This window comes from Dokdonella sp. (assembly GCF_051958935.1).
In the GTDB taxonomy this organism is placed as follows: domain Bacteria; phylum Pseudomonadota; class Gammaproteobacteria; order Xanthomonadales; family Rhodanobacteraceae; genus Dokdonella_A.
On sequence record NZ_JBQCFP010000099.1, the window covers coordinates 1 to 57,671 of the forward strand.

A 57,671-nucleotide genomic window follows, 5' to 3' on the forward strand; every position below is an offset into this window, starting at 1 on the left:
CCGGAGGCGATCACCGACACCGCGCTGCTGACGATCGAGGGCGAGCTCGACGACATCGCCGGCCTCGGCCAGACGCGCGCCGCACACGACCTGTGCCGCGGCATCCCGGCGGCGAGTCATGCGCACATCGAGGTCGCCGGCGCCGGCCACTACGGCATCTTCAGCGGACGCCGCTGGCGCAATGCGGTCTACCACGACGTGCGCGCGTTCATCCGGCGCTTCCACGGCTGAGTCCGAGCCGCCGTAAGCAAGGCAAAAGACCGGACGCGGATCGACGCGGATCACCAGGCATCTCCATTCACGCCCATCCGCATTGATCCGTGTCTGATGCTTTGTCGGGCCGACGCGCGGGACGGTATGCTCGCGCGAATCCCCATCGGTCCATCGCCAGGAAGATGCTTGCCGCGCTGATCCTCGCCTCGGTCGCCGGGCTCGCCTCGAACGCCCACTCAGTCGAGCCACCGGCCAAGCCGGTCACGATGCAGCAGGTGCTCGAAGCCTCGAAACCGTCCGACTGGCGCCGCCCCGATCCGAACGACACGCTGTACCTGGACCTGCCGGGCGGCCGCGTCGTAATCGAACTCGCGCCCGCGTTCGCGCCGCTGCACTCGGCGAACATCCGCACGCTGGTGCGCGCGCGCTATTTCGACGGCCTCGCGATCCTGCGCGTGCAGGACAACTTCGTCACGCAGTGGGGCGATCCCGACGCCGAGGACCCCGCGAAGGCGCGTCCGTTCGGCCAGGCGCGCCGCACCGTTGCGCCGGAATTCGAGCGCGCGATCGCGCCGAACCTGCCGTTCACGCGCCTGCCGGACGGCGACGTCTACGCGGCCGAGGTCGGCTTCTCGCATTGGATGCCGGCCGCGCGCGATCCGCAGGCCGGCAAGACCTGGCTCGCGCACTGCTATGGCATGGTCGGCGCCGGCCGCGACAACGGCGTGGACAGCGGCAGCGGCGCCGAACTCTACGTCGTCATCGGTCAGGAGCCGCGCCAGCTCGACCGCAACATCGCGCTCGTCGGGCGCGTCGTGCAAGGCATGGAACTGCTCGCAAGCCTGCCGCGCGGCACCGGCCCGCTCGGCTTCTACGAAAAGCCCGACCAGCGCCTGCCGATAAAGTCGGTGCGCCTGGCCGCCGACGTGCCGCAAGCCGAGCGCACGCCGCTCGAACTGCTGCGCACCGACACGTCCACGTTCACCGCGCTGATCGAGTCACGGCGCAACCGTCGCGACGACTGGTACAAGGTGCCGGCGGGAAAAATCAGCCTGTGCAACGTGCCGCTACCGGTGCGCAAGCCGCCTGCGCAGGCGCGCTGACGCAATCCGTGCTCACAGGAGTCGCCCCTGCCCGCCGCGGCGAGAGCATCGCGGCTGCCGCCGCCCACGGCCACGCGCGGCACTTCTGGTTTTTGGAGAGCCCGTAGGGCGGACCAAGGCGCGCAGCGGCGGATCCGCCTTCATCGCTCCGCGGCGCCGCACGGCGGCTCGCGCCGCCCTACCCAACCGTCGCTCCCACGAACGTCGCGTGTTCGCCGCGCTACAGCTGCGTGGCGGCAAACGTATCGCAGCTCTTGAGGTTGCCCGACGAGAACCCCGTGCGGAACCAGCGCACGCGTTCGGCCGAACTGCCATGCGTGAACGAGTCCGGCACGACGTAGCCGCGCGCCTGCCGTTGCAGGGTGTCGTCGCCGATCTGGTTGGCCGCGTTGAGCGCCGCCTCGACGTCGCCCTGCTCGAGCCAGTTGAGTTTCGCCTGTGCATGGTTGGCCCATACGCCGGCGAAACAGTCGGCCTGCAATTCCTGTCGCACCGACAATCCGTCGGCTCCCTGCATCGGTTGGCCGCCCTGCGCCGCGCGCTCGACCTGGTTCATGACGCCGATGAGGTTCTGGATGTGATGCCCGACTTCGTGCGCGATCACGTACGCGCGCGCGAAGTCGCCCGCGGCATGGAAGCGCTGCTGCATTTCCTGGAAGAAGGCGAGGTCGAGATAGACCTGGCGATCGCCCGGGCAGTAGAACGGCCCCATCGCGGCGGACGCCGCACCGCAGGCCGACTGCACCGCGCCGTGAAACAGCACGAGGCGCGGAGCGGGATACTGCTGGCCGCTCGCGCGGAACATGTCGCCCCAGACGTCCTCGGTGCTGCCGAGCACCGCACGCACGAAATCGGTCTGCTGGTCGTTGCCAGCGGGTGCGACCTGCTGCTGCGCACTGCCGCCGTCGTCGCCGACGCCGCCACCGATCAGTTGCAGGATCTCCAATGGGTTCTTGTGGAAGATGAGGCTCACGATCACGACGAGGATGATGCCGCCGAGGCCAAGCCCGCGCCCGCCGCCGAACCCGCCGCCGCCACCGCCGCCTTCGTCCTCGACCACGTTGTCGCTGCGCCGCGACTTCTGCCAGAGCATGAGCGTCTCCCTCCTCGCGCCGGAACGGCCACCGCGTCCGACACTACTCTGCCGCCCGCTGACGCCGCAAGCGGCGCGGATTGCGCGCGTCGCACGGCGTTCAGCGATGTCCACGACCGGCGCCGGTCGGCGGCGGGCAAGCGCGCCCGGCAGGCCTACCGCCCGCACGCGCAGGCAATTGGCGCGCGATCGCCCGCCCGAAAGCGAATGCGCGGGGACCCGGTCATTCGCGCGTCGTCCACGCACACCGACGCGAATTGCTGCCCGGAGGCCCTCGATGAACCCCGTCCTTGCACGCTCCACACACAGCTGGAACCTGTTGGTCGCGCGCCTGGAAGGCGCCGGCGAAACCCTGCCTCCGTTCGTGCTGCGCCTGATCATGGGCTGGGAATTCTGGGAATCGGGATTGGAAAAGCTCCGTGGCGAAAACTGGTTCGCCGACATCCAGCAGCGATTTCCGTTTCCGTTCGACCAGTTGCCGACCGGTTTCAGCTGGACGCTGTCGACCTGGACGGAGATCCTCGGCGCGCTGCTGCTCTGGCTCGGTCTCGGAACGCGCGTCGCCGCATTCGCGTTGCTCTTCGTCACGTTCGTCGCGACCGCTGCCGTGCACTGGCCTGACATGTGGTCGATGTGGAGCGACCTCGCCAAGGGCTACGCGATCAAGGACATGGGCCATGGCAACTTCAAGTTGCCGCTGCTGTTCGTGGTGATGCTGCTGCCGCTCGTGTTCAACGGCGCGGGCAAGTTCAGCCTCGATCATCTCCTTTCGCGCCTGCTCGGCACGGGCGAGGCGCGACGCGCGATCGACGATCCGCTCGCGTGGTCGCTCGCCTCGGCCGTGCTCGGCGTGCCGTTCCTCATGCTGCTGCCGAAATTCGGCGTGGCCCTGCTCGTGCTCGCGCTGCTGCTGGCGCTCGCCGGTCGCCGGCGATCCGGCTCGCCTGAAGGCGCGTGGCGCACGCCCTGAACGGCGTGCGCGGACGCTCGCGGCGGCAGCCACCGTTGCGCCTTGCTATGCTGCGAGGATGACCAGCAGTTCCCCGTCCGCCACTCGCATGGCGCAGCGCTTTCGCGGCTTCCTCCCGGTGATCGTCGACGTCGAGACCGGCGGCTTCGACAGCGAGCGCCATGCCCTGCTCGAGATCGCGGTGTCGACCATCCGCATGGACGACCGCGGCATCGTGCACGCCGATCCGGTCGTATCGACCCACGTGGAGCCGTTCGCCGGCTCGCTGCTCGATCCGCGCTCGCTCGAGGTCACCGGCATCGACCCGACGCATCCGCTGCGCGGTGCGTTGCATGAGAAGGAAGCGCTCGACCTCGTGTTCCGGCCGATTCGCGTGGCGATGCGCGAGAGCGACTGCCAGCGCGCGATCCTCGTCGGCCACAATGCGGCGTTCGATCTCGCGTTCCTCAATGCGGCGATCCGGCGCACCGACCACAAGCGCAGCCCGTTCCATCCCTTCAGCTGCTTCGATACCGTGTCGCTCGCCGGCCTCGCGTACGGCCAGACCGTGCTGAGCCGTGCCGTCGAGGCCTCCGGCCGCGCCTGGGACCCGCGCGAGGCGCATTCGGCGGTCTACGACACCGAGCGCACGGCGGAACTGTTCTGCGACATCGTCAATCGCTGGCGGCGACTCGAAGAATCCGCGCGCGCGATGCCTGCCTTCGCCTGATCATTGCCATCCTCATCCGGAGCCTGCCATGCCCGTTTCGCCCATCCGCCGCCGAATCGTCGTCCTCGTCGCGAGCCTCGCGCTCGCCGTGCCGTTCGCGGCAACCGCCAAGGACGCCGCGAAGGAAGCCGCGCCGCAGCTCCTAAAGTTCGGGAAGGATGGCGCGCACGCCACCTCCAAGGGGAAATTCAAGGCACCCAAGGACGTCGTGCGCAACTACGCCGTCGACCTCAAGGCTGGCGACAGCTACGCGGTCGCGGTCGACGACGGCAAGAGCCAGGTGACCTTCTTCAGCGTCTTCGCCCCCGGCGCCCCGCAGCGCGAAGGCGAGGGCCGCACCCGCATGACGGTCAAGCCGACCGCGGACGGCACCTACATCATCCACGTGTTCATGACGCAAGGCGCAGTGGCCAAGGGCGCCGCGTCATCGTACGAACTGACGGTCACGAAATCCTGAAGCCTGCCCCGGCGACCCTCGGCCGCGTGCGCGGGTCGCTTGATACCGGGGCATCGAGGGCGCATCTCCATCGAGCCATGCCGATCCACGAATACGTCCCGCTCGAATCGCCCGGCTGCGCGCTCTGCTGCTACGGCTTCGAGCGCCTCGAACGGCTGTCCGACACGCCGCTCACGCATTGCACCGCATGCGGCAAGCCGGTACGACGCGTCATCGGCGCGCCGGCCGTGGCCGTCGGCGGCGCGCACCTGCTGCGCGAGGACCATGTCGCGAAACACGGTTTCACCCAGTATCGCAAGGTCGGCAAGGGCCGCTACGAAAAGACCACCGGCGACGGCCCGGACACGATCGGCAGCGACTGATTGCAACATCGGTCTCGACCCGGCCATCGATGCCGGGTGACGCAAATTCCTGAATAGGCACGATATCGGCGTCCGGCTCGGCCGTGTACGCCGTGCGTGAAACCTTTCCGTCATAAAACCCTCATCGTTCTGCAATCGCGCGGGCCTACAAAGCGCGGCGTCGGCTCAATGCCGCTCCGCCTTTCCATGTGAGGAGTCCCGCGTGTTCAACTCGATCAAGTCCCGCTTCGTCGCCGCCGGTCTCGCCAGCGTGATCGGCGCCGCGTCCGCGCAGGCCGCCGACATCACCGGCGCCGGCGCGACGTTCATCTATCCGATCCTCGCGAAGTGGTCGGACAGCTACAACAACGCGACCGGCAACAGGATCAACTACCAGTCGATCGGATCGGGCGGCGGCATCGCGCAGATCAAGGCGGGCACGGTCGTCTTCGGTTCGTCGGACAAGCCGCTCGACCCGAAGGAACTCGAAGATGCAGGCCTCGCGCAATTCCCGTCCGTGATCGGCGGCGTCGTGCCGGTCGTCACCATCGAAGGCGTCGACGCGGGCAAGCTCCGTTTCACCGGACCGCTGCTCGCCGACATCTTCCAGGGCAAGGTGACGCGGTGGAACGACCCGGCGATCGCGCAGATCAATCCGGACGTCAGGCTTGCGGACGCTGCGATCACCGTCGTGCATCGTTCGGATGGTTCGGGCACCACGTTCAACTTCGTCAACTACCTCTCGAAGGTGTCGCCGGAGTGGAAGGCGAAGGTCGGTGAAGGCACTGCCGTGTCGTGGCCGACCGGCGTCGGCGGCAAGGGCAACGAAGGCGTCGCCGCGTACGTGAAGCAGATCAAGGGTTCGATCGGCTACGTCGAACTCGCCTACGCGCTGCAGAACAAGATGACTCATGCCGCCATGCAGAACGCCGCAGGCCAGTTCGTGCAGCCGAGCCTGGCCAGCTTCCAGGCCGCCGCCGCGGGCGCCGACTGGAAGAACGCGAAGGACTTCTTCCTCGTCATCACGAATGCACCGGGCGAGAACTCCTGGCCGATCACCGCGACGAACTTCATCCTCGTCTACAAGCAGCCGAAGAACAGCGCCGGCACCAAGGCCGCGCTCGACTTCTTCAAGTGGGCCTACGAAAACGGTGGCCAGCAGGCCGAAGAACTCGACTACGTGCCCCTGCCGAAGGGCCTTACCGAACAGATCGAAGCCTACTGGGCGGCGCAGATCAAGCTCTGACGACCGTCGTACGGATCCTTTCGCCGGAAAGGTGCGGAAGGGATGGCGCGGCGGTCCACGTCGCCGTTCGCGCCATCCCCACTCCGCCGCCTCCGCGCCGTCCTCGCTATCGTGAATCCGGAAGACACATGGCCGCCACGAGCCGCGCCATCACCCCGACGCTGACCGCCGCGATCGTCGACGCGGACCGCCGCAACGCGCGCGACGCGCGCGCCGACGGTGCGTTCCGCTGGCTCGTCACCGGCGCCGGCATCTTCGTCCTGCTCGCGCTCGCGGGAGCCGCGTTATCGATGCTCTGGGGCGGACGCGAGGCGTTCTCGACCTTCGGCGCAGGGTTCCTGCTCTCGACCGAGTGGGACGCGGTCAACCATCGCTTCGGCGCGCTCGTGCCGGTGTACGGCACGCTCGTCACCGCCCTCATCGCGATGATCATCGCCGTGCCCGTCAGCTTCGGCATCGCGCTGTTCCTCACCGAGGTCGCACCCAGCTGGATGCGCGGACCGGTGGGTGCCGCGATCGAGCTGCTCGCCGGCATTCCTTCGATCATCTACGGCATGTGGGGCCTTTTCGTGTTCGTGCCGTTGATGGGCGAATACGTGAGCCCATGGCTGAACGACCATGTCGGTGCATTGCCACTCATCGGCCCGCTGTTCACCGGGCCGCCGCTCGGCATCGGCATGCTCACCGCGGGCATCGTGCTCGCGATCATGGTGATCCCGTTCATCTCGTCGGTCATGCGCGAGGTATTCCTCACCGTGCCGACGCGCCTCAAGGAGTCCGCCTACGCGCTCGGCTCGACCACCACGGAAGTCGTCTGGCACATCGTGCTGCCGTACACGCGCTCGGCCGTCATCGGCGGCGTCTTCCTCGGCCTCGGGCGCGCGCTCGGCGAAACGATGGCGGTCACTTTCGTGCTCGGCAATGCGCACCAGCTCACCGCGTCGCTGCTGATGCCCGGCAACTCGATCGCCGCGACGATCGCCAACGAATTCACCGAAGCCGATTCGGACATCTATCGATCGTCGCTGATCGCGCTCGGCTTCCTGCTGTTCATCGTGACGTTCTTCGTGCTCGCCGCGGCGAAACTCATGCTGCGCCGCCTGTCCCGCGCGGAGGGTGCGACGTGAATGCCTCTGGGTACGCGGTGTCCGACCGCCTCTACCGGAAACGGCGCATTCGCAACGCGATCGCGCTCGGCCTGTCCGGCCTCGCCACCCTGTTCGGGCTGTTCTGGCTCGTGTGGATCCTCTGGACCACCCTGCGCACCGGCCTCGCCGCCCTGAAGCCCGCCCTGTTCACGCAGATGACGCCGCCACCCGGCTCCGACGGCGGCCTCGCCAATGCCCTGTTCGGCAGCACCGTGATGAGCCTCGGCGCGATCCTGATCGGCACGCCGGTCGGCATCGCCGCGGGCACCTTCCTTGCCGAGTACGCGCGCAAGCACCCGATCGGCGAGACGATCCGCTTCGTCAACGACATCCTGCTGTCCGCACCGTCGATCGTGCTCGGCCTCTTCGTCTACACGCTCGTCGTGCGCAGCAGCGGCCACTTCTCCGGATACGCCGGCGCGCTCGCGCTCGCGCTGATCGTGCTGCCGGTGGTCGTGCGCACGACCGACGAAATGCTCCAGCTCGTGCCGGGCACGATGCGCGAAGCGGCGCTGTCGCTCGGCGTGCCGCAGTGGAAGGTGACGGTGCAAGTACTTTACCGCGCCGCCCTGCCGGGCATCGTCACGGGTGTGTTGCTCGCCCTAGCGCGCATCAGCGGCGAGACCGCACCGCTGCTGTTCACCGCGCTCAACAACCAGTACTGGACGCACGACGTGTCGCAGCCGATGGCGAGCGTGCCGGTGGTCATCTTCCAGTACGCGATGAGCCCGTACGACTCGTGGCACGCACTCGCCTGGGCCGGCGCGTTCGTCGTCACGCTGTTCGTGCTGCTGCTCAGCTTCCTCTCACGCGCGATCCTGCTGCGCAACAAGGCCAGCCATGACTGACGCCCGCTTCGCCGTCGCTCCGACCGCGGCTCCCGCCGCTGCGGCCGCTCCAACCACCCGGGCGCGCCCGAAGATGGCCGCGCGCAACCTCGACTTCTACTACGACGGCTTCCACGCATTGAAGGGCGTGAACTTCGAGATCGCCGAAAAGCGCGTTACGGCGCTGATCGGCCCGTCCGGCTGCGGCAAATCGACCCTGCTGCGCGTGTTCAACCGCATCTACTCGATCTACCCGAAGCTGCAGGCGAAAGGCGAAGTGCTGCTCGATGGCGACAATATTCTCGACCCGCGCTTCCCGCTCAACCGCCTGCGTTCCAAGGTCGGCATGGTGTTTCAGAAGCCGGTGCCGTTCCCGATGTCGATCTACGACAACATCGCCTACGGCATCCGCCACCACGAGAAGCTCTCGGAACGCGAGATGGATGCGCGCGTCGAGCAGGCGCTCGTGCAGGGCGCGCTGTGGAGCGAAGTCAAGGACAAGCTCGGGCAAAGCGCGCTCGGCCTCTCCGGCGGCCAGCAGCAGCGCCTGTGCATTGCGCGCGCGATCGCGCTGCGACCGGAAGTACTGCTGCTGGACGAGCCGACATCGGCGCTCGATCCGATCGCCACCGGCAAGATCGAGCAGCTGATCGCTGAATTGAAGCACGAGTTCACGATCGCGATCGTCACGCACAACATGCAGCAGGCCGCGCGCTGCTCCGATTACACCGCATTCATGTACCTCGGCGAGCTGGTCGAGTTCGGTGAAACGGAACACCTGTTCACCAAGCCGGCGAAGAAGCACACCGAGGACTACATCACCGGCCGATTCGGCTGACCCCACGCGTCCGACGACGATCGACCACAGGCCACCGCATGAACACGACGCCGCAGACCCACGACCATATCGTCAAGAGCTACGACGAGGAGCTCGGGCGCCTCACCGGCGAATTGCAACGCATGGGCCGGCTCGCCCTCGCGCAGCTTGCAGCGGCCGTCGACGCCGTGATCGCACGCGACGGCCACGCGGCGGCGAAGATCGTGCACGACGACGCGATGATCGACGCGCTCGAACACGAAGTGAGCCACGACGTCGTGCGCCTGCTGGCGCTGCGCCAACCGATGGCGCGCGACCTGCGCGAGATCCTGGCCGCGCTGCGCATCGCGACCGACATCGAGCGCATCGGCGACTACGCCGCGAACGTCGCCAAGCGGTCGATCGTCCTGAACCAGTCGGCGCCGGTGCAACTCGTCGCGGCGTTGCCGCGCCTGGCGCGCATCGCCCAGTCGCTGGTGGCGGACGTGCTCGACGCCTACCGCGACTACGACGCGGACAAGGCACTCGATGCCTGGACGCGCGACGAGGAACTCGACGAACGGTACACCGCGCTGTTCCGCGAGCTGCTCACCTACATGATGGAAGACCCGCGCAACATCACGCCGTGCACGCATCTTCTCTTCATGGCGAAGAACCTCGAGCGTATCGGCGACCACGCGACGAACATCGCCGAGAACGTCTACTTCCTCGTGCACGGCGCGCCGATCGCACGGGTGCGGCGCAAGGGCGACGCGACCTCGGTGCTCGCGATCGACGATCCCCGCTGAGGCCTCAATCGACGGCGACGCCGCTGCCGGCGGCGAACTCGCCGATCGCGGCGGCGCCGGCGAAGCTGGCCGCATGGAACGTGCGCAGCACGTCCGCTGCCGCCTCCGGCGCGCACGCGACGAGCAGCCCGCCCGAGGTCTGCGGATCGAACAACACCGCCCGTGCTACGGCGTCGACGCCCGCGCCGAACCCGACCTCGCCGTCGAACGAACGCGCGTTGCGCTGCGATGCGCCGGTGACATGGCCGCCTCGGGCGAGTGCCATCGTCGCGCTCATCAACGGCACGTCGCGCATGCGCACCGTCGCGCGCACGCCCGAGCCACGGCAGACTTCGACCAGGTGCCCGAGCAGACCGAAGCCGGTCACGTCGGTGAGCGCGTGCACGCCGTCGAGTGCGGCGAGCGCGGGACCGACGTCGTTGAGCCGCGTCGTCACCTCGACCATCTCGCGATAGGCCGCGGCGTCGAGCGCATCTTTCTTGAACGCGGCGGAATGGATGCCTACGCCGAGCGGCTTGCCGAGCACGAGCACGTCGCCGGGCCGCGCGTCGCTGTTGCGCTTCATGCGGCGCGGATCGACGAGCCCGATCGCCGCGAGCCCGTAGATGGGCTCGACTGAATCGATGCTGTGCCCGCCCGCGATCGGAATGCCCGCGGCCGTGCAGACGGCTTCGCCGCCGCGCAGGATCTCGCGGATCGTCTCCGGCGGCAGGACCTTGATCGGCATGCCGACGATCGCGAGCGCGAACAACGGCACGCCGCCCATCGCATAGACGTCGGACAAGGCGTTGGTCGCGGCGATGCGGCCGAAGTCGTACGGGTCGTCGACGATCGGCATGAAGAAATCCGTGGTCGCGACGATCGCGCGCGTGTCGTCGAGGCGGAACACCGCCGCATCATCCGAAGTCTCGCGCCCGACCAGCAAGGCCGCATGCTGCGGCGGCATCGACTCGCGCAACAGGTCGGCGAGCACGCCCGGCGCGATCTTGCATCCGCAGCCGCCGCCGTGCGAGAGCGACGTCAGGCGCACGTCGGCCCCTACTTTGGTCGATGTCACGGTACGGCTCCTGTCGTGGCCTTGGAGGCGGTCGTATAGTGCATCAGAACGCCGTTTTCCGCGTCCCGCACGAGGAGCCGCCGATGAAGCGCCGCGATCTTCTGGCCTGTGCAGCATTTGCTCCAACCGCACTGGCGATCCGCCCGGCCTCCGCCGCCCATGGCTGGCGCAGCTTCGACGTCGTCACGCGCGTCGACATCGCCGCTCCGGCGGGGCCGACGCAGGTCTGGCTGCCGGTACCGCTGTACGAAGCCGGCGACTATCAGCGCGTGCTCGCGCTGCATTGGGACGCGCCCGGCGCGCACGCGCGGCTGGTCGATCTCCCGGGCTACGACGTCCGCGCGCTCGCGGTCGAGTGGCCGCGGGGCGACGTCGGGCCCGTCACGCTGGCCGCCCGCGTGCAGACACGTGATCGGTTCGCCGCGCCCGGCGATCGCCTCGCGACGCGCCGTCGCACCGAGACGCGCCGGGCTTTACAGGGTTACCTTCGCCCCACTCGCCTGCTGCCGACGGATGGCATCGTCGCCGACACGGCACGCCGCATCACCGCGGGCCACGACGAGGACGTGCAGAAGGCGCGCGCGATCTACGAATGGGTGGTCGAGAACACCAATCGCGATGCGAGCGTGCCCGGCTGCGGCGTCGGCGACGTCGCCAGCATGCTCGAAAGCGGCCATCTAGGGGGCAAGTGCGCCGACATCAACGCGCTGTTCGTCGCGCTCGCGCGCGCCTCGGCGATACCCGCGCGCGACGCCTATGGCGTGCGCATCGCCGCGTCGCGCCTCGGTTACCAGTGCCTCGGCCGCATCGGCGACGTGAGCAAGTCCCAGCATTGCCGCGCGGAGTTCTACGCGGAAGAACACGGCTGGATCCCGGTCGACCCGGCGGACGTGCGCAAGGTGGTGCTCGAGGAAGACGGTGGCAGCGCGTTGGACAGCCCGAAGGGCCGCGCCGCACGCGCGTCGATGTTCGGGGCGTGGGAAATGAACTGGATCGTCTACAACCACGGCCACGACGTGATCCTGCCCGACGCACAGGGACGCCCGCTGCCGTTCCTCATGTACCCGCAGGGCCGAAGCGGCGGCCGCCGCCTCGACAGCCTCGACCCGGCATCGTTCACCTATCGCATCACCGCGACCGAGGCGACATGAGAAGACGCGCACGGTCAACACGCAATCCCGACCCATGCCGATCGTTGTCGGCGGCGCGCGGTACGCAATAAATCGGAGTAGTGACGTTCGGAGCGCGCTGTACCCGAAACCATCGGAGAGTGCTTCATCTGAGAAGTGCGGCCAGGGATGGCGACGTTTGGACCCCTGAATCCATCGGCCGACACCCTGCTTCCGACGCATCAACCAAGCCGCGATCACGGACGATCGCAAAAGCCATGGCGGAAGGCAGCAGGAGTCGAACCTACCGGGAAGCGGCTGACGCCCCCCACTGGGTTTGAAGCCCAGCCGCATCACCGGATGCGCATGCCTTCCTTCGCATCGACGTCGCGTTCACCGATCCATCCGCTGTCGCCGCGCAATACGTGCGCATCGCGGACGCGGCGAGTGTAGCCAACGCGGTCGAAGAACTCCAAGATCTGGATCGCGCGTTTGCGGCCGAGCCCGATTGCGTCGCGGAACGCGGCCGCGCCGACCGGGCCGTCGCACATCGCGAGCCCTTGCAACACGTCGGCGAGCTCGCGCATGCAGGCGTCCGCGTAGAAGAGATCGCGCACGACCTGGTGGCATCGGCCCTGCGCGGCGACCTTGCGCAGGGTTCGTCGCACGTCGTCCTCGTGCGCGCCCAGCTGCAGGGCAAGATCGCGTACCCACGGCGGATCGAAGCGCGCGGCGAGCAGCATGGGCTCGATCCGCGCGGCGAGCGCGCGCTCGGCTTCGTTCGGCTCGATCCGATGGCCGGGACGGTGCAGCCACGGCCCGCGGCAGCCGATGGCCCCCTCGCGCAGGAGTTCGTCGACGATCGGCCGCCACGCGTCGTCGGCGAGCGTCGGAACGGCGATTCGACGCAGCCGTCCTCGGTCGATCCCCGCATCGTCGGGCGCCGCCGCATGATGGGCATCGAGCACGCGCACGACGGCATCACGCAGTGCCTGCCAGTTCGCCTCGCCGATGACGAGGCGCTGCGTACCGCCGCCCAATGCGCGCGCGTCGCCGCCCAGGTCACTCGCCGCCAGCACGCGACCCGCGCGCCGCTCGAGTTCCGCGAGGCGCATGCCCGATGGTGCCGCGCGCACGAGCGCGGCGACGCCATCGCCCGCGAGCATGCGTTCGATCGCGTCGAGTTGGGCCAATCGCTCCGCGCTGCGCCGCCGGCGGGCCGGCGCGTCGGCATCGAGCACGACGCCGCCGCCGAGGGTCGTGCGCGCCTGCGCATCCCGCACGATGAAGCGATCGCCGGCGCAGGCGCAGATCGGCGCATCGCACACGAGTTGCACGCGTCGCGAACCGTCGGCACCTGCATCGTCGAGGCCGACGACGTGGGCGGTCCGACGCGCCGTGCCGAGATGCACGTGCACCGGCGTCCAGTCGGGCCAGGGCGCGCGCGTCGCGCCGAGTACCCGCAGGCGCACGTCGATGCGCGTCGACGCGACGAGCGCGCGTGCGTCGGCGATCCAGTCGCCGCGGGAAAGCGCGCCCTTCTCGATGCCCGCGAGATTCAGCGCGCACCGTTGCCCGAGCCGGCCGGTACTTGCCTCGCGGTTCTGCGCATGCAGGCCGCGCACGCGCACGGGCAACCCGGCAGGCATCGCGAGGAGCGAATCGCCGACATGCACCTCGCCGGCATGCACCGTCCCCGTGACGATCGTGCCGTGGCCGGCGAGGCTGAACACGCGATCGACCGCGAGCCGGAAGAACGCGTCGCTGCGACGCGCGCGCGCGGCCCGCGCCGCCTGCACGAGATGTTCGCGCAGCGCGCGCACGCCCGCCTCGCCGGGATCGCGCGCATCGAGCGCGAACATCGATGCGCGGCAGAGCGCGGTCGGCGCGAGCAACGCGCCGATCTCCGCGCGAACACGCTCCACGCGCGCCGCATCGACCCGATCCGCCTTGGCGATCGCGACCGCGCCGGCCCCGACGCCGAGGAGATCCAGGATCGCGACGTGCTCGCGCGTCTGCGGCATCACGCCGTCGTCGGCGGCGACGACGAGCAGCGCGAACTCGATGCCGCTCGCTCCGGCGACCATCGTGCGCACGAGGCGCTCGTGGCCGGGCACGTCGACGAAGCCGAGCACGGGACCGCCATCGAGGGCGTCGTCGAGCGGCAGGGAGGCATAGCCGAGTTCGATCGATATGCCGCGCTCCTTCTCTTCGCGCAGGCGGTCGGTATCGACGCCCGTGAGCGCGCGCACGAGCGTCGACTTGCCGTGGTCGATGTGGCCCGCGGTGCCGACGATCATGGCCGCAGTTGCGCGAATTGCGCGAGGAACTCCGCCTCGTCGGCCTCGTCGAGGCAGCGCAGGTCGAGCCTCAGCGCCTTGCCGGCGATGCGGCCGACGACGCCGCGCGGCAGCGCGCGCAATGCCGCATCGAGGCGGTCGAGGCCGCCGCGACCGCGCATGCGGATGACGAAGCCGTGGCTCGCGAGCGTGGACGTCGGCAATGCGCCGCTGCCGATCTGGCTTTCCATCGCGGCGATCGCGACGTCGCAACGTGCGCCGAGCGCGCCGGCCAGCATCGGCGCGAGGCGCAGCGCCTGTGCCTCGATCGCCGCCGCCGTGCGCGTGAGCGCACGCAGCGTCGGCAGCTGCGCGGCGAGCCGTTCGGGCGCGCGATACAGGGCGAGCACGGGCTCGAGCGCGGCGAGCGTGAGCTTGCCGACCCGCAATGCGCGCTTGAGCGGATGGCGCTTGATTCGCTGCACGAGCGCCTGTTTGCCGACGACGAGGCCGGCCTGTGGACCGCCGAGCAGCTTGTCGCCACTGAAGGTCACGAGATCCGCGCCGGCGGCGATCACGTCGCGCACGACCGGCTCGCGCGGCAAGCCGAACGCGCCGAGGTCGACGAGGCTGCCGCTGCCGAGGTCGACGACGAGCGGCAACCCGCGCCCATGCGCGATCGCCGCGAGCGCCGCGACGTCGACGCTCGCGGTGAAGCCGGTCACGAGGTAGTTGCTCGTGTGCACCTTCATGAGCGCCGCGGTACGCGGACCGATCGCATCGGCGTAATCGGCTGGATGGGTGCGGTTGGTCGTGCCGACTTCACGCAGGCGCGCGCCGGCGGTGCGCATGACGTCGGGAATGCGGAACGACCCGCCGATCTCGACGAGTTCGCCGCGCGAGACGATCACTTCGCGCCGGTTCGCGAGCGCGGCGAGCGCGAGCAGCACCGCGGCCGCGTTGTTGTTGACGACGGTCGCGGCCTCGGCCCCGGTGAGTTCGCACAGCAACGATTCGACGACGCGATCGCGGTCGCCGCGCATGCCGGTGGCCGTGTCGAATTCGAGGTTGACCGGCGCGAGCGCCGCCTCGGCGAGCGCATAGACCGCCGCCTGCGGCAGCAGCGAGCGCCCGAGGTTCGGATGCAGCACGGTGCCGGACAGGTTGAACACGCGGCGCAGGCCACGGCGATGCCGCTCGCCGAGGGCAGTCGCGGCAGTGGCGGCGATCGACGCGGGGCTCGCCGCTTCCTTCGGAACCGCACCGGCGACGATGCGCGCGCGCAGCCGGTCGAGCACATCGCGCAGTACCGCCGTCAGCTCGGTGCGACCGTAAATGCGGAGCAGGTCGGCGAACGCGTCGTCGTGCAGCAGGCGGTCGAGCGCGGGAATGTCGCCCGGCATGGCGGAGGCTTCCAGCGCGTCCGTCGCCGCGCTCATCCGCCGCCCTGCCGGAGCAGTGGATTGCCGCTCGCGCGGTGATAGCCCTCTTCGGCGAGCAGCAGGTCGAGCGCGAGGCTCGCGAGGTCGTCGGCAACCGGCTCGACCGCAGTGTCGCGCTCCTCGTAGAGGATCTTGCGATAACTGCGGCAGGCGTCGCAGGTCTCCGCACGCACTGCCTCGGCATCGGCCGCGGCGACGTCGTCGACCGCGTCCCCTCGTGCGAGCGTTCGATAGGCGACGTCCTTGCCGCCCGCGCCGCAGTGCGTGCACTGCACGCGCACGCGGTGCCATTCCGTCGCGCACAGCGCGCAATGCAGGAAGCGCTGGCCGGCCTGGGCTCCCTGCCCGGCCACCACGCTCGCGACCGGTGCGCTGCCGCACAGCGGACAGACCGTGCGCACGTCGAGCGGCGACACATCGGCGGCCGTGAACGCGCCGGTCGAGGCGACGAAGAGTACCTGCAGCGCGGCCATCAGGAACGGCGCGGCGGCGACGTCGATGGCGTCCTCGCGCACGCCGAGCAGCGCGTCCGCCTGCGCTTCGAGCCACGCCTCCGGCGCGTCGCGCAGGCGCGCGCCGAGCGCGCCGACCGCCGCCGGTGCGCGGGCCGACGCGAGTGCCACGGCGATCGCGTGCACGACGCCGCGCCAATGCGGATCGCGCGGCCAATCCGTCGCGAGCAGCGGCGGCATGGCGTGCTTTCTCGCGCGCGCTAGGCGATCGGCCGATGGCGGCGCCGGCGTGAAGCCGCCGAGCGCTTGCTGCTGTACGTCGCAGACCATCGCGAGCAGGCGCAGGTAGTCGGCGAGCGCATGGCCCTGCGCGCGTTCGCGCAGCCGCTCTGCCCGGCGCGTGAACAGGCGCTCACGCGCGGGCAGGCGAACGCGTGGCGTCGAACGCTGTCCTGCGCTTTCGATCTGGCCCGGTTCGAGGATGCGCTGCGGCATGGCGGGTCCGGTCACGGCACTCGCGCTATCCTCGCCGCAGCGCGCGCGGCGGTCCAGCGATTTCTTGCGACGCTACTCGCGACCCCAGCCACGCAGCACGTCGCGGAACCAGGCGTGATGGTGCTTCCACGCCCAGCCTGGCGACACCGTCCCGCGCGTCATCGCGCGCACCGAGCCCTTGACCCAGATCGCCGCGTAGACATGCACGACGATCGCGCATATGAGCACGGTCGCGGCGACCGCATGCGCGACCGCGGCGAGGCGGACCAGCCCGATCGGGAACAGCAGCGAGAAGTACGCGCGCCAGATCACGATCCCCGACAGCAGCAGCGTGACGAGGCAGAGCACGATGAGGAAGAACAGCAGTTTCTGCCCGGCGTTGTAGCGACCGACCTCGGGCAGGTTCTCCTCGCGGTTGGCGACGACGTCGCGCCAGCCACGCAGCCACTGGCCGTCGCGCCGCTCGAGGCGGTTCGCGCGGCCGACCGTGGCTGCGAGCACGGCGAAGGCGATGGCCATGAACACCCCGATGAACGGATGCAGGATGCGCGTCCAGGTGCCGCCGCCGAACAGGCCCGAGAGCCAGAACAGCGCGGGATGGAACAGCGCGAGCCCCGACAGCGCGAGCAGCACGAAACTGATCGCGACGAGCCAATGGTTGATCCGCGTCGGGGCGCGGTACCGGACGATCAGCGGTGGCCTCTGCGCGTTCATCGCGGTTCCTCCATCTCGCGGCGGGCCGCGGCTTCGTCGTCCTCGTCGACCTCGTTCGGGCCGATGCCGATGTAGTGGAGGAAACCGGCGAACGCGGTCGCCGCGATCGCGAACAGCGCAAGCGGCTTGCTCATGCCCTTCCAGAGGCCGACCATAGCGCTGATCTTCGGCTCGGCCGGCAGGTTTGCGTAGAGCTGCGGCTGGTCGGCGTGGTGCAGCACGTACATCACGTGCGTGCCGCCGACGCCGGCCGGGTCGTAGAGACCGGCCTGTTCGAAGCCCCGCGAGCGGAGATCCTCGATGCGCTCCGCGGCGTGCTGCTTCATGTCGTCCTTGGTGCCGAACACGATCGCGCCGGTCGGGCACGTCTTCACGCACGCAGGCTCGAGCCCCACCGCGACGCGATCCGAGCAGAGCGTGCACTTGTACGCCTTGCCATCGCGTTTGGAAATGCGCGGGACATCGAACGGGCAGCCGGTGACGCAGTAGCCGCAGCCGATGCAGTTCTCCTCGTGGAAATCGACGATGCCGTTCGCGTACTGCACGATCGCGCCGGGCGCGGGGCACGCCTTGAGACAGCCGGGGTCGGCGCAGTGCATGCAGCCGTCCTTGCGGATCAGCCATTCGAGATCGCCGCCGGCCGTTTCATGCTCGGTGAAGCGCATCAGCGTCCAGCTGTGCTCGCTGAGGTCGGCCGGATTGTCATAGTGGCCGGTGCACGTGCCGATCTCGTCGCGCAGGTCGTTCCATTCCATGCATGCGACCTGGCACGCCTTGCAGCCGATGCACTTGGTCACGTCGATGAGCTTGGCCACCTCGCCCGTGTGTGCTTCGCGCACCTGCGGCGACGGCGTGGTGGTGGCCGAGCGGCGCACGATGTCCAGCGATTGCAGTGCCATGGCGGGCTCCTCAAGCCTTCTCGACCTTAACCAGGAACGACTTGAACTCGGGCGTCTGCGAATTGCCGTCGCCGACCACCGGGGTCAGCGTGTTGGCGAGGAAGCCCGCCTTGGCGACGCCCGTGAAGCCCCAGTGGATCGGGATGCCCACCGTGTGCACGGTGCGGCCGTCGACGGTGAGCGCCTTGATGCGCTTGGTCACCATCGCGACCGCGACGATGTGTCCGCGGTTCGAGCTCACCTTCACGCGCGTGCCATTGCCGATGCCGAGTTCGTTGGCGAGCGCCTCGCCGATCTCGACGAACTGCTCCGGCTGGAGGATCGCGTTGAGGCGCACGTGCTTGGTCCAGTAGTGGAAATGCTCGGTGAGGCGATAGGTGGTCGCGACGTGCGGGAACTGCTCGGCCTTGCCGAACGCCTCGCGGTCGTCCTTGAACACGCGCGCGGCCGGGTTGCTGATTGCCCGTGGCTGGTCGGGGTTGAGCAGGTTCCTGCCGAGCGGTGTCTCGAAGGGCTCGTAGTGCTCGGGGAACGGCCCCTCGGCCATCGCGCCGCGCGCGAAGAAGCGCGCGACGCCCTCGGGGTTCATGATGAACGGGCCCATACCGCCGGCCGGGTCCTCGTCCGCCTTGAAGTCGGGGACGTCCGCCCCTCCCCACGCCGCACCCTTCCACGCGACGAGCGTGCGCTCCGGGTTGAAGGGTTTGCCCGCCGGATCGCACGACGCACGGTTGTAGAGGACGCGCCGGTTCGCCGGCCACGACCACGCCCAATTGATGGTCTGGCCGATGCCGGTCGGGTCGGAACTGTCGCGGCGGGCCATGAGGTTGCCGGTCGGCCCCCACGCGCCACAGAAGATCCAGCAGCCGCTCGACGTGCTGCCGTCGTCGCGCAGCTCGCCGAAGCCGGCGAGCTGTTCGCCGGCCTTGCGCACGATCTTCGTCGGGTCCTTCGGATCGGCGAGATCCTTGAGTGCGCTGCCCGAATACTCGCGCGCGAGTTCCTCCGGTGCCGGGCTGTCGGCACGCGCGTACTTCCAGGCGAGATTGACGATCGGGTCGGGGAAGGCACCGCCTTCTTCGCGATATGCCTTGCGCAGGCGCGTGAACAGGCCGGCCATGATCTCGAGGTCGCTGCGCGCCTCGCCAGGCGGATTGGCGCCCTTCCAGTGCCACTGAAGCCAGCGCGAGGAGTTGGTCAGCGAGCCGTCTTCTTCGGCGAAGCACGTGGTCGGCAGGCGGAACACCTCGGTCTGGATCTTCGACGGATCGACGTCGTTGTGCATGCCGGCATTGCGCCAGAACTCGGACGTCTCCGTCGCGAGCGGATCCATGACGACGAGGAATTTCAGCTGCGCCAGGCTCGCATCCATCTTCGCCTTGTTCGGCGCGGCGGCGAGCGGATTGAAGCCCTGGCAGATGTAGCCGTTGACCTTGCCCTGGCTCATGAGCTCGAACGTCTGCAGCATGTCGTACGGCTTGTCGAGCTTGGGCAGGTAGTCGTAGCCCCAGTGGTTCTCCGCGGTCGCCGCGTCGCCCCACCATGCCTTCATGAAGCTCACGAAGAACTTGCCGTAGTTCTGCCAGTAGCTGAGCTGGTTCGGCCGCAGCGGTTTCTGCGCTCGCGCGGCGAGGTACGCGTCGTAGTCCTGCTCGGCCTCGTTCGGCAAGGTCATGTAGCCGGTCAGGAGGTTCGACATCAGGCCGAGGTCGGTCAGGCCCTGGATGTTGGAATGGCCGCGCAGCGCGTTCATGCCGCCGCCGGCGACGCCGATGTTGCCGAGCAGCAGCTGCACCATCGCACCGGTGCGGATCATCTGCGAACCGATCGAGTGCTGCGTCCAGCCGAGCGCGTACATGATGGTCATCGCGCGCGTCGGCGTCGCGGTCGAGGCGATCATCTCCCAGATCCGCAGCACCTTGTCCTTCGGCGTGCCGCACACCCGCTCGACCATCTCCGGCGTGTAGCGCGCGTAATGCTGCTTGAGCAGCGAATAGACGCAGCGCGGGTCGGAGAGGGTCGGATCGGTGCGTACGTAGCCGTCGTCACCCAGTTCGTAATCCCAGCTCGACTTGTCGTACTTGCGCTTCTCCGCGTCGTAGCCCGAGTACAGGCCCTGTTCGAACGCGAACGCATCCTTCACGATGAAGGAGAGGTCGGTGTAGTTGACGACGTACTCGCGCTGGATCTTGTCGTTGGCGAGCAGGTAGGCGATGAGCCCGCCGAGGAACACGATGTCCGTGCCCGGCCGGATCGGCGCATAGACGTCCGCCACCGACGCCGAGCGCGTGAAGCGCGGGTCGACGACGATGAGCTTCGCCTTGTTGTGTGCCTTCGCTTCGGTGACCCACTTGAATCCGCACGGGTGCGCCTCGGCGGCGTTGCCACCCATGATGAGGACGAGGTCGGCATTCTTGATGTCGACCCAGTGATTCGTCATCGCACCTCGGCCGAACGTCGGGGCAAGACCTGCCACCGTCGGGCCGTGTCAGACACGCGCCTGGTTGTCGAATGCGAGGAGTCCGAGCGAGCGCGCGACCTTGTGCGTGAGGTAACCGACTTCGTTGCTGCTCGCCGACGCGGCGAGCATGCCGGTGGTGAGCCAGCGGTTCACGGTCTGCCCTTGCGCGTTCTTCGCGACGAAGTTCGCGTCGCGATCCTGTTTCATGAGTTTGGCGATGCGGTCGAGCGCATCGTCCCAGCTGATGCGCTGCCATGTGTCGGAACCCGGAGCGCGGTACTCGGGGTATTTGAGGCGGCTCTCGCTGTGGATGAAGTCGATCAGCGCGGCGCCCTTCGGACACAGCGTGCCGCGGTTGACCGGGTGATCGGGGTCGCCCTCGATGTGGAATATCGACGCCTGCGCGTTCTTCGCGCGGTCGCCGAGCCCGTACATGAGGACGCCGCAGGCGACCGAACAGTAGGGACACGTATTGCGCGTCTCGGTCGCGCGGGCGAGCTTGAACTCGCGCACTTCGGCCAATGCGGGCCCTGGCGAGAAGCCGAGCAGGCCGAGACTGGAACCCACCAGCGTCGCGCCGGTGACCTTCAGAAACTGACGCCGGGTCAGATCCGTCATCGCAGGCTCCCACACGGGTTGCAGGACCGCCCGAGTGTATGCCTGCGCGGCACCGGCCGCCATACGACCTTCGGGGATCTGCTCCGAGCGTTGCCTCGCCCGGGAAAGCCGGGGTAGCAGGATGTTGAAAAAGGCGCTATCCAGCGCTTTTTCAACTCAGCGAGTCCGGCGCATGTCCGGACTCGCTTCCGCGATTCAACGACGCGCGTCGTCGACTCGCGAGCGATCCATCCCTGGATCGCGTCGGCAGGCTGTTTTTCAACAGCCTGCTAGCCCCGGGCGGAACGCTGGCGCAGCGCCTCGAACAACACGATGCCGGTCGCGACCGATACGTTGAGGCTCTCGATGTCGCCCCGCATCGGTATCTTCGCGACGAAGTCGCAGTTTTCGCGTGTGAGGCGGCGCATCCCCTCCCCTTCGCTGCCGAGCACGAGCGCGATCGGCCCGTCGAGGTCGACCGCGTACACCGACTGTTCGGTGTCGCCGGCGAGGCCGACCAGCCAGACGCCGGCGTCCTTGAGTGCCTTGAGCGCGCGCGCGAGGTTGGTCGCGGCGACGATCGGCACGCGGTGGGCCGCGCCGGCCGACGCGCGGCGCACGGTCGGCGTCACGCCGACCGCGCGATCCTTCGGCACGAGCACCGCGGTCGCGCCGGCCGCCTCGGCGCTGCGCAGGCACGCGCCGAAGTTGTGCGGGTCGGTGACGCCGTCGAGGACGAGGAACAGCGCATCGCGCCCGGCCTTCTCGGCCAGGCCCGGCAAGGCCGAATCGGCGAGCGGCGCCGGTGCGTCGTAGCGCGCGACGACGCCCTGGTGGCGCGCGCCACCGGGCATGCGATCGAGCGCGGCGCGATCGCGCGCGTGCGGCTTGACTCCCAGCTCGCGCGCACGCTCGCCGAGCTCCTTCACGCGCGCGTTGTGGCTGCCGCTCTCGATGTACAGCTCGACGAGATGGTCGACGTCGTGGTTCAACGCGGCCTCGACCGCGTGGATGCCGATCAGGAGTTCGTGGCTCATCGAGGGTTGGGGGGTGGGATGGGGTTGCGAAGCGTAACGCTGGTGGCGGGGTTTGTGGGTACGGCGCGAGGGCTGAGGGCAGAAGAGATCGCGGCTTCCGCCCCACAGAAGCGGCGCCCATCTCGTCCGTCCACCCCGAGGCCTTGAGCCGCCCTGCCCCCGACCCACACGAATGGGCTTTGTGGGAGCGGCGGCGATGCTTTCCGGCCCCCAGCTGGGCCCTCAACCCTCGAGCGCGCTAGCGCACGAGCCGGAAATCGATCTTCCGGTCCTCGAGGCTCGCACGCAGCACCTGCACGCGCACCTCGTCGCCGAGGCGGAAGCGCAGGCCGCGCCGTTCGCCGGTGAGCAGGCGTCGCGTCGCATCGAAGTGGTAGTAGTCGTTCGGCAGCTGCGTGATGTGCACGAGGCCGTTGATCTTCGACTCGGTCAGTTCGACGAACAGGCCGAACGAGGCGACGCCGGAGACGATGCCGGCGAACTCGCTGCCGACGTGCTTCTCCATCCAGGCGCACTTGTAGCGTTCGTCGACGTCGCGTTCGGCCTCGTCGGCGCGCCGCTCGTTCTGCGAGCAATGCACGCACAGGCTCGCCATCGTGCTCGGGCTGTACTCGTAGGCGGCCGGCTTGCCGCCTGAAAGCGCATACCGAATCGCGCGGTGCACGAGCAGGTCCGGGTAACGGCGGATCGGTGAGGTGAAGTGCGTGTACGAGTCGAGGCCGAGGCCGAAATGGCCCGGGTCGTCGGGCTGATAGACGGCGAGGCTCTGCGAGCGCAGCAGCACCGATTCGATCAGGCTCGCGTCGGGCCTCTTGCGCACCTTCTTCAGCAACGCCGAGAAATCGCCCGGGGTTACCTGTTCGATCGGCGGCAGGGTCAGCTTGAACTCGCGCAGGAACTCGAGCAGGTCGTCGTACTTGGACGCCGGCGGCGGCGCATGCACGCGGTACGGGGTCGGGATGCGGCGCTTCTGCAGGTACTTCGCCGCTTCGACGTTGGCGGCGATCATGCACTCCTCGATGAGCTTGTGCGCGTCGTTGCGCTCGTACGCACCGAGCTGCACGACCTCGCCGCCCGCGCCGAGGCGGAATGCGACTTCGTTGCTCTCGAAGTCGATCGCGCCGCGCCGCTGGCGCGCCTTCGCGAACAGCTTGTAGAGCTGGTGCAGGTGCCTGAGCTGGGGCATCACGTCGGCGAGTTCGGCGCGCGCATCGCCGTCCTTGAGGCCGATCGCGCGCCAGACCTTGTCATAGGTGAGGCGCGCATGCGAACGCATCACGGCAGGATAGAACTTCGAGCGCTCGACTTCGCCCTCGTGGTCGACCTGCATCTCGCAGACCATGCACAGGCGCTCGACCTTCGGGTTGAGCGAACAGATGCCGTTCGACAGCGTCTCCGGCAGCATCGGCACGACGAAGCCCGGGAAATACACCGAGGTCGCGCGGTTGTACGCCTCGTCGTCGAGCGGCGTGCCCGGCCGCACGTAATGCGAAACGTCGGCGATCGCGACGACCAGGCGAAAGCCGCGTTCGTTCGGTTCGGCGTACACCGCGTCGTCGAAATCCTTGGCATCCTCGCCGTCGATCGTGACCAGTGGCGTGTCGCGCAGGTCGACGCGCCCCTTGCGCTCGGCCGACGACACCTCCGGTTCGACCTGCGCGGCGTCGCGCAGCACCGCGGCCGGCCATTCGTGCGGCAGGTCGTGGCTCGCGATCGCCATCTCGACCACGAGCGAGGGCGTCAGGCGCTCGCCGAGGACGGTCAGGATGCGTCCCATCGGGCCGCGCTGCACGGTCGGCTGGTCGGTGATCTCGACGACGACGATCTGGCCCGAACGCGCGCCGCGGTCCTTGCCCGGCGTGATCAGCACGTCCTGGTGCAGGCGCCGGTCGTCGGGCGTGACGAGCACGAGGCCGTTCTCCTCGATCACGCGCCCGACCAGGCGCGGCGAGCGACGCTCGAGTACTTCGACGATCGCGCCCTGGCTGCGTCCGCGCCGGTCGACGCCGACCACGCTCGCGAGCACGCGATCGCCGTGCAGCACCTTGCGCATCTCGGCCGGCGACAGGTACAGGTCTTCGCCGCCTTCGTCGGGTCGCAGGAAGCCGAAACCTTCCGCGTTGGCGATCACGTTGCCGCGGATGAGGTCGAGCTTGGTCGCGACGCCGTAGCCGCCGCGCCGGTTCTGGATCAACTGACCGTCGCGCAGCATCGCGGCGAGGCGGCGCGTGAGCGCATCGAGGTCCTGCGCCGCGGACAACTGCAGCGCGCGCGCGATCGCCTCGATCGTCATGAGTTCGCCGCGCTGCTCGAGCAGGGCGAGGATCGCCTCGCGGCTCGGAATCGGCCGCTCGTAGCGGCTCGCTTCGCGCTCGGCGTGCGGGTCGTGCACCGCGGGCTGGGCGCCCTTGCGCGGCGGCAGCGGCGGCAGGCGTTCGGGCATGAATTTCGGCAGCGGCCGCTTGCCGGGGCCGCGCGCTTCGCCGCGCCCGGCGCTGGCGGCGGCCTTGGCCGGGCCGCGCGCGGGTTTCGTCTTGCCCTGTCCGGCGCGCTTGCCGGGGCCGCGCGGGTTGCGCGCGTCAGGCGTGCGTGAATCCGTCGTTCTTCTTCTTTTCAATGTGATTCCCTTTGGTTCGATGGCAGCGTCGCCGAGCGGATGCGCGATTGCAAGCCGCGACCGGCCTGCCCGTGGATCCTGTGCGCGCAACGGAGCGGTCAGCCCCCGCGCTGTCGTCGGCGGCTTTGCGGTGCGCCGGCGGCGCCGCCTTCCCGCGTTGACAGCCCGCGGGCCGGCCAGTATCGTTCGCGCCCCCGGTCAGGTCCGCCTGCCCGGCGGGCCCAGGTGGCGGAATTGGTAGACGCACTAGTTTCAGGTACTAGCGGGTAAAACCGTGGAGGTTCGAGTCCTCTCCTGGGCACCAACACATGATTGCAGGACGTGCCACAAAGTCCCTTAATCCTTCTGAAACCCGCCGATCTGGCGGGTTTTTTGTTGTTGGTCATGCCAACGGGTGCCAGTCGGTGCCAGCCAAGCCAGGGCGCTTCGGGTACACGTTTGGGTACAACTTTGGCGGGAGTGCCGGGACGGGACGACGGGGTTGGTCCCACTGTGCACCTAAACCCCTGCGGACCCGCTACCCGCAGGCGCTTTCCCCAAGCGCCTGCTCGTCGTCGAGCGATCCGATCGACGCGTCGCGCCGAACGGCCAATGGCTCATGCGCTTGCCGCGTTCCGGCGCGCGCATCCACTGCGCACTGCGATCGCGCGGCGCCGGCACACCCCTGCCTCCAGTGCTCCGGCGTCATCGCCCACCCGCGCGGAGACCCGCGGACGACCTGACCACCACGCCCCGGCCCGCGTCGGCACGCCTTTGTCGGCGGGGAACCGCTATACTTCGCGCGTCCACGGTTCGCGGTGGGAGAAGCGGCGCCTGGCGCCGCTGCCGAAGGCGCAACGCCCGTAATCGCTCAGGCCCTGTACCACCGCGCACGGACACTCTGGAGAGACCGGCCTTCCCCGTCGGAAGGAGCCGGCGCCGAAGGGGCACGAAGCCGCCGCCCGCGAAGGCCGGTTTCCAAACTCTCAGGCAAAAGGACAGAGGGGCGCCCGGCGTGCGGCCTCGCACGCGCCACAGCGGACCCCTTTTGCCATGACCCAGACATCCAAGCCTTCCCTGCGCGAGCTGGAGCACCACGCCGCGTTCATCGAGCGCCACATCGGCCCGAACGACGCCGAGATCGCGCACATGCTGCAGACGATCGGCCACGCCTCGCTCGATGCGATGACCGACGCGATCGTGCCCGCCTCGATCAAGTCGCCCGGCCCGCTCGCGCTGCCCGCGCCGCTGACCGAGGTCGAGGCGATCTCGAAGATCCGCGCGATCGCGGACAGGAACCGCGTGTTCAAGTCGTGGATCGGCCAAGGCTACTACGGCACGCACACGCCGAACGTCATCCTGCGCAACATCCTCGAGAATCCCGCGTGGTACACGGCGTACACGCCTTACCAGGCCGAGATCTCGCAAGGCCGCATGGAAGCCTTGATCAATTTCCAGACGATGTGCGCGGACCTCACCGGCATGGAGATCGCGAACGCGTCCCTGCTCGACGAGGCGACCGCATGCGCCGAGGCGATGACGCTCGCCAAGCGCTCGTGCAAGTCGAAGTCGAACCGCTTCTTCGTCTCGGCCGGCGTGCATCCGCAATCGATCGAGGTGGTGCGCACGCGCGCCGAGCCGCTCGGCATCGAGGTCGTCATCGGCAAGGACGAGGACGCGGCCGGCACCGATGCGTTCGGCGTGCTTCTGCAGTATCCCGATACGTTCGGCCACGTCGGCGACTACCAGGCGATCGCCGACGCCGTGCACGCGCGCGGCGGCCTCGTCGCGGTCGCGACCGACCTGCTCGCGCTGACCGTCATCGCCGCGCCCGGCGAATGGGGCGCCGACATCGTCGTCGGCAATTCGCAGCGCTTCGGCGTGCCATTCGGTTACGGCGGCCCGCACGCGGCGTTCATGGCCTGCCGCGACGCCTACAAGCGCTCGATGCCCGGCCGCCTCATCGGCGTGTCGGTCGACGCCGAGGGCAAGGCCGCCTATCGCCTCACCCTGCAGACGCGCGAGCAGCACATCCGCCGCGAAAAGGCGACCTCGAACATCTGCACCGCGCAGGTGCTGCTCGCGGTGATGGCGAGCATGTACGCGGTCTACCACGGCCCCGAAGGCCTCGTGCGCATCGCGCGCCGCGTGCACCGTTTCGCGGCGATCCTCGCCGCGGCGCTGCGCAAGGCCGGCGCGACGGTCGGCGGCGACCACTTCGACACGCTGCACGTGAGCGGCATCGATGCCGCCGCGGTGCACGCGAAGGCCGAGGCGGCGCGCATCAACCTGCGCCCGCTCGATGCCGGCAGCCTCGCGCTCAGCCTCGATGAAACGACCACGCGGGAGGACATCGTGCAGCTCGCCGCGCTGTTCGGTGCGCGCATCGACGACATCGACGCGCTCGACGCGGCGACCGCGGATGCGCTGCCTGCGACGTTGCAGCGCCGCTCCCCCTTCCTCACGCATCCGGTGTTCAACACGCACCACAGCGAGCACGAACTGCTGCGCTACATGCGCGCGCTCGCCGACAAGGACCTCGCGATGGATCGCACGATGATCCCGCTGGGCTCGTGCACGATGAAGCTCAACGCGACCGCCGAGATGATCCCGGTGACCTGGCCGGAGTTCTCGGCCATCCACCCGCTCGCTCCGGCGGCGCAGGCACAGGGCTACAAGGACCTCATCGACGGCCTCGAGGCGATGCTGGTCGAGTGCACCGGTTACGACGCGGTGAGCCTGCAGCCGAATTCCGGCGCGCAGGGCGAGTACGCGGGCCTGCTCGCGATCCGCGCGTACCATCGCTCGCGTGGCGACGACAGGCGCGACATCTGCCTGATTCCCGAATCCGCGCACGGCACCAACCCCGCGTCGGCGCAGATGTGCGGCATGCAGGTGGTCGTGACGAAGTGCGATGCGAACGGCAACGTCGATGTCGCCGACATCCGCCGCGCGGCCGAGAAATACAGCGACCGCCTCGCCGCGATCATGATGACCTACCCGTCCACGCACGGCGTGTTCGAGGAGGACGTCGTCGAGATCTGCCGCATCGTCCACGAGCACGGCGGGCAGGTCTACACCGATGGCGCCAACATGAACGCGCTCGTCGGGGTCGCCAAGCCGGGCAAGTGGGGTTCGGACGTCTCGCACCTCAATCTGCACAAGACCTTCTGCATCCCGCACGGCGGCGGCGGCCCCGGTGTCGGCCCGTGCGCGGTGAAGTCGCATCTCGCGCCGTTCCTGCCGAAGGCGTTCGGCGATGGCGCGATGCGCACCGGGGGAACCGGTAACGGCCCGATGGTCAGCGCCGCGAGCTTCGGCTCCGCCTCGAGCCTGCCGATCAGCTGGATGTACTTCGCGATGATGGGCGCGCAGGGCCTGCGCAAGGCGACCCAGGTCGCGCTGCTCAACGCGAACTACATCGCGACGCGCCTCGCACCGCACTACGAGACCCTCTACACGGGACGCAATGGGCTCGTCGCGCACGAGTGCATCCTCGACCTGCGCCCGATCAAGGACGCGACCGGCATCAGCGCGGAGGACGTCGCCAAGCGCCTCATCGATTTCGGTTTCCATGCACCGACCCTGAGCTTCCCGGTCGCTGGCACCCTGATGGTGGAGCCGACCGAGAGCGAGTCGCTGCACGAACTCGACCGCTTCATCGACGCGATGATCCAGATCCGCGAGGAGATCCGTGCGATCGAGGACGGTCGCCTCGACCGCGAAGACAACCCGCTCAAGCACGCGCCGCACACCGCGACCCAGGTATCGGCCTCGGAATGGACGCACGCCTACCCGCGCGAACTCGCCGCGTTCCCGCTGCCGGTGCTCAAGCAGCAGAAGTACTGGCCGCCGGTCGCGCGCGTCGACAACGTCTACGGCGACAAGAACGTGATGTGTGCGTGCATCCCGGTCGAGGCGTTCAAGGGCGAAATCGAGGCGTTCAGCGAACCGAACGTCGCCTGAGTTCCCTCCGGCAGTGGCGACGAAGGCCCCGCACACGCGGGGCCTTCGTTCTTCCACCGCTATCGCGCGTCGATCCACGCGACGAACGCAGCGAGCACCTCGTGCAATACGTCGGAATCGGTGGGGCCGCTGCGCGCGGGCACGTGGAACGAATGGTCCGCGTGCTCGATCTCGTGCAGCGTGACCGTGGCGCCGAGACGCCCGACCAGCGACCGCAGCAGCCCGGGCGTCGCGAGATCGTCGCGCATTCCCTGCAGGAATAGCATCGGCACGTGCACGTCCGACAGGTGCGCGGCCCGCTCGTCCGAGGGCTTGCCGGCCGGATGCAACGGAAACCCGAGGAAGACGACCCCACGCACGCCGCCGAGCGGTTCGAGCGCCTGCGCCTGCGAGGTCATGCGGCCGCCGAACGACTTGCCGCCCGCGAACAGGGGCAGGCCCGGCCAGCGTCGCGCCGCCTCCGCGACGGCCGCGCGCACGGCCGCGTGCGCGATCTTCGGCGCATCGGGCCGCTTCGAGCCACGCTCCATGTACGGGAACTGGTAACGCAGGCTCGCGATGCCGCGCCCGGCGAGACCCTCAGCGACCGCCGTCATGAACGGGTGCGCCATGCCCGCACCGGCGCCATGCGCGAACACGTACGCGGCGCGCGCGTTCAGAGGCGTGATCGCGAGCGCGGACACGGCTTCGCCGCCCGATGCGATCGATACCGCGATCGCCTCGTCGATGTTCCGGCCGCTCCCGCGCGCACTAGCCATGCGCTGCCTCCACTCCGCGCAGCAGCGCCGTCGCGTATGCGGGCGCCGTCGGTTCATGCATGAAGTACGCGTAGGCGTCCGTCCATGAAGTGGCGCGCAGGCGTCGCGCCCATTGCGCGAGCGCGTCGTCGGAATAGTCTTCCAGGCGCAGCCGTACGTAACCCCAGGGCGCGGTCTCGACCAGCGGCGGCGGTGCATCGTCTTCGCGTTCGGACAGGCACAGGGCGGCGCCCGCGCCTTGCAACGCTGCGTAGACGTCGTCGTCGAACCAGCTGTCGTGGCGGAATTCGAATGCGGCGCGATGATCGGCCGGCAGCACGGCGAGGAATTCGCCGAGCCGCGCGAGGTCCTTGCGGATGAACGGCGGCAACTGGAACAGCACCGGTCCGCGTTTGGCGCCGAGCGATTCGAGCGTGCGATAGAGGTAGGCGACCGGATCGGCGGCAGCATCCGCCTTGAGCCGCGCGTCGTGCGTGATGCGCCGCGGCGCCTTGATCGCGAAGCGGAAGCCGTCCGGCGTCGTCGCGGACCAGGCCTCCAGCACCGATGCTTTCGGCATCTGGTAGAAGGTATTGTTGATCTCCACCGTGGGCAGGCGCGCGGCATACCAGGCGAGCATGCCGTCGGGCTTCATCGTCCCGGGGTAGAAGCTTCCCTTCCACTCCTTGAACGAGTAGCCGCTCGCTCCCGCCCACAGTCGTGCTGTCATGGCCCGGTCCTCGTCCGACGCGAAACACACATGGCGAAACTCGGCGAATATTCCGCGAAGCGCCGCTTCGAAGCCACCCCCGAGCCGAGGCCCGAGGTGCGCGGGGACGCCGCTGGCCCGCTGCTGTTCGTCGTGCAGCAGCACTCGGCGCGCCACCTGCACTACGACTTCCGCCTCGAGTGCGATGGCGTGCTGCTGTCGTGGGCGGTGCCGCGCGGCCCCTCGCTCGACCCGAACGACAAGCGGCTCGCGGTGTTCGTCGAAGACCATCCGTACGACTACGCCTCGTTCGAGGGCGTGATTCCGCCCGGCCAGTACGGCGCGGGCGAAGTGATCGTGTGGGATTGCGGCGTGTACAGCCCGGACGAGGGCGGCACCGCGTTCGACGACCGCGCGCAGGCGCAGCGCCGCGTGCGCGAGGAACTCGCTGCCGGCAAGCTGAGCATCCAGTTGCGTGGCGAAAAGCTCAAGGGCTCGTTCGCGCTCGTGCGCACGAAGGATGCGAAGACCTGGTTGCTGATCAAGCACAAGGATCGCTACGCCGGCCCGCACGACGTCGACGCCCAGCCGCACTCGGTGCTTTCGGGCGTCGAGGTGAAGGACCTCAAGGTCGTGCCCGTGCAGCGCCAGCCTGCGGCACGCCTCGTGCCTGCAGGCGCGCACGCCCCGATGCCGGCGCCGTTCGCGCCGATGCAGGCCGAGACGGGCACGAAGGCGTTCCGCGACCCGGGCTGGTTGTGGGAACCCAAGCTCGACGGCTATCGCGCACTCGTCTACGTCGACGAACGCGGCGTGCGCATGCGCTCGCGGCGCGGGCTCGAACTCGCGCCGACCTTCCCGCGTCTCGCCGCGGAGTTGCAACAGCAGGGCCCGCACGGCGTCGTCCTCGACGGAGAGATCGTCGCGTTCGACGCGGATGGGAGGCCTTCGTTCAACGCATTGCAGAATCGCTTCCAGCTCAAGAACGCACGCGAGATCGCCGTGGCGGACAAGGCGACGCCGACGCTGTTCTTCGCGTTCGACCTGCTGCATTTCGCCGGCATCGACCTGCGCCGCATGCCGTACGCCGACCGCCGCCGTTACCTCATGCAGTGCCTGCTGCCCTCACCGCTCGTGCAGCGCGTCCACGCGGACGAGGACGGCCCCGCACTCGAAAGCGCCGCGCTCGCGAGCGGGTTCGAAGGCGTGATCGGCAAGCGCAAGGACAGCCGCTACGAAGCCGGCAAGCGCCTGCCGGCCTGGCTCAAGGTGAAGCCGGTACGCAGCGCGGAGTTCGTGATCGGCGGCTACACGCGCGGCAAGGGCTCGCGTGAGACGCTCGGCTCGCTGCTGATTGGCTATCACGAGGATGGAGAGCTGCGCTTCGCCTCGCACGTCGGCTCTGGGTTCGACGCCCGTTCGCTCGACGAACTGGAAGCGCGCCTGCAGGCGCTGCGCACGCGCACGTGCCCGTTCGCGAACCGGCCCGTGGTCAACGGTCCGGCCACCTGGGTGAAACCGGAACTCGTCGCCGAGGTCGAATACCAGAGCTGGACCGGCGACGGCTCGCTGCGCGCGCCGGTGTTCCTGCGCCTGCGCGACGACATCGATCCGAAAACCGTGCGACGCAGCGAGCCGCTGGCACCACCGGGCGAAGCTGCGGGCGACGCGAAACCGGCCGCGTCCGCGCGCAAGCGCCGCCACGCCGAAGCGGCCGAGCCGCGCTCGCCGGTGCGGAAAACAATCGGCGGCGCGGCGCCCGTGGATGCGCGCATCGGCGAAGTCCTCGCCCAGCTCGAGCAGCCGAAGAACACCCTAGAACTCGTCGTCGGCACCGAGCGCATCCGCCTCACCCATCTCGATCGCGTCTACTGGCCGGCCGACGCCGCGCTGAAACAGCCCGCGCTGACCAAGCGCGACCTGCTGCGCTACTTCGCGCAGGTGTCGCCGCTGATCCTGCCGCACCTCGCCGACCGGCCGCTGACGATGATCCGCATGCCGGACGGCATCGGTGGCCAGCGATTCTTCCAGAAGCACTGGGAACAGGCGCGCCCCGCGTTCACGCGCACGATCACCGTGTTCTCCGAGCACCGTGACGAGCAGCACGACTACCTCGTCTGCAACGATCTCCCGACCCTGCTCTGGCTTGCCCAGTCGGGCACGCTCGAGTTCCACGTCTGGCATTCGCGCGCGAAGGTCGGTCCGGATTCGGTTTCGAAGTCGACGGACTTTTCGAGTTCGCTCGAAGCCCTCGAGGCTTCGGTGCTGAACTACCCCGACTACGTCGTTTTCGACATCGACCCGTACATCTATTCGGGCAAGGAAGCCAAGGGCGCAGAACCCGAACTCAACACCGTCGCGTTCGAAAAGGGCAAGGAAGTCGCCTTCGCGCTGCGCGAGCTGCTCGGCGAAATGAAGCTCGACCCGATCGTGAAAACCTCCGGCAAGACCGGCCTGCACGTGTTCGTGCCGATCGAACGCACGCTCGATTTCGACGATGCGCGCCGCGTCAGCGAACTGGTAAGCCGGCATCTGCTCAGGCGTCGTCCGAAGGACATCACGATGGAATGGAGCGTGCAGAAACGCACCGGCAAGATTTTCATGGACCACAACATGAACGTGCGCGGCAAGACGCTCAACTCGGCCTATTCGCCGCGCGGCGTCGCCGGAGCGCCCGTGTCGATGCCGCTCAGTTGGGCCGAGCTCGAAAAGGCCCACCCCCTCGACTTTACCGTAACAAATGTGGTAAAGACATTGATTCAAAAGGGAGATCGCTGGGCGGACATACTCGATCGCAAGCAGGACCTGGACCGCGTGCTCGGCTCGAAGCGCTGAGCAGGCGCGCCACCCCGCTCGCACCCGGCGCCAGCTTCCGTACATGCGCGCATGCGCACCATCGACACGGCCGTCCCGATGGCGAGGCGGCAGGCGCAGGAACCGGAGACCACCATGGCTGCACGATCCATCGCGTCGCTGAGCATCTCGTTCGGTCTGGTCTCGATTCCGGTGAAGCTGTATTCAGCCACCGAGGCGAGCCAGAAGATCTCCTTCAACCTGCTGCACAAGGGCTGTGGTTCGCGCCTCAAGCAGCAGATGATCTGCGCACTCGAGGGCGTGCCGGTCGCGCGCGAGGACACGGTCAAGGGCTACGAGTTCGCCAAGGACCAGTACGTCGAATTCACCTCGGAGGAACTCAAGGCGCTCGAGGAAGCCGGCAGCCACGCCGCCGACATCGCCGAATTCGTGCCGATTTCTGCGGTCGACCCGGTCTACTTCGACAAGGCGTACTACCTCGCGCCGGACAAGGGCGGTGCCAAGCCGTACGCGCTGTTCGCCAAGGCGCTGCGCACGTCCAAGCGCTGCGCGATCGGGCGCTGGGCGACGCGCGGCAAGCAGTACATCGTGATGATCCGCCCGGTCGAGGATGGCCTCGTCATGCAGCAGCTCCTGTACGCGAACGAGGTACGCTCGATCAGCGAGATCGACATCGCGACGACCGACGTACGCGATGCCGAGCTCAAGCTCGCGCAGCAGCTCATCGACCAGCAGAGTTCGAGCACCTGGGACCCGCGCGAATACAAGGACGAAGTGGGCGCGCGCATCGAAGCGGCCGTGCAGCAGAAGGTCGAAGGCCACCAGATCACGCTCGCCGAGGAACCCGAACAGGGCGGCGCGCAGATCATCGACCTCATGGAGGCGCTGCGCGCGAGCCTCGAGCGCAAGGGCGGCGCGGCTCCCGCGAAGGGCGCGGCGACGAAGGCGGCCGCCAAGCCCGCGCGCAAGCCGGCCAAACGCGCCGAAGCGGCCCCGGAAGCCAGCCCGAAACGCAAGGCCGTGCGCAAGGCGAAGTAGGACACGATGCACGCGTACGGCGTCAGCGACGTCGAGAAACTCCTTCGCCTGCCTCGCAGCACGATCCGCGCGCTCATCGCCGCGGGATTCGTCGCACCCGCGCGCGGGGCGCGCAATGCATGGCAGTTCTCGTTCCAGGACCTCATCGTGCTGCGCACCGCGCAGGCACTCGCCGCGGCGAACATCCCGCAGCGGCGCATCGTGCGCGCGCTGAAGGACTTGCGCAGCCGCCTGCCGGAGGAAATGCCGCTTTCCGGGCTCAGCATCGGCGCGATCGCCGACGAAGTCGTCGTGCGCGAAGGCGGCGCGCGCTGGGCGGCCGAATCGGGGCAGTACCTGCTCGCGTTCGAGAGCGGCCCCGAAGAGGGGTCCCTGCGCGTGATCGATCCGGCACCGGCGCGCGCGGCGCGCGACGACAGCGCTGGCGACGACACACTCGAACGGCGTGACAGCGCCGCCGCGCTCGCCGCCTACGACGCGGCGATCGCCGCCGATCCCGGCCGCGTCGACGCGCGCATCAACAAGGGCCGCCTCCTGCACGAACTCGGGCGCTACGAAGAAGCCGTGCGCACATACCTCGACGCGCTGCAGAGCGGCGTGCACGACGCCCTGCTCCACTACAACCTCGGCGTCCTGCTCGACGACCTCGATCGCAAGCCGCAGGCGCGCAAGGCCTACGAAGCCGCCCTCGCGCTCGATCCCGGGATGGCCGACGCGCACTACAACCTCGCGTTGCTGTGCGAGGAGCTCGACCAGCCGCGCGAAGCGATCCGCCACATGGCGCAATATCGGCGCCTGCTCGCCGGCGGCTGAACCTCACTCGTCGCCGCAGAGCTTCTGTACCTGGGCCAGATCGATCGGCTTGACGAAGTGGAAGTCGAAGCCGGCCCGGCGCGTGCGCTCGCGGTCGGCAGGCTGGCCCCAGCCGGTCAATGCGACGAGCCGGATCGAGGCGCCGAACCGCTCGCGGATCATGCCCGCCAGTTCGACACCGCCCAGCCGCGGCATGCCGAGATCGACGAATGCGATCTGCGGGCGGAACGCGGCGATCACGTCCACCGCGAGCAACGGATCGTACACGGCGCGCGCTTCGTGGCCGAGCATCTGCAGCGTCAGCGCGAGCATGTCGGCCGCGTCGTGGTTGTCGTCGACGATCACGACCTTGCGCGCCGCACCGGGTGCACGCGCATCCTGGGGCGCCGACGCCTCGCCCGCATCCGCGGCGACGCACGGCAGTTCGATCGTGAAGCGCGCGCCGCGACCGCGCCCTTCGCTGTGCGCCGTGACGACGCCACCGTGCATCTCGACTAGGCGCTTGACCAGCGTGAGCCCGATGCCGAGGCCTCCCTGCGCGTGCTCGCGTGCATCGCCGACCTGCACGAACAGGTCGAACACGTTGCACAGGTCGGCGGCCGCGATGCCGATCCCGTCGTCGGTCACCTCCACGCGCACGCACGCACCGTCGCCGCGCGCGGCGAGCGTGATCGTGCCGCCGGGCGGCGTGTACTTGCTCGCATTGTTCAACAGGTTGCCGACCACCTGTGCGAGGCGCTGCGGGTCGCCGTGCACGTGCACGGGCTCGGCCGGCGATTCGAGCGTGAAGGCCTGCCGACGCTGCTCGATCGACGGCAGGATCATGTCGCGCGCCGCGGCGAGTACGGCGCCGATCTCGACGCGCTCGCGCTTGAGTTCGATGCGGTCGTAGGTGATGCGCGACACGTCGAGCAGGTCGTCGACGAGGCGCACGAGCTGGCGCACCTGACGATCGATGACTTCGAGCGTGTGCCGCACCGTCGGTTCGTCGAGCGACGGGCCGCCGAGCACGGCCACCGCGCTGCGGATCGGGGCGAGCGGATTGCGCAGTTCGTGCGCGAGCGTGGCGAGGAACTCGTCCTTGCGCCGGTCGAGCTTGCGCAGGCTCGCGGCGAGCTGCAGCGACACCTGCTCGGCATGGCGGCGCTCGGCCACTTCGCTTTCGAGGGCGGCATTGGCTTCCGAGAGCTTGGCATTGGCCGCCGCGAGCGTTTCCGACAAGGCCTGGAACTCGCGCGCGCGTTCGGTCTGCAAGGCGAGATTCGCCTGCACGAGGTTCGCGTTCTCGCCGGCGAGGCTCTGGTTGAGCGCGCGCAGCTCGCGCCGCCGCCGGTACAGCTCCACCAGCACCGCGACCTTGCCGCGCAGGATGTCCGGCACCAGCGGAATCTGCACGTAGTCGATCGCGCCCATGCGATAGCCCTGCAGCCGGTCCAGTTCGCCGACGTGCACGCCGGTGACGAAGATGATCGGCGTGTTCTCGAAACGCGGGTGCGCATGGATGAGCCCGGCCGTCTCGAAGCCGTCGAGGCCGGGCATGCTCACGTCGAGCAGGATTACCGCGAACTCCGCCTCCATGAGCCGGCGCAGCGCCTCCTCGCCGGACTGCACCGCGACCAGTTCCTCGCCGAGGGGCGCGAGGATCGCCTCGTACGTGAGCAGCCGCGCCGGCTGGTCGTCGACGAGCAGGATGCGCGCCCGATCGGGCGGCGCTTCGGACGGCGGGCTCAGCGATGCAACCATTGCCGCAGTACCGACAGGAGCTGGTCGGTGTTGACCGGCTTGGCCAGGTAATCGGACGCACCCGCCTCGAGGCATTTCTCGCGATCGCCACGCATCGCCTTGGCGGTGAGCGCGATGATCGGCAGCGAGCGGAAGCGCGCGTCGTTGCGGATCGCCCGCGTCGTCTCGTAGCCGTCCATCTCCGGCATCATGATGTCCATCAGCACGAGCGCGACATCCGGAGTCGCCTGCAGCAGGTCGATCGCCTCCTGCCCGGTCGACGCGGTCGAAACGACCATGCCGTGGCGCTCGAGCACGCTCGACAGTGCGAAGATGTTGCGCACGTCGTCGTCGACGACGAGCATGCGCTTGCCGGCGAGCACCTCGTCGGTCTCGTGCAGGCTCTGCAGCATGCGCTGCTGGTGCGGCGGCAGGTCGGCGATGACACGGTGCAGGAACAGCGCGGTCTCGTCGAGCAGGCGTTCGGGCGACTGCACGCCCTTGATGACGACGCTCTTGGCGACCCGCTTGAGCGCGGCACTCTCCGCGTCGCTGAGGTCCTTGCCGGTGAACACGACCACCGGCACGTCGCGCAGCACCGGATCCGCCTGGACGCGCTCGAGGAGCTCCGAACCGGACATGTCCGGCAGGCGCAGGTCGAGCACGACGCAATCGAAGCGCTCTGCCCGGATCGCGTCGAGCGCGGCCGAGCCGTTCGACACGCTGGCAATCTCGACGTCGTCGTGGCGGATCAGTTCGACGATGCTCATGCGCTCGGCATCGTCGTCCTCGACCACGAGAAGGCGCTTGGGCCGCGGCGCGACGAAGTCCTTGATGCGCGTGAGCGCGGCGGTCAGCCCTTCGGTCGTGACCGGCTTGTTGATGAACGAGAACGCGCCGCGCTCGAGTCCCTGCTGGCGCTCGTCTTCGATCGTGACGACCTGCACCGGGATGTGGCGCGTCGCCGAATCCTGCTTGAGCCGGCTGAGCACGGTCCAGCCGAGCACGTCGGGCAGGAAGATGTCGAGCGAGATCGCGGTCGGCAGGTATTTGCGCGCGAGGGCGATCGCCTCGATGCCGCGCATCGCGACGATGCCCCTGAAACCGTTCTCGCGCGCGAGGTCGAGCAGCACCTTCGCGTAATGCGGGTCGTCCTCGACGATCAGCAGCACCGGCTCGCCGGCAACGATCGCCGCGCGGTCGTCCTCGACTTCCTCGGCGCGCGGTGCCGGCAGCGGCACGGGCGGCGTCGACCGCTCGGCGGCGAATCCGTCGACCGCGACGGCCGGGCCGACGTAACGCAGCGGCAGATACAGCGTGAACGTGCTGCCTTCGCCGACCGCGCTGCTCAGCTGGATCTCGCCGCCCAGGAGGTTGGCGAGCTCGCGGCTGATCGCAAGGCCGAGGCCGGTGCCGCCGTACTTGCGCGACGTGCCCGCATCCGCCTGCTGGAACGCCTCGAAGATGATGCGCTGCTTCTCCGCGGGGAGGCCGATGCCCGAATCGCGCACCGCGAACGCCACCACCACGGGCACGGTGCCGAGCACCGCATGGTCCGCCGTCCAGCCCGAATGCGCAACGCTCACGTCGCAGGAGACGGTGCCGTGGTCGGTGAACTTGAACGCATTCGACAGCAGATTCTTCAGCACCTGCAGCAGGCGCTTGGGGTCGGTCACCATCGATGCGCCGAGCGCGCTGTCGAAGCGGGTCACGAAGCGCAACTTGCGGCGCTCCGCCTCATGGGCGAAGTTGCGCTCGATCATGTCGCGAAGCTGCGCGAACGAGAGTTCCTCGGTATCGACCGTGACCGTGCCGGACTCGATCTTCGACAGGTTGAGGATGTCGCTGATGAGGTTGAGCAGGTCCGTGCCCGCGGCGTGGATCGTGTGCGCGAACTCGACCTGCTTGCTGGTGAGATTGCCCTCGACGTTGTCGGAAAGCTGTTGCCCGAGGATGAGGATGCTGTTGAGCGGGGTGCGCAGCTCGTGCGACATGTTGGCGAGGAACTCGGACTTGTAGCGCGACGCAAGCGCGAGTTCCGCCGCCTTTTCCTCCAGCGCCCTGCGCGCCTGCTCGATTTCGCGGTTCTTGCGCTCGACTTCGGCGTTCTGCTGCGCGAGCAGCTTCGCCTTGAGCGCGAGCTCGTCGTTGGTCTGCTGCAGTTCCTTCTGCTGCGCCTGCAGCTCGCCGGCGAGCTGCTGCGACTGCGACAGCAGGCCTTCGGTGCGCATCGTCGCCTCGATCGTGTTGAGGACGATGCCGATGCTGCCGGTGAGCTGCTCGAGGAACGCGAGGTGCGACGGCTTGAACTCGCCGAGGCTGGCGAGCTCGATCACCGCCTTGACCTCGTTCTCGAACAGCACGGGAATGACGATCACGCTGCGCGGCGACGCCTCGACCAGCCCGCTCGCGATGCGGATGCGCTCGTCGGCGATCTCGGTGAGCAGGAGGCTGCGGCGCAGCTGCGCGCATTCGCCGACGAGGCCCTGGCCGAGGCGGTAGCGGCGCGGCTTGCCACCCGGCGGGTCGTCGGCGTAGCCGTAGATCTGCTGCAGGAACGAGGTTCCGCGCTCGCTCTCCATCACGTACATCACGCCCTGATGCGCGTCGACGAGCGGCACGAGTTCGGACAGCAGCGTGCGCACGACCTCGAGCAGGTCGCGTTGGCCCTGCATCATGCCGCTGAAGCGCGCGAGGTTGGTCTTGAGCCAGTCCTGCTCCGTGTTGCGCTCGGTGGTCGCGCGCAGGTTGCCGATCATCGCGTTGATGTTGTCCTTGAGGTCGGCCACCTCGCCGCGCGCTTCCACCTGGATCGAGCGCGTGAGGTTGCCCTGCGTCACCGCGGTCGCGACCTCGGCGATCGCGCGCACCTGGTTGGTCAGGTTCTCGGCGAGCAGGTTCACGTTCGCCGTCAGGTCCTTCCACGTTCCCGCGGTTCCCGGCACCTTCGCCTGGCCGCCGACGCGGCCCTCGACGCCGACCTCCCGCGCGACCGTGGTCACCTGCTCGGCGAAGATCGCCAGCGTGTCGGTCATGCTGTTGATCGTGTCGGCGAGCGCCGCGACTTCGCCCTTCGCCTCCACCGTGAGCTTCTGGCCGAGGTCGCCGTTGGCGACCGCGGTGACCACCTTGACGATGCCGCGCACCTGGTTGGTCAGGTTCGCCGCCATCACGTTGACGTTGTCGGTGAGGTCCTTCCAGGTGCCGGCCACGCCGGGAACGGTCGCCTGGCCACCGAGCTTGCCTTCGGTGCCGACTTCGCGCGCGACGCGCGTGACTTCCGCGGCGAAACCGTTGAGCTGGTCGACCATCGTGTTGATCGTGTTCTTGAGCTCGAGGATCTCGCCCTGCGCATTCACCGCGATCTTGCGCGAGAGGTCGCCGCGCGCGACCGCGGTGGCGACTTCGGCGATGTTGCGCACCTGCGTGGTCAGGTTCGACGCCATCGAATTGACGTTGTCGGTGAGGTCCTTCCAGGTGCCGGCGACGCCGGGCACGGTGGCCTGTCCGCCGAGCTTGCCTTCGGTGCCGACCTCGCGCGCGACGCGCGTGACTTCCGCGGCGAAGCCGTTGAGCTGGTCGACCATCGTGTTGATCGTGTTCTTGAGCTCGAGGATCTCGCCGCGCACGTCCACCGCGATCTTGCGCGACAGGTCGCCGCGCGCGACCGCGGTGGTCACCTCGGCGATGTTGCGCACCTGCGTGGTCAGGTTCGACGCCATCGAATTGACGTTGTCGGTGAGGTCCTTCCAGACGCCGGACACGCCCTCCACCTGTGCCTGGCCACCGAGGTTGCCTTCGGTGCCGACTTCGCGCGCGACGCGCGTGACTTCCGCGGCGAAGCCGTTGAGCTGGTCGACCATCGTGTTGATCGTGTCTTTCAGCTCGAGGATCTCGCCCTTCACGTCGACGACGATCTTGCGCGAGAGATCGCCGAGCGCGACCGCGGTCGTCACCTCGGCGATGTTGCGCACCTGGTCGGTGATGTTGGACGCCATCGAGTTGACGTTGTCGGTGAGGTCCTTCCAAGTGCCGGCGACGCCGGGTACCTGCGCCTGGCCGCCGAGCTTGCCCTCGGTGCCGACCTCGCGCGCGACGCGCGTCACTTCCGCGGCGAAGCCGTTGAGCTGGTCGACCATCGTGTTGATCGTGTCTTTCAGCTCGAGGATCTCGCCCTTCACGTCGACGGTGATCTTGCGCGACAGGTCGCCACGCGCGACCGCGGTGGTCACCTCGGCGATATTGCGCACCTGCGCGGTGAGGTTCGACGCCATCGAGTTGACGTTGTCGGTGAGGTCCTTCCAAGTGCCGGCGACGCCGGGTACCTGCGCCTGGCCGCCGAGCTTGCCCTCGGTGCCGACCTCGCGCGCTACGCGCGTCACTTCCGACGCGAACGACCGCAGCTGCTCGATCATCGTGTTCAGCGTTTCCTTGAGGTCGAGCATCTCGCCGCGCACGTCCACGGTGATCTTGCGCGACAGGTCGCCGTTGGCGATCGCGGTCGCGACCTCGGCGATGTTGCGCACCTGGCCGGTGAGGTTGGACGCCATCGAATTGACGTTGTCGGTGAGGTCCTTCCAGGTGCCGGCGACGCCGGGCACCGCGGCCTGGCCGCCGAGCTTGCCTTCGGTGCCGACCTCGCGCGCGACGCGCGTCACTTCGGCGGCGAAGCCATTGAGCTGGTCGACCATCGTGTTGATCGTGTCCTTCAGCTCGAGGATCTCGCCCTTGACGTCGACGGTGATCTTGCGCGACAGGTCGCCGCGCGCGACCGCGGTCGTCACCTCGGCGATGTTGCGCACCTGCGAGGTCAGGTTCGTCGCCATCGCGTTGACCGAGTCGGTCAGGTCCTTCCAAGTGCCCGCGACGCCGGGCACGATCGCCTGGCCGCCGAGCTTGCCGTCGGTGCCGACCTCGCGCGCGACGCGCGTGACCTCGGACGCGAAGCCGCGCAGCTGGTCGACCATCGTGTTGATCGCTTCCTTGAGCTGCAGGATCTCGCCGCGCACGTCGACCGTGATCTTGCGCGACAGGTCGCCGCTCGCGACCGCGATCGTCACTTCGGCGATGTTGCGCACCTGCGCGGTCAGGTTCGACGCCATCTGGTTGACCGAGTCGGTCAGGTCCTTCCACACGCCGTAGACGCCCTTCACCTGCGCCTGCCCGCCGAGGCGGCCCGCGGTGCCGACTTCGAGCGCGACGCGCGTCACTTCGGCGCTGAACACGCTGAGCTGCTCGATCATCGTGTTGACGATCGTCGCCGAGCGCAGGAATTCGCCTTCGAGCGCGCGGCCGTCGACCTGCAGGTCGATCAGGCGCGTGAGATCGCCGCGCGCTACGCCGGAGATCGCGAGCGTCATGCGTTCGGTCGGCCACAACAGGTCGTCGATGAGCGTGTTGACCGACCGCTCCATCGCCTGCCATGCGCCGAGCCGGCTCGCGCCGACGACGCGCTCGCTGGTGCGGCCGCGCTTGCCGACCGCGGCGCCGACGCGCTCGAGCTCGTCGGCCATGCGCCGGTTGTTCATGACGATCTCGTTGAGCGTGTCGGCGAGTTTGCCCTCGATGCCCGCCCAGTCGCCGGGCATGGTCACGCCGAAGTTCCCGTCGCGTACGGCCTGCATCACGCGCAGCAGTTCACGCAGCATGTCGCCGGGCCCGGCACTCGCCTGCGGCGGGCTCGCATCCACGTCGTCGGCCGTCCGCGGCATGGCCGCAACCGCGGCTGCCGTCTTGCGTCGAGTCGCCATGCGAACCCCCGAATGCGCCTGGATCAAACGCTTGTAGCTTACCCATTCGTGGCGACGTGCACAGCGCGAAAAAAGGTTCCCGCTGTGTGAAGAAATTTCCCACTTCCGTGCTCGAGCACCCGATCACCCAGCGCTGGGGATTGCGTTTTTTGCGCAATGTGCCGCCCGAGTACGCGACTGGCACGACGCGTGCTACGCACTCGAAGGGGACGGCTTCATCCGTCCAACGGAGAGGGACAATGGGGATCTGGACCACGACCGCGCAAGGTTTGCCGGGCGAGGATGAAGCCGTCCAATTCATCATCGGTGCGCGCAACGTGCCGCTGCGCGGCCGCTACCGCCGCGGCGAGTTCGCGACACGCTGGTGGAGCTATCCGGTCTGCAGCGTCGAGAGCTGGTGCGTGCTCGAGCGTGACGCGGGGATCGTATCGCGCTCGATGCCCGCCTGCGCGTTCGACGAACGCATTGCCGCCGCCATCTGAACCCACCGCCTTTGCAGCACCCGAGGTTCCTTCCCTCCCCCGATGCCCGGACCGCCCTTCCCCGCGCGCGCCCCGCATCCGAACCTCGGCCCTTGAAGACTGCCTCCGGGCAGTCTTTTTTTGCGAACGAAACATGAATCACGCCGGCCCGGGCGAGCCTCGCCGCGGCCGAATGCGGTATGTTCCCCAAGTGTCGCGAGGGGCCGCCACACGACGCGACACACCGTCTTCCGAGGATCATCGATGGATCAACCGACCGCCGCGCGCGTCCTCGTCGTCGACGACAACGACGCTTTCCGCGATATCGTCGCCGACGTCGCCCGGCTCGAGGGATGCGAGCTGACCCAGGCAGCGACGCTCGCACAAGCGCGCCGCTGCGTCGAGGAGTTGCGCTTCGACCTGCTGCTCGTCGACTTGTCCCTGCCCGACGGCAACGGGCTCGATCTCGTCGACGAGATCGACCTCGCCGAACACGGCCGCATCGCGATCGCCACCGGTTTTCCGTCGATCGAGAGCGCGGTGCGGGCGGTGCGCAAACCGGTGGTCGAATACCTGGTCAAGCCGGTGCCGGTGGACGCGCTCGCCAAGCTCATGCGCGACGCGCGCGAGCGCGCGGTGGCGCGCCTGCCGCGCGCGGCCGCACCGGTCGGCGGCATGGTGGGGCAGAGTCCTCCGATGCGCGCGCTGTTCGAGCAGATCCGGCGCGTCGCGCCGCTCGACGTCGCCGTCTTCGTGCACGGCGAAAGCGGCACCGGCAAGGAACTCGTCGCGCAAGCGCTGCACGAGCTCAGCGGGCGCAGCGGCCGTTTCATCGCGGTCAACTGCGGTGCGATCGCGCCGGACCTGCTCAGCAGCCAGCTGTTCGGCCACGAACGCGGCGCATTCACCGGCGCGGCGCAGGCGCACGGCGGTTTCTTCGAGCAGGCGCAGGGCGGCACGCTGTTCCTGGACGAGGTGACCGAGATGCCGCTCGCGCTGCAGGTCTACCTATTGCGCGTGATCGAGACGCGCACGCTCACGCGCGTCGGCGGCGCGCGCGAGATCCCGGTCGACGTGCGCATCGTCGCGGCGTCCAACCGCGATCCCCACCTCGCGGTCGCCAATGGCCACCTGCGCGCCGACCTGTACTACCGCCTCGGCGAGTTCCCGCTGACGATCCCGCCGCTGCGCGCGCGCCGCGAGGACATCCCACTGCTCGCCCGCCACTTCCTCGACCGCCTCAACCGGCGCTACGGCACCGACCGCGTGTTCGATGCCGACAGCCTGCGCCGGCTCGGCGACCGCAACTGGCCCGGCAATGTGCGCGAGCTGCGCCACGCCGTGCAGCGCGCGTACATCCTCGCGGACCAGCCCATCGTGACCATCGCCGAAGACACGGCGCCACGCGCGATCACCGAGAGCGACGGCTCGATCCGCTTCGCGGTCGGCATGAGCTTCGACGACGTCGAGCGCGAGATGCTGCTGAAGACGCTCGCCGCGAGCAGCAACAACAAGCGCCGGGCGGCGCGTGCGCTCGGCATCACGACCAAGACGATCTACAACCGCCTTCTGCGCTACCGCGAACAGGGCCTGATCGGCGACGACCTCGTCGGCAGCGGGCCGGACGACGACAAGGGCGAGTGACGCCCGACCTACGCCGCCTCGACGACCGTCGCGAGCGGCAACACCAGGCGCAGGCCGAATGCCCCGCCAGCGAGCGGCTCGAAGTCGGCGCGGCCGCCGATGCGTCGCACGGTGTCGTGGACCTGCGCGAGACCGAGACCCGCGCCCATGTCCGGGCCACCGAAGGCGGCGAACGCGCGATCGGCGCCGCGAACCGGCGGCGGGACCGGTGCGACGACGAGAACGAGTGATCCGGCACCGTCACGCGAGGCCGGACCGTTGCTCGTCTCGATCGTCAGCGCGTCGCACTGGCCCGCGTGCGCGAGCAGGTGGGCCAGCGCATCGCGCAGGAACGCGCGGTCGCACAGCACCGTCGCGTCGGTCGCGGTCCGTCTCAGCACGAGCCGCGCCTGAAGCTCGAGGCGCGCCTCCTCGAGCAGCGCGTGCACGTCGCAGGCTTCGGGGCGCGCACTCGCGGCGGAGGCGTTCGCCATCGCCTCGAGCAGCACGCGCTGGCGCTCGATCGCCTCGATCGCGCGCCCGAGCAACTGGCGCACCTTGTCGCCGTCGTCGAGGCGGGACGCGAGTTCGACGCTCGCGAGTGCGACCGCGAGCTGGTTGTTGAGGTCGTGGGCGAACTGGCCGACCAGCTGGCCGAGCGTTTCGACGCGGGGTGCGCTCGTCGACGATGCAGCGGATTCCATGACAGGCCTCGCTGTGGACGGGGGGGGCCGGCCCCGCTTCGGTGGCTCAGTCGTCGCAACGCGTGCGGCGACGGGCACTGGCGGCGCCACCGCGGGCTCACGACGCATGCATGTCGATCGTGCAGTAGCGCGTCAGGAGGCCACCGGCTTCGTCGCCGGCCCGATGATAGACCATCGCGTCGGCGGGAAGGTCGACATCGCCGATCGCCTCGTAGGTGGATGCACGCAGGCAGGCGAGTCCGGGCAGGTCGCGGAATGCGAGCATCGCGGCCACTTCGGCCGGGCTTTCTGCGGAGCAGCGCCAGAGCTGGCCGCGCACGCCCATGCGCACCTCGTCGTGTGCATTGCGCCCGCGCACGACATCGTAGCTGCGCCGCGAGGCGAACGAAGGTCGGTAGGCGTGTCCGAGCGCCGCATCATAATGGGCCGCCTTGAGCACGGCGGCGCGTTCGTCGGCATCGAGGCCGACGCGGTCGAGCGCGACGAAGTCGCCCTGCACGACGACGAGGTCGCAACCCGCGTGTACCGCATGGCCCTGCACGATGCGCGGCGCGCGACGCGTGCCGACGTAGCTGATCGATTGCGCACCGATGCGCGCGCTGCCGACGACGTGCACGGTCTCTTCCGCGAGCGCGTGCTCGACCACCACGCCATGCACGGCGAGATCGGCCACCGGTATCGCCTCCAGCGCCTCGACGCAGGCATCGATGTCGTGCAGCACGTCGCTGGCCTCGGCCGGTTCAGCATCGCCGCGATGCACGCGAACCGGGCCGCTTCGCAGCAGGCGCTTGGCCGCGATGCAGGCGTCCATGAGGGAGAACGCCGAATAGCCGCGCAGCACGCTCGATGAGAGCATGCGCGCGAGCGCATACGACCAGCTCTGCGGCACGATCGCGTCGGCCGACACCGGCGCATGCGTCGCCGCGCGCGTGCCGACGAATGCGTACGGAACGACGCCCCCGTAGAGATCGAGCTCGGAGCGGATGCCGAGCTGCGCCGCCTCACCGAGCGTGAGCGTATGGTCGGGAACGAAATAGATGCGCTGGCGCTCGTTGCGCGTGCTGCCGCCGTATTCGTACTGCAGCAGGCGCGCGATGCGCTCGGCGGTGTGGTTGAGGCATTCCCTGCCCGCGCTGTCCACCGCTGCCGTGACGGCTTCGACCCGTCCGGCTCCGCGGAACTGCTGCTCTTCGACGCCCATGATGCGACCTTCTGGAAGGAAAGCTGCGGGCACTCAAGCAGGCGACGTGCCAAGAGAGTGGTGACGGCCCGGCGCGGCACGGCCGGCAGTGGGCGCGAAATTATTTCCGCGTGCGCGAAACCATTGCCGCCGCACGCGCGGTGCGAGCCGTGCATCGGCGAGCGCGCGCACGTCGCGCTGCGTCTCGCCGCTGCGCGCGGTGACGCAGTGCGCCTTCGGCGGGTCGAACCGGAAGCCGGCGAGGAAGGCGCCGATGCGCGCGAGGCCACCACGACCGGCGCGCTCCACGAGGCAGCCGGCTTCCTCGATGCGCACGGCCACGCCGTCCCACTGACCCAACCCAAGTTCCCACGCGCGGATGCGGCATCGAATCCGACGGGTGCGACGGCGGCGGCCACCGTCAGCCCTCGGCGACGACGCGGTCGCGCCCCTGCTGCTTGGCAAGATACAGGCGCCGATCGACCGCCTCGATGAACGGCATGAGACCGTGCTCGTTGGCCGGCATCGCGGTACCGACGCCGAGGCTGATCGTGAGGCCGTCGCCGATCGCCGACGCCGCGTGGACGATGTGCGCGCGCGTGATCGCGTCGCGGCAGCGCGTGGCGAGCTTGCGCGCGGCCTCGGCTTTCGTCTCCGGCAACACCAGCGCGAACTCCTCGCCGCCGAACCGCGCGAGGAAGTTGCGCCTGCCCTGCACCGCGCCGAACAGCAGGTCGGCGACCTGCTTGAGGCAGGCATCGCCTTGCAGGTGGCCATAGTGGTCGTTGTATTGCTTGAAGTAGTCGATGTCGATCATCACCAGCGACAGCGGCTGCGCACTCGCCTTCGCCTGTGCCCATTCGCGTTCGACGACTTCGTCGAAGCGCCGCCGGTTGGCGAGGCCGGTGAGCGCATCCTTGAACGAGAGATCCTGCAGTTCCGCCTGCAGGCCGAGCAACTGCTCTTCGGTCCGCTTGCGTTCGCTGATGTCGAACATGAAACCGACCAGCGATTCGACCGAACCCTGCGCATCGCGCACGACGTGCACGACGTCGCGGATCCAGACGTAGTTGCCGGCGGGGGTCAGCGCGCGGTAGTCGGCTTCGTGGTCGACACCGGCCTCGGACTGGGCGATGCAGAACTGCACGACGCGCTCGCGATCGTCGGGATGGATGCGTTCCGCCCAATCCCGCGCCGTCACCCAGCTCGCCGGCGTCCAGCCGAGCAGCGCCTCGATCTGCGGCCCGATGTACGCGAACGACATCGTCTTCCAGTCGATCTTCCACGGAATCGCGCGGGTCGATTCGAGCAGGGTCTTGTAGATCGCGGGATCGACCCCCGTCGCCGGCTCGCGCTCATCGGTCATCGCCGATGCTCCTTCATCGTGGATTCCCCGCGGGCCGTAGCAAGCATGAGGCGGCGACGCACCGCCGGCACGCCGTCCGGCGGCCAAGCGCCACCGCCGGCCAGCCTGAATGCGATCCCGTGTCCGCCGTCACAGTCCGCTGCATCGATGTTCGACAAATTGGCGTGGTCGCCGACGAGGATCGCGGCGAAACGCAGCGACTGCAAGTGGGGTGGATTCGATGACCGGCAAGTTCGATTCGCGCGACGGGAACACGGCGCTCACCCGGCTCAAGGTGGCCGACACGAGCGCTGCAGCGCCGAACGTGGTCGGACGCGACGAGTTCAAGGTCAAAGTCATCGAGGCGCGCGTCAAGCTCAAGCTCATGCGGGATCGCACCGACGCGCTCAAGGCCGCGCTCGAACGCTTCCGCTCGCAGCGCGACGCCAAGCGCGCCTGACGCGGCGCGTTGCCGCGGATTCAAGGGCTCGCCCATCGGTCGGCATTTGCGATGCAGGCCGGCGCGCCCTTGCCCCGAGGACCGACAGGCTACCCTTCGTCGACCGGCGCCCAGCCGGACGTCAGCGCCGGGCGCGCGTGCGCACCGCCCTCTTCGTGCACGACGGCGCACCATGCTGCCCTTCGTGCGCGCAGCGGTCTTCCCCGTGGCCGAGCGGCTCGCCGTGCGCGAATGCTGCTTCGCCTTGCGCCTAGTCGCGGGCGACGACGTCTTCGACGTCGGTAGCTTCACGCCCGCGCGGCGCCGAGGCCGATGGCGATCGCCGGGCGCGCGGAGCGCACGCCGTGCTTGCCTTCGCGGATGTATTCCATCTCCTCGCGCACGAATTCGCCCGCCTGCGTGCTCACGGACCTGTATCGGCGCCGGTCGCGCGCGCGCGCTCGATGGTCTTCTTCCCGGGCATGGCTTGCGACTCCGTCGGCGTGCCGGATCGACACGACGTCGGTCGATCGCCGCGCGCTTGACGCTCGCGTGAACGCGCTCGCGCGCATTGGACTTGGCGCGCGTCAGGCGAACGGATCGCGCAGCACGATGTTCGCGTCGCGGTCGGGACCGGTGGACACGATCGCGAGCGGGCAGCCGGCGAGTTCCTCGAGCGCACGCAGGTAGGCGCGTGCCGCCGGCGGCAGCCGGTCCCATTCGGTGATGCCGTGGGTCGATTCCTGCCAGCCCGGGAATTCGAGGTAGACGGGCGTGCACTCTTCCCAGCCGGCTGCGTCGAGCGGCGCGTATTCGGTGCGCTTGCCGCGGTATTCGTAGGCAATGCAGATCTTGAGCTTGTCCATCCCGTCGAGGATGTCGAGCTTGGTGATGCACAGGCCCGTGATGCCGTTGATCGCGACCGCGCGCTTGAGCGCGACGATGTCCATCCAGCCGCAACGGCGCGGGCGGCCGGTCGAGGCGCCGTATTCCTGGCCGCGGTCGCGGATGCCCTGGCCGACCTCGTCGTCGAGCTCGGTCGGGAACGGGCCGCCGCCAACGCGCGTCGCATAGGCCTTGGCGATGCCGAGCACGTAGTCGATGTAGTCGGCGCCGACGCCGGCGCCGGCGAGCGCACCGCCGATCGTCGTGTTCGACGAGGTTACGTACGGATAGGTGCCGTGGTCGATGTCGAGCAGCGCGCCCTGCGCACCCTCGAACAGCACCTTGCGGCCCTGCTTGTGCAGGTCGTGCAGGATGCCGGCGACGTCGGACTTCATCGGCTCGACGTATTCGCCGAAGGCGAGCGCCTCGTCGAGCGTCTGCTGGTAGTCGACCGCGTCCACGCCGAGATACTTGGTGAGCACGAAATTGTGGTAGTCGAGCGCGGTTCGCAGCAGTTCGCCGAGCTGCTGCGGATAGTGCAGGTCCGCGACGCGGATGCCGCGGCGCGCGACCTTGTCTTCGTAGGCCGGGCCGATGCCGCGGCCGGTCGTGCCGATCGCCTTGCCGCCGGCGGCCTTCTCGCGTGCCTGGTCGAGCGCGATGTGGTACGGCATGATCAGCGGGGTCGCCGGGCTGATCTTGAGGCGCGAGCGCACCTCGACGCCGTTGCCCTCGAGTTCGGCGATCTCCTTCTGCAGCGCCGCCGGCGACAGCACGACGCCGTTGCCGATCAGGCACAGCGCGCCGTCTCGCAGGATGCCCGACGGAATCAGGTGCAGCACCGTCTTCTTGCCGTTGATCACGAGCGTATGGCCGGCGTTGTGCCCACCTTGGAAGCGCACGACCGCGCCGATGTCCTGCGTGAGCAGGTCGACGATCTTGCCCTTGCCTTCGTCGCCCCACTGCGCGCCGAGAATGACGACTGACTTGCCCATGCGAATGTTCCTGATACGAGAATGAGTGGCGACGGATCTGCACCGGGACGCCGATCCTCGGCGACACCCGGCGAGCGGGCCCGGGCAGAGGGTATGGAGACGGCACGACACGGGCGCGGGACCCGCCGGATCGCCGCTTGACGCGCGAATTGTAGTGCCTGTCGCCGCCGAGCACACCGTGCCGGGCGGCGACGCTCAGTGGACGATCCTGAGCAGGATCAGTCCGACCACGATCATGCCGCCGCCGTACAGGCGCAGGCGGCGCGGCTCGATCTGCTGCAACTGCTCGGCCATCCGCTTCCACGCCGCGGGTGCCGCGAACAGGAACAGGCCCTCGAGCACGAGCACGAGGCAGAGCGCGCTCGCGAGCGCCTCTCCCATGCGACTACTTGCTTTCCTGCAGGTAGTGCAGGAACTCGGATTTCGAATCGAGCACGAGCGTGCCGGGCGAGCCGCCGATCGCTTCCTTGTACGCCTCGAGGCTGCGGTAGAACGCGTAGAACTCCGGATCCCGCCCGTAGGCGCCGGCATAGATCTGCGCGGCCGCGGCATCGCCCTCGCCGCGTGTCTTCTGCGCGTCGCGGTAGGCCTCGGCGTTGATCACCTGCACCTGGCGCGCCGCATCGGCCTTGATCCCGCGTGACGCCTCTTCGCCTTCGGCACGCAGCTGGCTCGCGACCTTCTTGCGCTCCGAGCGCATGCGTTCGTAGACCGAGCCGATCACGGTGCCGTCCTCGGGCAGGTCGATGCGCTTGATGCGCAGGTCGAGCACGTCGATGCCGAACCCCTGCGTCTTGCCATTGGCGTCGGAGACGAGGTGCTGGGTCACGTCGGCGCGCCCGCCGGAGACGAGTTCCTGCAGCGTGCGCGAGTTGACTGCGGTGCGCAGGCCTTCCTTGACGATCGGCTCGACCAGGCGCTTCGCATTGCTCTCGTCTCCGGCGACGGCGACGAAGAACTTCGCCGGATCGGAAATGCGCCACTTCACGAAGAAGTCGATGTTGACGTCCTTCTTCTCGGAGGTGAGATAGCGCTCGGGCGCCGAATCGAGCGTGAGTACGCGCTTGTCGAAATGCTTCACCTGCTGCACGAGCGGGATGCGGAAATGCAGGCCCGGCTCGTAGCCGGTATGGGCGATGCGCCCGAACTGCAGCAGGATCGCGGTCTGGCCTTCCCTGACCACGAACATCGAATTGGCGGCGATGAGCAGCGCGACGAGCAGCGCGATGACCGGTGCTGTACGCATCAGCGGGCTCCCTTGCCCGAATCGGGCGTGATCACGGTCGCCGCAGGCACACGCGCGTCGGGCGCACCGGGCAGGTTCAGGATGTTCTTGCCGGACGTGAGGTCGATGACCCTGGTCGCGTTGCCGACGACCTGCTCCATCGTCTCGACGTAGAGGCGCTTGCGCGTGACTTCGGGTGCCGCCTTGTATTGCGACTCGATGAGATTGAAACGCTGCGCGTCGCCTTCGGCGCGCGCGATGACCTTGCTCTTGTAGCCCTCCGCTTCCGCCCGCACCGCGGCGGCATCGCCACGCGCCTCCGGCACCACCTGGCTCGCGTACGCCTTCGCTTCCTCCTCCGCACGCTGCTTGTCCTGCAGTGCGCGGTTGGCGTCGTCGAACGCGTCCTTGACGTCCTGGGGCGGACGCACGTTCTGGAAATTGAGTTCGCTGATCGACAGGCCCGCCTTGTACTGGTCGAGGTTCGCCTGCAACAGCTGCTTGGCCTGCACCATGAGCTCGCTGCGCTGGCCGGACAGGATCGTGTCCATGTCGCTGCCGCCGATCACGGTGCGCACCGCGCTTTCCGCGGCCTGGCCGAGCGTGGCGTCCGGCTCGCGCACGCCGAACAGGAACAGCTGCGGATCGCTGATGCGGTACTGCACGTTGAAGTCGACCAGCACGATGTTCTCGTCCTTGGTCAGCATGCGCACCTGGTCGTTCGTCTGCAGGGTCTTGCCGACCGGCACCGGCACGACCGTCTCGACCGGTCGCGGGAACTTGAAGTTGATGCCCGGCGTCATCAGGCGCGAAAACCGCCCGAAGCGCAGCACCACGCCGGTGTCGCTCGCGTTGACGCGCACCATGCTGTCCCATGCGCACCAGGCGATGAATGCGCCGAACAGCGCGACCGCGATGCCGCCGCCACCGCCGCCGAAGAGGCGATTGAAGAAATCCCGCACGCGGCGCGCGACGGCATCGAAATCCGGAGACGGACCATGGCTGCCGCCGCCGTCCTTCCATGGATCGCGCTGCTTGCCGCTGCCGGGTTCATTCCATGCCATCGCTCTTTACCTCGCTGCAGGACGCAGGCGCCAGGATCTTCGTGGAAGCGCGGCCGGATGCAGCCGCTGCGAATGCGTTCGACCGGACCGCGCGGGATCGACATCGCGAGCCGAACCGCGATCGCCGACGTCGAACGTCATGGACGATCGCGCGAGTCGGACCGTGCCGTCGGGCGATTGTAGGTAGCGCCTTCCGCGGCGGCAAGCAAGCGCGCGCGCAACCAGTCGCCGTCGCCGCCGGGCAGGCCGAACAGCGGTTCGACCAGTGCGCGTGGCGCGTCGATATGGATGTGCCAGCCATCCTCGTCGGTGCGCTCCGCGGCGACGAGGCCCTGCGCATGCAGGCGGGCGCGCAGGCGGCCCGCGTCGCTCGGCAGCAGCAAGTCCGCGCGCACGCGCTCATCGCCGAGGCGCGTGCCGATCGCCCGCAGCAGTCCGTCGATGCCCGCACCGCCGACCGCCGACACCCATGCGCGCGGCAATTCGCCGCCCTCGAGGTAGTCGACGCGACCCGCGCTCACCAGCGATGCGGCATGCGCGCGTTCCGCAGCAGCCTCCTGCGGTTCGCCGTCGGCTGCCGCGCCATCCAGCAGGTCGATCTTGTTGTAGACGAGGATCTGCGGCAGCTCGTCGGCGCCGATCTCCTTCAGTACGCGCTCGACGTCCAGGATGCGCTCGTCGCGTTCCGGATCGGATGCGTCGACGACGTGGAGGAGCAGGTCGGCATCGCGCGCTTCGGCGAGCGTCGAGCGGAACGCGGCGACGAGGTCGTGCGGCAGGTCGCGGATGAAACCGACCGTGTCGGCGAGCACGACCGGGCCGCAGTCGAGCCCGTCCAGACGGCGCAGGGTCGGGTCAAGCGTCGCGAACAGCTGGTTCGCGGCATACACCGACGAACCCGTGAGCGCGTTGAAGAGGGTCGACTTGCCGGCGTTCGTGTAGCCGACGAGGGCGACCACCGGCAGCTCGTTGCGCTGGCGCGAGCGGCGCGCGGTGGCGCGCTGCGTCTCGACCTTCTCCATGCGCTTCTGCAGTTGCTTGACGCGTTCGCCGAGCAGGCGGCGGTCGAGTTCGAGCTGCGTTTCGCCCGGGCCGCGCAAGCCGATCGCACCGCCGCGCTGGCGCTCGAGGTGGGTCCAGCCGCGCACGAGGCGCGTGGACATGTGCTTGAGCTGGGCGAGTTCGACCTGCAACTTGCCTTCGTGCGAACGCGCGCGCTGCGCGAAGATGTCGAGGATGAGGCCGGTACGGTCGACCACGCGGCACTCGGTGAGCTTCTCGAGGTTGCGCTCCTGCACCGGGCTGAGTGCGTGGTTGACGAGGATGATGTCCGCGTCGAGCGAGCGCTTGTGGTCGCGCAGCTCCTCGGCCTTGCCGGTGCCGACGAAATAGCGCGGATTGGGCCGCTCGACGCGCGCGGTCAGGCTGCCGACGACGGTGGCGCCGGCGGAGCGGGCGAGTTCGGAGAATTCGTCGAGCGCGAGCGGATCGGCGCGCCCGGGTGCCTGCGGCTGCAGCAGCAGCGCGCGTTCGCCTTTTCTGGATCGTTCGAACAGCGGAGTGACCTCGCGAAACGGGGCGGTCGGGATTCCGGCGTCGGGCCCGTCACGAACCCGGGCAACGAAGGCACGGACCGCCGGCACCGCCTTCGCAGCGCCAGGCCCGTCGCCATCCGCGCCGGCAGATGCCCTGGATGCGGTCGCGGATGCGCCGCTTCAAGGGCCGCCGCTCACGCGCCTTCGTTTTCCTCGTGCGCCTCCGGCGCCGGTGCCGCGTGCGTGGCGTGCCCTTCCGCGCCACCGACGCGCACGTTGCGCGACGGCACGACGGTCGAGATCGCGTGCTTGTAGACCATCTGGCTCACGGTGTTGCGCAACAGGACGACGAACTGGTCGAACGATTCGACCGTCCCCTGCAGCTTGATGCCGTTGACGAGATAGATGGAAACGGGGATGCGCTCGCGGCGCAACGCGTTCAGAAACGGATCCTGCAAGGACTGCCCCTTGGACATGGTCTTCTTCTCCTGCACCGAGAACCCCGAACCGGCAAAAGGTCGTGTGACGGCTACCCCAACCGCGCGTCACGTCCGATTCAACCCGCATTCAGTTTCGGGCATCTTAACGATTTGTTCCCACAAAAGAAAACGACGCCGTCCACATTTATGCGCGATGGCCCGCGCGAAGGCCGAACATCTTCACCGCCCGCCGCACATCGTCGGCCAACGCGCTGCCATCCGGGTCGAACCAGCGCGCATCGAGTTCGCTGCGCAGCCATGTAATTTGACGTTTGGCGAGTTGGCGGGTGGCGAATACGGCCTGGTCGCGGAACGTCGCCGCGTCCACCTCGCCGGCGAGGTACGGCCACGCCTGGCGATAACCGACCGCGCGCATCGCCGGCAAGTCCGGGTGAAAGGCCGGGTCGGCGCGCAGGCGGTGCGCTTCGTCGAGAAAGCCCGCAGCGAGCATCGCGTCGAAGCGTCGTGCGATGCGTTCGTGCAGCGGTGCGCGCTCGCGCGGCACCAGCGCCATTTTGAGCACGCGCCACGGCAGTCGCTCACGCGGGCCTTCCTGCTGGGCCGACAACGGTCGCCCGCTGAGTTCGATCACTTCGAGTGCACGCTGTATGCGCTGCGCGTCGCCGGGACGGATCCGCTCGGCTGCGATCGGATCGAGTCGGCCCAGCCGCTCGTGCAGGGCCGCCCAGCCGATCGCGCGCGCCTCGTCCGCGAGGCGGCGACGTATCCCGGGATCGGCGTCCGGCAGCGCCGACAGCCCATGCTCGAGCGCGCGGAAGTAGAGGCCGGTGCCGCCGACTAACAGCGGGACGCGGCCTGCCCGAGTGATCTCGTGCATCGCCGCGAGCGCATCGGTGCGGAAATCCGCGGCGGAGTACGCCTGCGCCGGATCGCGGATGTCGACGAGCCGGTGCGGATGGCGCGCGAGCGTCGCCGCGTCGGGCTTGGCGGCGCCGATGTCGAGACCGCGATAGACGAGCGCGGAGTCGACGCTCACGAGGTCGAGATCGAAATGCTCGGCGAGCGCGCAGGCGAGCGCTGTCTTGCCGCTCGCGGTCGGGCCCATGAGGAAGATCGCTGCCGGGCGTTGGTCCGTTCGATTCATGCCGCGCGCATGGTGCCATCGCCGCGGCGTTCGTGCGCGGGTATCGCGTGCCGGATGTCAGGACTCCGACGCCGCGCTCTGCGCGGAGGCGTGCATGTAGTGGCGGCGCGGCAACAACGACACGTCGAGCAGGTTCTCGATGCGCATGAACACTTCCGAGCGCGAGAACGGCTTCTTCATGAAATCGTCGGCGCCGATGCGCTGCGCATAGAACTGTTCGGTCGCCTGCTCGTTGCCGCTCATCATGATGATCGGTATGTCTCGCGTGGCCGGCTGCCGGCGCAACTGGCGTAGCGCGGCGAAGCCGCTCATGCCGGGCAGCACGATGTCGAGGAAGACGAGGTCGGGGCGCTCGGCCAGCGCGAGTTCGATACCCTTCTCCGCATCGAACGCCTCGAGCACGACGTAGCCGTTCTGCCGCAGCATGCGTCCGAGCAGGGTCACGACCGTGGTCGAATCGTCGACGACGAGCACGCGCATGCCGCCGCGCGCATTCAGGCGCGGACCCGCACGGCGCTGCGGCGGCGCGCGCTCGCTACCGCCTGCGCCGAATAGACGCTTCACAAAACCGAGAATATCCATCGACCCCCCGTCGATTCCCCCCTATGCCACTTGCATGACACAGGCCTTTAGTGTCCGCGCAATGCCGGGGACGCACAAGCCGACCCGTTCTCATTTGTCCCGCCACGGGGCCGCTTGACCCCGGACTCGGGTCCAGGGTTTACCCTGACCCGCATGAACGCCCGCCATCACGCCTCCATGACCATCGGCCAGCTCGCGGCCTGCGCCGGCGTCGGCGCCGACACGGTGCGCTACTACGAGCGCGAGGGCCTGATGCCGACCCCGCGCCGCAGTGAAAGCGGTTACAGGCGTTACGACGCCGCGAGCGCCACACGCCTGCGCTTCATCCGCCGCGCGCGCGATCTCGGCTTCAGCCTCGACGACGTGCGTGAGCTGCTCGCCCTTTCCGCCGATGGCGGGCATGGCACGCAGGGCGTGCGCGCGCGTGCCGAGGCGCGCCTGGCCGACATCGAGCGGCGCATCGCCGAACTGCGCCGCGTGCAGCGTGGCCTCCGGATCCTCGTCGACGCCTGCCCCGGGCACGGCCCGCTCGATGCCTGTCCGATTCTCGCCGCGCTGGGCGGCAAGGAAGGCCCATGAAACCGTCGTCGCCGTCGCCGTCGCCCGCGCATCGACACGCGCATTCCGAACCCGGCCCGAAACCCGGGCACGCGTGCTGCGCGCAACGCGCGGACGATGCACTTGCCGCCAAGCCCGTTGCACGCGATCCCGTGTGCGGCATGCAGGTCGATCCGGGCGCGACGCCTCATCACGCCGTGCACGACGGGACGACATGGCACTTCTGCTCCGCGCGCTGCCGCGAACGCTTCGTCGCCGACCCCGGCACCTATATCGGCATGAAAGCCGCCCCACCGCCGGCGCCGGCGACGGCGATGGCGGATGCGGTTTACACGTGTCCGATGCATCCCGAGGTTCGCCAACAGGGGCCTGGCACCTGCCCGATCTGCGGGATGGCGCTCGAGCCGGAGATGCCGAGCCTCGACGACGGCGGGGATCCGGAGCTGCGCGACTTCTCGCGGCGCTTCTTCCTCAGCCTGCCGTTCACGCTCGCGACCTTCGTGCTCGCGATGGGCGCAGGCCACGCATGGCTGCCGTCGGCGGCGTGGCGCAGTGCGATCGAATGGGCCCTCGCGACGCCGGTCGTGCTCTGGGCCGGTTGGCCGTTCCTCGTACGCTGCGTGCAGTCGATCCGCACCGGGCATCCGAACATGTGGACGCTGATCGGCATCGGCGTCGCCGCGGCCTGGGGGTACAGCGTCGTGGTGCTGCTCGCGCCGGGGCTGTTTCCCGCGTCGTTCCACGAACACGGTCGTGTCGGCGTCTATTTCGTAGCGGCGGCGATGATCGTTTCGCTGACGTTGCTCGGCCAGTTGCTGGAGCTCCGCGCACGCTCGCACACTTCGGCGGCGATCAAGGCGCTGCTCGGCCTTTCGCCGAAGACTGCGCGCCGGCTGCGCGAAGACGGCAGCGAGGAAGACGTGCCGATCGCCGACATCGCGGTCGGCGACCGCGTGCGCGTGCGGCCGGGCGAGAAGGTCGCGGTCGACGGCGAGGTGGTCGAAGGCCGCTCCGCCATTGACGAATCGATGCTGACCGGTGAACCGCTGCCGGTGGAGAAGGAGCCGGGCGCGACCGTGATCGGCGCGACGC

46 protein-coding genes, 2 tRNA genes, 1 pseudogene and 2 riboswitches (1 of these 51 running past the window's edge) are annotated in these 57,671 nt (G+C 68.8%); of the genes and pseudogenes, 22 read left to right on the forward strand and 27 right to left on the reverse strand.

Going from position 1 to position 57,671, the window contains the following annotated elements; all coding sequences use genetic code 11:
- Positions 1-231: pseudogene (locus ACTHK2_RS08640) on the forward strand (polyhydroxyalkanoate depolymerase); the annotation flags it as partial.
- A 164-nt stretch (positions 232-395) separates the two neighbouring features.
- Positions 396-1,316, forward strand: a complete 921-nt coding sequence (locus tag ACTHK2_RS08645) for a peptidylprolyl isomerase (RefSeq protein ID WP_440245302.1) — start codon at positions 396-398, stop codon at positions 1,314-1,316.
- A 220-nt stretch (positions 1,317-1,536) separates the two neighbouring features.
- Here the strand turns inward: ACTHK2_RS08645 and ypfJ are convergent, their stop codons facing one another.
- Positions 1,537-2,409, reverse strand: a complete 873-nt coding sequence (ypfJ, locus tag ACTHK2_RS08650) for a KPN_02809 family neutral zinc metallopeptidase (RefSeq protein WP_440245303.1) — start codon at positions 2,407-2,409, stop codon at positions 1,537-1,539.
- Positions 2,410-2,686: 277 nt separating this feature from the next.
- Between ypfJ and ACTHK2_RS08655 the strand changes: the two genes are divergently transcribed.
- From ACTHK2_RS08655 to phoU, 9 genes are all read left to right on the forward strand, one after another.
- Entirely contained in the window at positions 2,687-3,379 is a 693-nt protein-coding gene (locus ACTHK2_RS08655; protein WP_440245304.1) for an HvfX family Cu-binding RiPP maturation protein, read from the forward strand.
- Between the two features lie 58 nt (positions 3,380-3,437).
- On the forward strand, positions 3,438-4,088 hold the full coding sequence (gene rnt, locus ACTHK2_RS08660) for a ribonuclease T (RefSeq protein ID WP_440245305.1): 651 nt from the start codon (positions 3,438-3,440) through the stop codon (positions 4,086-4,088).
- 28 nt (positions 4,089-4,116) lie between these two features.
- Entirely contained in the window at positions 4,117-4,545 is a 429-nt protein-coding gene (locus ACTHK2_RS08665; RefSeq protein ID WP_440245306.1) for a hypothetical protein, read from the forward strand.
- A 77-nt stretch (positions 4,546-4,622) separates the two neighbouring features.
- Entirely contained in the window at positions 4,623-4,907 is a 285-nt protein-coding gene (locus ACTHK2_RS08670; protein ID WP_440245307.1) for an FmdB family zinc ribbon protein, read from the forward strand.
- A 202-nt stretch (positions 4,908-5,109) separates the two neighbouring features.
- Positions 5,110-6,132 (forward strand): phosphate ABC transporter substrate-binding protein PstS, encoded by a 1,023-nt coding sequence (gene pstS / locus ACTHK2_RS08675; protein WP_440245308.1) that lies wholly within the window; start codon positions 5,110-5,112, stop codon positions 6,130-6,132.
- A 128-nt stretch (positions 6,133-6,260) separates the two neighbouring features.
- Entirely contained in the window at positions 6,261-7,259 is a 999-nt protein-coding gene (gene pstC, locus ACTHK2_RS08680; protein ID WP_440245309.1) for a phosphate ABC transporter permease subunit PstC, read from the forward strand.
- Positions 7,256-8,128, forward strand: coding sequence for a phosphate ABC transporter permease PstA (gene pstA / locus ACTHK2_RS08685; RefSeq protein ID WP_440245310.1), 873 nt, complete (start codon positions 7,256-7,258; stop codon positions 8,126-8,128). Before pstC ends, pstA begins: the two co-directional genes overlap by 4 nt.
- Positions 8,121-8,945, forward strand: coding sequence for a phosphate ABC transporter ATP-binding protein PstB (pstB, locus tag ACTHK2_RS08690; RefSeq protein WP_440245311.1), 825 nt, complete (start codon positions 8,121-8,123; stop codon positions 8,943-8,945). The genes pstA and pstB overlap by 8 nt, the downstream gene beginning before the upstream one ends.
- A 38-nt stretch (positions 8,946-8,983) precedes the next feature.
- Positions 8,984-9,712 (forward strand): phosphate signaling complex protein PhoU, encoded by a 729-nt coding sequence (gene phoU / locus ACTHK2_RS08695; RefSeq protein WP_440245312.1) that lies wholly within the window; start codon positions 8,984-8,986, stop codon positions 9,710-9,712.
- A gap of 4 nt (positions 9,713-9,716) precedes the next feature.
- On the opposite strand, the gene selD is transcribed toward phoU, so the two are convergent.
- Positions 9,717-10,769 (reverse strand): selenide, water dikinase SelD, encoded by a 1,053-nt coding sequence (gene selD, locus ACTHK2_RS08700; protein ID WP_440245313.1) that lies wholly within the window; start codon positions 10,767-10,769, stop codon positions 9,717-9,719.
- A gap of 83 nt (positions 10,770-10,852) precedes the next feature.
- Between selD and ACTHK2_RS08705 the strand changes: the two genes are divergently transcribed.
- On the forward strand, positions 10,853-11,920 hold the full coding sequence (locus tag ACTHK2_RS08705; protein ID WP_440245314.1) for a transglutaminase-like domain-containing protein: 1,068 nt from the start codon (positions 10,853-10,855) through the stop codon (positions 11,918-11,920).
- A gap of 237 nt (positions 11,921-12,157) precedes the next feature.
- Here the strand turns inward: ACTHK2_RS08705 and ACTHK2_RS08710 are convergent.
- From ACTHK2_RS08710 to rnr, 9 genes are all read right to left on the reverse strand, one after another.
- A tRNA-Sec gene (locus ACTHK2_RS08710) sits at positions 12,158-12,253 on the reverse strand.
- Positions 12,232-14,178, reverse strand: coding sequence for a selenocysteine-specific translation elongation factor (gene selB / locus ACTHK2_RS08715; protein ID WP_440245315.1), 1,947 nt, complete (start codon positions 14,176-14,178; stop codon positions 12,232-12,234). The genes ACTHK2_RS08710 and selB overlap by 22 nt, the downstream gene beginning before the upstream one ends.
- Entirely contained in the window at positions 14,175-15,596 is a 1,422-nt protein-coding gene (gene selA / locus ACTHK2_RS08720) for an L-seryl-tRNA(Sec) selenium transferase (protein ID WP_440245316.1), read from the reverse strand. The genes selB and selA overlap by 4 nt, the downstream gene beginning before the upstream one ends.
- A complete protein-coding gene (gene fdhE / locus ACTHK2_RS08725) occupies positions 15,593-16,561 on the reverse strand; it encodes a formate dehydrogenase accessory protein FdhE (protein WP_440245317.1) in 969 nt (322 codons plus the stop codon). Before fdhE ends, selA begins: the two co-directional genes overlap by 4 nt.
- A 57-nt stretch (positions 16,562-16,618) precedes the next feature.
- On the reverse strand, positions 16,619-17,260 hold the full coding sequence (locus tag ACTHK2_RS08730) for a formate dehydrogenase subunit gamma (protein WP_440245318.1): 642 nt from the start codon (positions 17,258-17,260) through the stop codon (positions 16,619-16,621).
- Positions 17,257-18,159, reverse strand: coding sequence for a formate dehydrogenase subunit beta (gene fdxH, locus ACTHK2_RS08735; protein ID WP_440245319.1), 903 nt, complete (start codon positions 18,157-18,159; stop codon positions 17,257-17,259). The genes ACTHK2_RS08730 and fdxH overlap by 4 nt, the downstream gene beginning before the upstream one ends.
- Before the next feature lie 10 nt (positions 18,160-18,169).
- A complete protein-coding gene (gene fdnG, locus ACTHK2_RS08740) occupies positions 18,170-21,238 on the reverse strand; it encodes a formate dehydrogenase-N subunit alpha (RefSeq protein ID WP_440245320.1) in 3,069 nt (1,022 codons plus the stop codon).
- Between the two features lie 269 nt (positions 21,239-21,507).
- On the reverse strand, positions 21,508-22,254 hold the full coding sequence (gene rlmB / locus ACTHK2_RS08745; RefSeq protein WP_440245321.1) for a 23S rRNA (guanosine(2251)-2'-O)-methyltransferase RlmB: 747 nt from the start codon (positions 22,252-22,254) through the stop codon (positions 21,508-21,510).
- 238 nt (positions 22,255-22,492) lie between these two features.
- Entirely contained in the window at positions 22,493-24,871 is a 2,379-nt protein-coding gene (gene rnr, locus ACTHK2_RS08750) for a ribonuclease R (RefSeq protein ID WP_440245322.1), read from the reverse strand.
- Between the two features lie 219 nt (positions 24,872-25,090).
- Between rnr and ACTHK2_RS08755 the strand changes: the two genes are divergently transcribed.
- Both ACTHK2_RS08755 and gcvP read left to right on the forward strand, forming a co-directional pair.
- A tRNA-Leu gene (locus tag ACTHK2_RS08755) sits at positions 25,091-25,175 on the forward strand.
- 484 nt (positions 25,176-25,659) lie between these two features.
- Positions 25,660-25,746: riboswitch (glycine riboswitch) on the forward strand.
- Position 25,747: 1 nt separating this feature from the next.
- Positions 25,748-25,856: riboswitch (glycine riboswitch) on the forward strand.
- 47 nt (positions 25,857-25,903) lie between these two features.
- Positions 25,904-28,816, forward strand: coding sequence for an aminomethyl-transferring glycine dehydrogenase (gcvP, locus tag ACTHK2_RS08760; RefSeq protein WP_440245323.1), 2,913 nt, complete (start codon positions 25,904-25,906; stop codon positions 28,814-28,816).
- 59 nt (positions 28,817-28,875) lie between these two features.
- Here the strand turns inward: gcvP and ACTHK2_RS08765 are convergent, their stop codons facing one another.
- Positions 28,876-29,574, reverse strand: coding sequence for an alpha/beta hydrolase family protein (locus ACTHK2_RS08765; RefSeq protein WP_440245324.1), 699 nt, complete (start codon positions 29,572-29,574; stop codon positions 28,876-28,878).
- Entirely contained in the window at positions 29,567-30,283 is a 717-nt protein-coding gene (locus tag ACTHK2_RS08770) for a DUF72 domain-containing protein (protein WP_440245325.1), read from the reverse strand. Before ACTHK2_RS08770 ends, ACTHK2_RS08765 begins: the two co-directional genes overlap by 8 nt.
- Positions 30,284-30,313: 30 nt before the next feature.
- On the opposite strand from ACTHK2_RS08770, the gene ligD reads away from it, so the two are divergent.
- The 3 genes from ligD (at position 30,314) to ACTHK2_RS08785 (ending at position 34,927) form a co-directional block, all read left to right on the forward strand.
- Positions 30,314-33,097 (forward strand): non-homologous end-joining DNA ligase, encoded by a 2,784-nt coding sequence (ligD, locus tag ACTHK2_RS08775; RefSeq protein WP_440245326.1) that lies wholly within the window; start codon positions 30,314-30,316, stop codon positions 33,095-33,097.
- 114 nt (positions 33,098-33,211) lie between these two features.
- Positions 33,212-34,114 (forward strand): non-homologous end joining protein Ku, encoded by a 903-nt coding sequence (ku, locus tag ACTHK2_RS08780; RefSeq protein WP_440245327.1) that lies wholly within the window; start codon positions 33,212-33,214, stop codon positions 34,112-34,114.
- 6 nt (positions 34,115-34,120) lie between these two features.
- Complete coding sequence (locus tag ACTHK2_RS08785) at positions 34,121-34,927, forward strand: tetratricopeptide repeat protein (RefSeq protein ID WP_440245328.1); 807 nt, start codon at positions 34,121-34,123, stop codon at positions 34,925-34,927.
- Positions 34,928-34,930: 3 nt separating this feature from the next.
- Here the strand turns inward: ACTHK2_RS08785 and ACTHK2_RS08790 are convergent, their stop codons facing one another.
- Positions 34,931-36,670 carry an ATP-binding response regulator gene (locus ACTHK2_RS08790; RefSeq protein ID WP_440245329.1) on the reverse strand — a complete coding sequence of 580 codons (1,740 nt, stop codon included), beginning with the start codon at positions 36,668-36,670 and terminating at the stop codon, positions 34,931-34,933.
- On the reverse strand, positions 36,655-42,360 hold the full coding sequence (locus ACTHK2_RS08795) for a HAMP domain-containing protein (protein WP_440245330.1): 5,706 nt from the start codon (positions 42,358-42,360) through the stop codon (positions 36,655-36,657). The genes ACTHK2_RS08790 and ACTHK2_RS08795 overlap by 16 nt, the downstream gene beginning before the upstream one ends.
- Before the next feature lie 278 nt (positions 42,361-42,638).
- Between ACTHK2_RS08795 and ACTHK2_RS08800 the strand changes: the two genes are divergently transcribed.
- Together ACTHK2_RS08800 and ACTHK2_RS08805 are read left to right on the forward strand one after the other, a co-directional pair.
- Positions 42,639-42,881 carry a hypothetical protein gene (locus tag ACTHK2_RS08800; RefSeq protein WP_440245331.1) on the forward strand — a complete coding sequence of 81 codons (243 nt, stop codon included), beginning with the start codon at positions 42,639-42,641 and terminating at the stop codon, positions 42,879-42,881.
- Positions 42,882-43,124: 243 nt separating this feature from the next.
- Positions 43,125-44,504 carry a sigma-54-dependent transcriptional regulator gene (locus ACTHK2_RS08805; RefSeq protein ID WP_440245332.1) on the forward strand — a complete coding sequence of 460 codons (1,380 nt, stop codon included), beginning with the start codon at positions 43,125-43,127 and terminating at the stop codon, positions 44,502-44,504.
- A gap of 8 nt (positions 44,505-44,512) precedes the next feature.
- Here ACTHK2_RS08805 and ACTHK2_RS08810 read toward each other — a convergent pair whose 3' ends face one another.
- The 4 genes from ACTHK2_RS08810 to ACTHK2_RS08825 form a co-directional block, all read right to left on the reverse strand.
- Positions 44,513-45,187: a hypothetical protein gene (locus ACTHK2_RS08810; protein ID WP_440245333.1), complete on the reverse strand. Its 675-nt coding sequence runs from the start codon at positions 45,185-45,187 to the stop codon at positions 44,513-44,515.
- Positions 45,188-45,284: 97 nt separating this feature from the next.
- The gene (locus tag ACTHK2_RS08815; protein ID WP_440245334.1) at positions 45,285-46,388 is read right to left on the reverse strand and encodes a DUF3182 family protein; all 1,104 of its coding nucleotides are present in this window, start codon (positions 46,386-46,388) and stop codon (positions 45,285-45,287) included.
- Positions 46,389-46,421: 33 nt separating this feature from the next.
- Positions 46,422-46,727: a hypothetical protein gene (locus ACTHK2_RS08820; protein WP_440245335.1), complete on the reverse strand. Its 306-nt coding sequence runs from the start codon at positions 46,725-46,727 to the stop codon at positions 46,422-46,424.
- Between the two features lie 61 nt (positions 46,728-46,788).
- Entirely contained in the window at positions 46,789-47,733 is a 945-nt protein-coding gene (locus ACTHK2_RS08825; protein WP_440245336.1) for a GGDEF domain-containing protein, read from the reverse strand.
- Positions 47,734-47,953: 220 nt separating this feature from the next.
- On the opposite strand from ACTHK2_RS08825, the gene ACTHK2_RS08830 reads away from it, so the two are divergent.
- Positions 47,954-48,172 carry a hypothetical protein gene (locus tag ACTHK2_RS08830; RefSeq protein ID WP_440245337.1) on the forward strand — a complete coding sequence of 73 codons (219 nt, stop codon included), beginning with the start codon at positions 47,954-47,956 and terminating at the stop codon, positions 48,170-48,172.
- 566 nt (positions 48,173-48,738) lie between these two features.
- On the opposite strand, the gene ACTHK2_RS08835 is transcribed toward ACTHK2_RS08830, so the two are convergent.
- From ACTHK2_RS08835 to ACTHK2_RS08870, 8 genes are all read right to left on the reverse strand, one after another.
- Complete coding sequence (locus tag ACTHK2_RS08835; protein WP_440245338.1) at positions 48,739-50,031, reverse strand: adenylosuccinate synthase; 1,293 nt, start codon at positions 50,029-50,031, stop codon at positions 48,739-48,741.
- Between the two features lie 195 nt (positions 50,032-50,226).
- Positions 50,227-50,412, reverse strand: a complete 186-nt coding sequence (locus ACTHK2_RS08840) for a DUF2065 domain-containing protein (RefSeq protein ID WP_440245339.1) — start codon at positions 50,410-50,412, stop codon at positions 50,227-50,229.
- A 4-nt stretch (positions 50,413-50,416) separates the two neighbouring features.
- Positions 50,417-51,277: a protease modulator HflC gene (gene hflC / locus ACTHK2_RS08845; protein ID WP_440245340.1), complete on the reverse strand. Its 861-nt coding sequence runs from the start codon at positions 51,275-51,277 to the stop codon at positions 50,417-50,419.
- Positions 51,277-52,320 carry an FtsH protease activity modulator HflK gene (hflK, locus tag ACTHK2_RS08850; protein WP_440245341.1) on the reverse strand — a complete coding sequence of 348 codons (1,044 nt, stop codon included), beginning with the start codon at positions 52,318-52,320 and terminating at the stop codon, positions 51,277-51,279. Before hflK ends, hflC begins: the two co-directional genes overlap by 1 nt.
- Before the next feature lie 137 nt (positions 52,321-52,457).
- Positions 52,458-53,876 (reverse strand): ribosome rescue GTPase HflX, encoded by a 1,419-nt coding sequence (hflX, locus tag ACTHK2_RS08855; protein ID WP_440245379.1) that lies wholly within the window; start codon positions 53,874-53,876, stop codon positions 52,458-52,460.
- A 173-nt stretch (positions 53,877-54,049) separates the two neighbouring features.
- On the reverse strand, positions 54,050-54,331 hold the full coding sequence (hfq, locus tag ACTHK2_RS08860; RefSeq protein ID WP_440245342.1) for an RNA chaperone Hfq: 282 nt from the start codon (positions 54,329-54,331) through the stop codon (positions 54,050-54,052).
- Between the two features lie 148 nt (positions 54,332-54,479).
- On the reverse strand, positions 54,480-55,439 hold the full coding sequence (gene miaA / locus ACTHK2_RS08865; RefSeq protein ID WP_440245343.1) for a tRNA (adenosine(37)-N6)-dimethylallyltransferase MiaA: 960 nt from the start codon (positions 55,437-55,439) through the stop codon (positions 54,480-54,482).
- 57 nt (positions 55,440-55,496) lie between these two features.
- Positions 55,497-56,003 (reverse strand): response regulator, encoded by a 507-nt coding sequence (locus ACTHK2_RS08870; protein WP_440245344.1) that lies wholly within the window; start codon positions 56,001-56,003, stop codon positions 55,497-55,499.
- Positions 56,004-56,198: 195 nt separating this feature from the next.
- Between ACTHK2_RS08870 and ACTHK2_RS08875 the strand changes: the two genes are divergently transcribed.
- Together ACTHK2_RS08875 and ACTHK2_RS08880 are read left to right on the forward strand one after the other, a co-directional pair.
- Positions 56,199-56,600 (forward strand): MerR family transcriptional regulator, encoded by a 402-nt coding sequence (locus tag ACTHK2_RS08875; RefSeq protein WP_440245345.1) that lies wholly within the window; start codon positions 56,199-56,201, stop codon positions 56,598-56,600.
- On the forward strand, positions 56,597-57,671 hold the start of the coding sequence (locus ACTHK2_RS08880) for a heavy metal translocating P-type ATPase (protein WP_440245346.1). 1,328 nt of this gene lie beyond the right edge of the window; only the first 1,075 of its 2,403 coding nucleotides appear in the window; its start codon is at positions 56,597-56,599; the stop codon falls past the right edge of the window. Before ACTHK2_RS08875 ends, ACTHK2_RS08880 begins: the two co-directional genes overlap by 4 nt.

Excerpts from the sequence above, each read along its gene's own strand:
- ACTHK2_RS08670 (WP_440245307.1), top strand. The coding sequence starts at position 4,623 with ATGCCGATCCACGAATACGTCCCGCTCGAATCGCCCGGCTGCGCGCTC.
- ACTHK2_RS08825 (WP_440245336.1), bottom strand. The coding sequence starts at position 47,733 with ATGACCGATGAGCGCGAGCCGGCGACGGGGGTCGATCCCGCGATCTAC.
- rlmB (WP_440245321.1), bottom strand. The coding sequence starts at position 22,254 with ATGAGCCACGAACTCCTGATCGGCATCCACGCGGTCGAGGCCGCGTTG.
- ACTHK2_RS08770 (WP_440245325.1), bottom strand. The coding sequence starts at position 30,283 with ATGACAGCACGACTGTGGGCGGGAGCGAGCGGCTACTCGTTCAAGGAG.
- ACTHK2_RS08705 (WP_440245314.1), top strand. The coding sequence starts at position 10,853 with ATGAAGCGCCGCGATCTTCTGGCCTGTGCAGCATTTGCTCCAACCGCA.
- ACTHK2_RS08810 (WP_440245333.1), bottom strand. The coding sequence starts at position 45,187 with ATGGAATCCGCTGCATCGTCGACGAGCGCACCCCGCGTCGAAACGCTC.
- ACTHK2_RS08785 (WP_440245328.1), top strand. The coding sequence starts at position 34,121 with ATGCACGCGTACGGCGTCAGCGACGTCGAGAAACTCCTTCGCCTGCCT.
- ACTHK2_RS08765 (WP_440245324.1), bottom strand. The coding sequence starts at position 29,574 with ATGGCTAGTGCGCGCGGGAGCGGCCGGAACATCGACGAGGCGATCGCG.
- miaA (WP_440245343.1), bottom strand. The coding sequence starts at position 55,439 with ATGAATCGAACGGACCAACGCCCGGCAGCGATCTTCCTCATGGGCCCG.
- ACTHK2_RS08790 (WP_440245329.1), bottom strand. The coding sequence starts at position 36,670 with ATGGTTGCATCGCTGAGCCCGCCGTCCGAAGCGCCGCCCGATCGGGCG.
- ACTHK2_RS08655 (WP_440245304.1), top strand. The coding sequence starts at position 2,687 with ATGAACCCCGTCCTTGCACGCTCCACACACAGCTGGAACCTGTTGGTC.
- gcvP (WP_440245323.1), top strand. The coding sequence starts at position 25,904 with ATGACCCAGACATCCAAGCCTTCCCTGCGCGAGCTGGAGCACCACGCC.
- pstC (WP_440245309.1), top strand. The coding sequence starts at position 6,261 with ATGGCCGCCACGAGCCGCGCCATCACCCCGACGCTGACCGCCGCGATC.
- hfq (WP_440245342.1), bottom strand. The coding sequence starts at position 54,331 with ATGTCCAAGGGGCAGTCCTTGCAGGATCCGTTTCTGAACGCGTTGCGC.
- hflK (WP_440245341.1), bottom strand. The coding sequence starts at position 52,320 with ATGGCATGGAATGAACCCGGCAGCGGCAAGCAGCGCGATCCATGGAAG.
- pstB (WP_440245311.1), top strand. The coding sequence starts at position 8,121 with ATGACTGACGCCCGCTTCGCCGTCGCTCCGACCGCGGCTCCCGCCGCT.
- ku (WP_440245327.1), top strand. The coding sequence starts at position 33,212 with ATGGCTGCACGATCCATCGCGTCGCTGAGCATCTCGTTCGGTCTGGTC.
- fdxH (WP_440245319.1), bottom strand. The coding sequence starts at position 18,159 with ATGGCACTGCAATCGCTGGACATCGTGCGCCGCTCGGCCACCACCACG.
- ACTHK2_RS08875 (WP_440245345.1), top strand. The coding sequence starts at position 56,199 with ATGACCATCGGCCAGCTCGCGGCCTGCGCCGGCGTCGGCGCCGACACG.
- hflC (WP_440245340.1), bottom strand. The coding sequence starts at position 51,277 with ATGCGTACAGCACCGGTCATCGCGCTGCTCGTCGCGCTGCTCATCGCC.
- selA (WP_440245316.1), bottom strand. The coding sequence starts at position 15,596 with ATGAGCGCGGCGACGGACGCGCTGGAAGCCTCCGCCATGCCGGGCGAC.
- ACTHK2_RS08645 (WP_440245302.1), top strand. The coding sequence starts at position 396 with ATGCTTGCCGCGCTGATCCTCGCCTCGGTCGCCGGGCTCGCCTCGAAC.
- ACTHK2_RS08805 (WP_440245332.1), top strand. The coding sequence starts at position 43,125 with ATGGATCAACCGACCGCCGCGCGCGTCCTCGTCGTCGACGACAACGAC.
- ACTHK2_RS08795 (WP_440245330.1), bottom strand. The coding sequence starts at position 42,360 with ATGCCGCGGACGGCCGACGACGTGGATGCGAGCCCGCCGCAGGCGAGT.
- ACTHK2_RS08840 (WP_440245339.1), bottom strand. The coding sequence starts at position 50,412 with ATGGGAGAGGCGCTCGCGAGCGCGCTCTGCCTCGTGCTCGTGCTCGAG.
- ypfJ (WP_440245303.1), bottom strand. The coding sequence starts at position 2,409 with ATGCTCTGGCAGAAGTCGCGGCGCAGCGACAACGTGGTCGAGGACGAA.
- ligD (WP_440245326.1), top strand. The coding sequence starts at position 30,314 with ATGGCGAAACTCGGCGAATATTCCGCGAAGCGCCGCTTCGAAGCCACC.
- ACTHK2_RS08835 (WP_440245338.1), bottom strand. The coding sequence starts at position 50,031 with ATGGGCAAGTCAGTCGTCATTCTCGGCGCGCAGTGGGGCGACGAAGGC.
- selB (WP_440245315.1), bottom strand. The coding sequence starts at position 14,178 with ATGATCGTCGGCACCGCGGGCCACATCGACCACGGCAAGTCGACGCTC.
- ACTHK2_RS08665 (WP_440245306.1), top strand. The coding sequence starts at position 4,117 with ATGCCCGTTTCGCCCATCCGCCGCCGAATCGTCGTCCTCGTCGCGAGC.
- ACTHK2_RS08730 (WP_440245318.1), bottom strand. The coding sequence starts at position 17,260 with ATGAACGCGCAGAGGCCACCGCTGATCGTCCGGTACCGCGCCCCGACG.
- ACTHK2_RS08830 (WP_440245337.1), top strand. The coding sequence starts at position 47,954 with ATGACCGGCAAGTTCGATTCGCGCGACGGGAACACGGCGCTCACCCGG.
- phoU (WP_440245312.1), top strand. The coding sequence starts at position 8,984 with ATGAACACGACGCCGCAGACCCACGACCATATCGTCAAGAGCTACGAC.
- ACTHK2_RS08800 (WP_440245331.1), top strand. The coding sequence starts at position 42,639 with ATGGGGATCTGGACCACGACCGCGCAAGGTTTGCCGGGCGAGGATGAA.
- ACTHK2_RS08815 (WP_440245334.1), bottom strand. The coding sequence starts at position 46,388 with ATGGGCGTCGAAGAGCAGCAGTTCCGCGGAGCCGGACGGGTCGAAGCC.
- rnt (WP_440245305.1), top strand. The coding sequence starts at position 3,438 with ATGACCAGCAGTTCCCCGTCCGCCACTCGCATGGCGCAGCGCTTTCGC.